This window comes from Lysobacter sp. 2RAF19 (assembly GCF_052115395.1).
Lineage (GTDB): Bacteria > Pseudomonadota > Gammaproteobacteria > Xanthomonadales > Xanthomonadaceae > Noviluteimonas.
In genome coordinates this window covers 791,903-847,676 of sequence record NZ_JBFRGO010000001.1, presented here as the reverse complement: position 1 = coordinate 847,676, position 55,774 = coordinate 791,903, and the positions used below count along the sequence as shown (strand labels likewise).

Genomic DNA, 55,774 nt, shown 5'->3' with positions numbered 1-55,774 from the left:
ACTTGCGTCCACTGCGCTTGCTGCACGACCCAGACGGTGTGCAGCGGATCGGGATCGTCGAGCAATTCGCGCGCGGCGTCCTCGTCGAAGGGCGCATTGATGGGCGCCTCGCCGGGCGGCGGCATCGGCGCCAGCGACACGTCTTCGATTTCCGCATCCAGATGCACGCGCAATCCGTAACGCGCGGGGTCATCGATGAACACCACCTGGTCGACATGGCCCGGCGCGCGCTGGCGGATCGCATCGGCCCAGGCGCGCGCGTCCTGCGGCGAGTCGATGGACGCGCCCACGATGCGGATCGCGATCAGGATGGGCACCCAGACCATCAAGGCATTCCATTGAATCGGGCGCAGCCCCGGCCGCGGCAGCACGGTCGCGATCGCCAGCGGCACGAACAACGGAAGCAGATACAACGGCAACCGCGAGCGCGCGATGCAGAACACGATCAGCGGCACCAGGATCCAGGCCGCCACGAAGCGGTCGATCGACGTCGGCAAGCGCCCCCTGATCCATCCGAACAACGCGAAGGTCCAGGGAAACGTACCGACCAGCAGCGTCGGAATGTAGACCACCGCCCATCCGTACCACTCCCCGTGCCGGCGGAATTCATTCGTCGTGAGGCGATCGATGACTTCCATCCCGAGGAAGTAGCGCAACAGATGCGGATTGCGCGCGGTGACCGCGACGAACCAAGACGTCGCCAACACCGCGAACACGAAGAACGCCAGCGGCCGGAACACGCGACGCTCGCGCGGCGCCTTCCACTCGGCCCCGATCACCACGAGCATCGGCAACAAGCCCGGCGGCCCCTTGGTCAGGAACGCAAGCGCGAAAGCGATCCACGTCAACCATCGCCAGTGCGCGCGGCCATCGCCCCAATGCAGTTCGATGTACGACCACATCGCGAGCGTTTCGAATGCGGTGAGGAGGAAATCCGTCGTCACCAGTTGCGATGCGATCGCCGGCAACAACATCGTGGCGAACGTGATCGCCGCACGCATCTCCTGGCCGGGCGCGAGCCGGCGCGCGATCCGCGACACCATCCAGATGCATGCGAGGTAGGCGAGGGCGACGGGAAGCCGCGCGGCCCAGGGATTGAGCCCGAACACGCCCATGCTCGCGGCGACCACCCAATAGGTCAGCGGCGGCTTGGTCCAATGGCCGACTTCCTGCTGCCGATGCGGCACGAGCCAATCGCCGCTCGACAACATGTTCGCGGCGACATTCGTATAGCGCCCCTCATCGGGATCCCAGAGGCCGCGGCTGCCCAGGAAGGCGAAGGCCAACGCGAAGAAGACAGCGAACAGGAGTCCGCGTTGGCTTGCTTGCGAGAGACGCAACGCGACCATCCGCCCATCGTGGGCGCGCGAAAGTAATTCCGTCCTTAATGCTGGCTCAGCCGGCCGTTAACGCCGCTGGAAAATGAAGATCCCCAGGCCCGTAACGATGAGTGCGATCCCCATCCAATCGCGCGCCGAAGGCCGCTCCCCCAGAAAGGCGAAGGCGAACAGGATGACGAGCACGACGCTCGATTTGTCGACAAGCGCGACCTTCGTGACCTCGCCCAGTTGCAGCGCCTTGAAGTAACACAGCCACGACGCGCCGGTCGCCAGCGCCGACAACGCGAGGAATACGAGCGTGCGGCCGGGCAGTGCCATCGGGTTCGACCACTTCCCGGTCACCACGACGAGCGGCACGAGCACGAGCGCGACGATGAGCGTGCGGATCGCCATCGCCAGGTTGGAGTCGACCTCGTGCGCGCCGACCTTGGCGAACACCGCCGTCAACGCGGCGAAAGTGGCCGACAGCAGGGCCCACGGAATCCAGCTTTGCCAACTCATCGGAAACTCCAGGCGTGTTCGCGGCGATTTAACGGCCGACTGAGGGAGTCGTGCGTCTGGATGACGTATACAGCAGCCAGCCTGATCGCCTCGAGAGGAGGACTTGCCATGAAGCCCCGCACCCTACTGGCCTGCCTGCTTTCGATCCTGGCCTCTCCCGCGAGCGTCGCCTTCGCAGCCGGCCCCTTCCAACCGGAGTTCCGCCTTTCCAATTTCCACGCGCCGCTGGTCATCGACAATGCGTATTCGCCGATGCAACCGGGCACGCGCACGGTGTCGTACGAATTGGAAGACGGCGAGTGCAAGGTCAACGACGTCGTGGTCACCCACGCGGCCAAGCATGATTTCAAGGGCGCCTACGCGGGCCTCGCCGCACGCAAGGTCACCGACAAGGTGTGGTCGGATCCGCAGTGCAATGGCAAGCGCGCGCTGTTGCTGGAAGACACGCAGGACTGGTACGGCCAGGACAACGGCGGCAACGTCTGGTATTTCGGCGAAGCGACGGTCGAATACACCTACGACGCCGCAGGCAATCGCATCGATGCGTCGCACGAGGGTTCGTGGCAGGCCGGTTCGCGCGGCGCGAAGGCGGGCATCGTGATGTTCAATCGCCCCGTGGTCGGCACGTCTTACTTGCAGGAGTTCGAAGCCGGTGTCGCCGAAGATGCTGCGCTGATCCAGAACGTGGGCATCCGCGTCGAAACCGGGCTGGGGCGCTTCCACGATTGCATCAGGACGCGGGAGACCACGGCGCTGACGCCCGGCGATGTCGAATACAAGTATTACTGCCGCAACCTCGGCGTCGTGCGCGTCGAAGCGCCCCTCGTGCATGGCGGCGCGGAGTTGGTGCAGTTCGGGCTGCGTTGAGTCGCACGCCAGGCCCAAACGAAAAACCCCGCACGAGGCGGGGTTTTCCGTTCCTGCATTCCACGCGCCCGAATCAGGGCATCGTCACCGCATCCCACGCCGCCGCGACGGCCAGCTGGTTCGGCGAACCCACGCCGTACAGATCGCCCGCGGCGTTCATCGTGGCCACGCGCGCGCCGGCGTAGTCCGTGTTCGAGACCATGTACAGCGTCAGGGCGCGGTACCAGATCTGCGCGGCGGCATCGCGGCCGATGCCGGCCAGGCCGACGTTGCCGTTGCACACCAGGTCGCTCGCGCCCAGGTTGGCCGGCGTGTTCGCACCGTAACCGTTCGGGACGACCGCGCCTTCGGCGAGCAGGTAGAAGAAGTGGTTCGCCACGCCCGAGGAGTAGTGGACGTCCATCGCCTTGAAGTTGCCCAGCGTGATCCCGTTGGAGGGCGTGGTGGCGCTCGGGTAGCAATCCGGCGAGATGCCGTCCAGGTGCGGCTTGAACATCGTGCGGATGAACTTGTCCGGCGCCGGCGTGGTGAAGATCTGGTCGCCGATCACGTAGTTCGGCGGCTGCTTCGGATTGTTGGCGAAGTATTCCACCATCGTGCCCAGGATGTCGGAGGTGGCTTCGTTGAGGCCGCCCGATTCGCTGCTGTAGACCAGCCCGGCCGTCGCCGCGGTCACGCCGTGGCTGACCTCGTGGCCGATGATGTCGATCGACACCAGCGGACGCAGCATGCTGCCGTCGCCGTCGCCGAAGGACATGCAGGAGCAATCGTTGCTCCAGAACGCGTTGGCATAGTTGATGCGGTAGTGGATCGCACCGAAGGCGCCCACGCCGTCGCCGCGCACGCCTGCACGGCCGAAGGCGGTCTTGTAGAAGTCCCAGGTCTTCGCGAAGCCGTAGGCCGCGTCGACGCCCGCGCTCGCGCGATCGCTCTGCGCGCCGTTGCCCCACTTGTTGTCGCCGTCGACCAGCTGCGTGCCGGTCCCGCGGTAGCCATTGCCCATGTCGGTGATGGCGATGCCGCCGCGCGTGGTGTCCTTCAGCTCGTAGATGTGGCGCGTGGCGTTCCACTGCGTGTTCAGAGTGACGTTGCCCGCGAACAGCGAGAAGCCGGGGCCGATGGCCGGCGTGGTGACCGGGGTGGTCGGCGTCGTGCCGGTCTGCGCGCCGGTGCCGGGCAGCGTGCCGGTTTCGATGGCGTCGACCTTGCCGAGGATCGCGCCGTTGGCGGCGTCGACGTAGTAGTGCATGCGCGTGGGCGTGCCGTCCTGCTTCGCGCCGACGTACAGCACGTCATAGGCGAGCTTGGGCTGCGCGGTGCGTGCGTAGACGACCAGGCGCGAGGTCGGCACCACGTCGAACTTCGTGCCGAACTGCGTGCCCGCCGCGGCGATGGCGGCCTTGGAATCGATCTTCGGTGCGACCGAGAGGTTGAGTGCCGCCGCTTGCGTGATGCTGGTGCGCTTGAGCACGCCGGCCTTCGAATGCACGACCAGGTCGCCGCCGATCACCGGCAGGCCCTGGTAGGTGCGATCCATGCGCACGTGTTCGGTGCCGTCGCGATCGACCACGACGCCGCGGACCTGGAAGTTGTCGTACGCCGAGAGGCGCGCGGCCGCCGGATTCTGGCGGATCGCGCCGAGTGCGCGGGTGGCGGGCGAAGCAGCGTCGGCCGCGACGGCGTGGCCGGCGGCAGACATGAAAATGGCCACGGACAGGGCCTTGGCAAGCGGCGACATGTTTTCCCCTGGAAGATGAATTCGGATCGGCGCGGACGACCGCGACAACGAAGACTCCGGCGTCGCGTGCGGGCATTGAAACTCCCCATTTCAGGGGGGGCGGGGGGCGGGGGCGCGGTGGTCAACTGGCGTTTGCGGGCGCGCGCCTCGCCCCGGTCATTCCCCCATGCAGCAACCCGATCTTCCGGCCTTGTGGCAGCAGGCCATCGACCATTTCCAGCACAAGCGCCTGGCCGAGGCCGAAGCCTTGTGCGTGCAGTTGATCCAGCACGCGCCGGACCAGCCGCTCGCCTACGCGATGCTGGCGCAGATCTGCCACGCGGTCGGGCTCACGCGCGAAGCGACCTTCAACGCTTTCCAGGCCAGCGCGCGCGCCGTGCACGCGCCGCCCGCGGAGTTGCTGGAAATCGCGCAGGTGTTGCTGGACGTCGGCGAATGGCAACTGGCCCACGCCACGCTGGGCCTGGTGGATGTGGAGCATCCGGACAACGCGTCCCTGATGGTCGACCTGGCGCGCTTGTACAGCAGCCTGGAAGACCAGCCGCGCGCGTTGTCGTGCCTGGACCGCGCGCGCGACACCGGCTTCGACCACCCGATGGTCGCGAACATGCAGGCCATCGTCCGCAGCTTCGTCGGCCAGCTCGACGGCGCGGTGGCGTCCTGCGAAGAAAGCATCGCGCAAGCCCCGTGCTTCGGCCATGCGCATTGGTTCCGCGCCCAACTGGGGCGCAAGGACCACGCACGCGAGCGCGTGGCGCGCATGCAGGCGGCGCTGCGCCATCCCGAACTCGACAACGACGACGTCACCTACCTGCACTACGGCCTGTTCAAGGAACTCGACGCGCTCGGCGAGACCGACGCGGCGTGGGACGCGCTCATGGCCGGTGCGAACGCCCGCCGCAGCGTGACCGAACACGACTGCGCGCAGGAAACCGCCGCATACGACGCAATCATCGCCGCCACCACGCGTCGATGGATCGAAGACTGCGGCGACGTGCCGCGCGAGGCGACCCCCATTTTCGTCGTCGGCATGCCGCGCACCGGCACGACGCTGCTCGAACGCATCCTGGGCAATCACCCGCAGATCAAGACCTGCGGGGAGCTCAACGATTTCCGCCAGCAGATGCAGTGGGTCAACAACCACCGCCTCAACCTGGCGCTGGAACCCTGGTTCGGCGATTACCTCGCGCGCCTGGACCCGACCCTGCTCGGCAACCGTTACCTCGCCAAGACGGCCTGGTTCGCCGAAGGCAATGCGTTCTACGTCGACAAACACCCGATGAACTTCCAGTGGTGCGGCGCGATCCTGCGGGCACTGCCGCACGCGAAGATCGTGCACCTGCGCCGCCATCCGATGGACAGCTGCTTCTCCAACCTCAAGGAGCTGTTCGCGCACAAGTACTACGCGTACAGCTACGCGCTGGACGAGCTGGCGACGCATTACCGCAACTACGCCCGCCTGATGCGCCATTGGCACGCGATCGCGCCCGGCCGCATCCTCGACGTGCGCTACGAAGACCTGGTCTCGCATCCCGACCTGGAAGCCGCGCGCGTCCAGGCCTACCTGGGCCTGCCGGAAGTGCGGGGCGTCACCGACATTCTCGCCAACAAGACGGTCACCACGACCGCGAGCACGCTGCAGCTGCGCCAGCCGATCCATGCGCGCAACGTCGGCGGTTGGCGCCGCTATGCCAAGGGCATGGCACCGGTGCAGGCCCTGCTTGCGGACCTGGTCGACGCTTACGAATAAAAACAGGAGCACCGTGCCGGTCCGTCGCCACAACGGTACCGGCACGGCGTCCTGCGCGGCGCTCTCTCCCCCGAGCGAGCGCCGCTGACCGGTTCCCTTACAGGTCGATGCCGAAGCCGATACCGGCCGAGCTGTCGTCGCTGGTGAAGGCGCCACCCAGACTGAAGGACGCACGGTCGCCGATCTGCTTGGAGTAGCCGACCGACAGCGCGCTTTCGCCATTCATCCAACCTGCGCCGACGCCGATGCGACCGTTGTCGCTGCGGCTGTGCGCGGCGTTGATCGCCATGTTCAACATCGCCGCGCTCATCGCGCCCTGCTGGTCGATGCGCTGGTCCTGGTGGTTCAGGCGCAGGTTCACGTCGTCCTGCAATTGCGTGAACTGGTCGTTGAAGGCCTGCATGTGGCTGTCGGTGTACGCGTTGGCCGAATGCAGCGTCGCCGTGTCGCCGGCCTGGACCTGGCCGACATTGGCGGCATCGGTGGTGGCCGTGCCGGAGGCGACGTTGGTCACGCGGCGTTCGGCGCCGGCCGAACCGACGGACACGGTGTTCGCCTGGTCGGCGACCGAGTTGGCACCGATGGCCACCGCGCTCGTCGCGTTCGCGGTCACGGTCGCGTTGCTGCCGATCGCCGTGCTGCTGTCGGCGCCGACGTGCGCGCCGGGGCCGAAGGCCACGTCGGTCGGATCGGCCGTGCTGCTGTCCGGACCGAGCGCCAGGCCCGAGCCATCGCCGACCGGCAGGCCGAGACCCGGCGTACCTTCGAGCGACTCCACGCGCGTGGAAAGCGTGGAGATTGTGGTGTTCAGGCTGCTCATGAAGCCGTCGACCGCGCCGAAGGCATCGCCGACGTTGTAGTAGCTGGTGCCCTGCAGGTTGTAGGTCGGCATCGCGAGCAGGCCGTTGACGTCGATCGACGCACCGCCACCGAAGGCGGCCGCGACCGTGTCCAGCTGCGCGGCGCTGCTTGCGCCCACCGCGACCAGCGCGTTGTTGAGCTGGCCGACGTTGACCGCGTCGGTGTCCTGCGAACCGGCGGCCACGTTGGTGATCTGGCGCTCTGCACCGACCGCACCGACGGACACCGTGTTGTCGCGATCGGCGACCGAGTACGAACCCAGCGCCACGCTGTTGTTGGCCAGCGCCGTGCTGTACGCACCGAGCGCGGTGGCGTAATCGCCGACGGCGGACGCGGTATCGCCCAGCGCGGCGCTCGAAACGCCACCGGCGGTGGCCAGCGGGCCGACCGCCGTGGCGTAGTCGCCGACGGCCATGCTGTACGCGCCCGTCGCGACGCTGACTTCGCCGCGCGCCTGCGCATACGCGCCTTCGGCGGTGCTCATCTTGCCCAGCGCCGTGGCGTAGGCGCCGGTGGCGCTGCCGAAATCGCCGGCCGTCCACGCATACGCACCGGTGGCGTTGCTGAATGCACCGAAGGCGTTGGAATACGTGCCGATCGCGGTGCTCGCGAAGCTGTAGGCGTTGGCGTACGCGCCCAGGCCCGTCGCAAAGTCGGCGTTGGCGGTGGACACCAGGCCGATCGAAACGCTGTTCTTGCCCGCGGCCCACGCATAGGAGCCCACGGCGATGGAGTCGTCGCCGATGCCGGCTGCGCTGTAGCCGACGGCGGTCGCGTCCCAGCCGTTGGCGTAGGCTTCGTTGCCGATCGCCATCGCGTAAGCGCCGGTGGTGTACGCGCCCGTGCCGATGGCGATGCCGTACTTCTTCATCGATCGCGCGTAGGAACCGATGGCGAGCGAGTTGTCCTGGTAGGCGTGCGAATCGGTGCCCAGTGCCACCGAGAACTTGCCCAGCGCTTCGGTGACGACGCCGACGGCCGTGGACATCTGGCCCGACGCCTTCGCCTGCGCACCGAGCGCAGTGCCATAGGCGCCGCTGGCGTTCGCCGACTTGCCGACCGCCGTGCTCCAGGTGCCGCCCGCCGTGGAACGCGCGCCGAGCGCGGTGCCGTATGCGCCGGCAGCCGCCGCGCGATCGCCGACGGCGGTCGCGTTGGCGCCCGAGGCGTTGGTCGAACGACCCACTGCCGTGGTCGCCGTGCCGGTGGCGCGCGCGAAGTAGCCGAACGCCGAGGCGTTGCTGCCGGTGGCGTTGGAGTAGGCACCGATCGCGTTGCTGTAGGACCCCTGCGCATTGGCGAGGTAACCCATGGCATTGGAGTAGATGCCGATGCCCTTGGCGCCATTGCCAATCGCGGTGCTGTTGTTGCCGCTGGCGACCGCGTTGTTGCCGATGGCGACCGCATTCAGGCCGCTGGCGTTGGCGTTGTTGCCGACGCCGACGGTATTGGTGTTGGTGGCCTTCGCGTTGTAGCCGAACGCGGCACTGTTCGTCCCGGTGGCGGTGGCGAGGTTGCCGACGGCGGTGGCGAACGCGCCCGTCGCGGTCGCGCCGACGCACTGGGTCTGGCCCGGCGTGGCCGTGGCGCAGTCCTGCGCCATCGCGATCGAGGGAGCCAGGCCCATGGCCATCAGCAAGGAAGCGGTGAGGTTCGCGCGGACGAGAGTCCTGGAACGCGCGTGTCGACGAGCGGTTTTCACGAAATGGAGTCCCCTGGAGTAATCGGATCGGCAACGCCGAGCGGGTTGGGCCTGACGCGCCAACCATCCGACTCTGCTGTCATCGCAAGGCCATTGGCTCCCCCCCGTTTTGGGGAGGTGCATGGAAAAGCGCGGTTACCGCTAATTGCGCATCCCCCGTACTCCGTCAACGCCATGCGCTCTCTCGTTCTCGCCACCTCTCTCGCGCTCGCAACCATCTCGGTCGGCCCGGTGTTCGCCCAGGCGAACGCGGCGTCCATCGGTGCGCCCGACGCATCGCCCGCTGCACGGGAAGCAGCGCAAGTCGTCGACACGTTCATGTCGGCGATGGTCGGCGGCGATCTCGAAACGGCGCGCGCGCAAATGACGCCCAACGCGGTCGTCGTCTCCAACGGCCAGGTGCTGGGCGAGCGCGACGCTTACATCGACGGCGCGGCGAAGGGCGATTCGACCGCGTTGCGCACCGTCCATCGCGAGCTCGTGCGACGCGACGCGCGCGCCGGCACCGACGTGGCCTGGGTCGTGAGCGAAAAGCGCCTGCGCGCCATCGCGACGCCGGGCAGCGGACCGAGCGAAGTGGTGGTCGAAACCATGCTGCTCGCGAAAACCGACGCAGGCTGGAAGATCACCCACGTGCACTGGTCGGGCCGCCACGGCTGACTTCGCGTTGCCGCGCTGACCGCTTCCGACGAGCGTCCGCGTCGTCTTGGACGTAATGAACGTGTCCGAATTCGTCCTCAAGGCCACACCCCCCCGCATGCCCCGCGCCGCGCTCGAGCGTGAACGCCTGCACGCGGCCTGGCAGAAACACCACGCCGACGCCGTCCTGGCGATCACGGCGCCCGCCGGCTACGGCAAATCGACGCTGCTCCTGCAATGGCGCCGCTGGTGGATGGACGCAGGCACGCACGTGGCCTGGATGACCTCCGGCGAAAACGACCACCCGGCGCGTTTCGTGATCGCGCTGGGGCACGCACTGCGCGTGGGCGGCGTGCTGGACGTCGACACCGACGATGCGGGCGACGACGACGCAGTGTCGGGGCTGACCAGGTTACTCGCCGCGGTCGCGGCTTGCCGCAAGTCGATCGGCCTGGTGATCGACGACGCCGAACGCCTCCCCGCCGACAGCGTGCGCAGCGCGCTGCAATACCTGTTGCTCAACGCGCCGTCGAACCTGCACGTTGCGATCGGCTCGCGCGTCGAGTTGCCCTTGCAACTGTCCGAACTCGCGGCCAAGGGCCAGCTGGGCAAACTCGGCACCGAAGACCTGCGCCTGCGCTTCGAGGAATCCAACGCGATCGTCCTCACGCGCCTGGGCGAACGCCTGACGCTCGACGAATGCGCGCAACTGCACGAAGCCACCGAAGGCTGGCCCATCGGCCTGCAACTGGCGATCGGCGAAATCGAACGCGCCGACGATCCGGGCCTCGCGGTGCGCACGCTGTCCGCGCGCCATGGGCCGCTGCAGGCCTACTTCGACACCGCCTTGCTCGCCGGCCTGTCGCCCGAGGTCAGCGAAGCGCTGGTGCGCGCCTCGATCCTCGAACACTTCGACGCCGACCTGTTCGAGGCCGTCACCGGTTGCGCGGAACCCCAGGCGATGCTGGAACACCTCGTGCGGGAAACCCCGCTCATGGTGACCGGCGAACACACGCAATGGGTGCGCCTGCATCCCCTGGCCCGCGACTTCCTGTCGAGCCGGCTGGAAGCCTTGCCGGCCCGCGAACGCAAGGCCCTGCATGCACGCGCCTCGCGCTGGTACGCAAAGCGCGAACGCTTCCATGAAGCGGCGACGCATGCGCTCGCCGCCGGCGATGATGCCCTTGCCGAAGACTACGCCGCGCGTTCGCTGTGGGCCCTGAGCACCGTCGGCAAACTCGCCGAAGCGCGCGAATGGCTGGATCGCCTGCCGCCGGAGATGATCGCCAACAACCTGGAACTGCGCCTGGTCGGCGCATCGGTGCTGGCCTTCGGCGATCGCAACGCGGATGCCTTGGCGATGGCGCGCGAAGTCCTCGACGCACCCGGCATGACACCACGCGCACGTGCGACCGCATTGCGCATCGGCGCCGGTTCGGCCGTATTCGCCGATCGCCTGGGCCTGCTGCCCAGCTTCCTGGAACGCTGGCCCGGCGAAGACGAGGAGGGCAGCGGCCCGCTGTATGCACTGGCGGCCCTGAACACGCGCGCCGTCTACACGCTCCACCAGGGCCAGACCGCGCAAACGCGCGACTGCATCGCACAGCAACAGCCCTACGGCAACGCCGGCACCCTGCGCCTGGCCGCCGCGCTCGGGCAGATGCTCGGCGCGATGTCGCACCTGTGGGACGGCCAGCCCGTGCGCGCCGAAGCCGCGTTGCTCCCGGCCCTGCTGCACGCCGAACGCGAAGGCCGGCGCAGCGTCATCGCGTGCCTGCTCGCTTCGGTGGTCGCCACCGCCGTCTACCAGCGCGGCGATGCGGCGCAGGCGCAGGCCATGCTCGCCAACCGCCTGGACGTCATCGAGCGCAACGGCTTTCCCGACAACGTCTTGTTCGCCTATCGCACGCTCGCCTTCGCCGCACTCGAACAAGGCGACGAACGCAACGCGATGGCCGCGCTGGAACAACTCGACGCCCTGGCCGTGCGACGCAAGCTGCCGCGCCTGCGCGCCGTCGCACTCTCCGAACAGATCCGCCTGCATGCCGCGCACGCGCGCCGCGAGACCGTCGCGCGCCTGCTCGCCACGCTCGAAGGCCTCGCGTCGGCGTTCGACGTCGACGACCTCAAACCGCTCCGCGGCGAATACCGCCTCGCCGCCGCGATCGCCCGCGCGCATGCCGCCATCGGCGCCGACGACCTCGGCGCCGCGAAACTGCACCTCGCCGAAGCCGACGGACTGGCCGCAAGCATCCATCGCGGCTACGACGTCCTGCGCATCAAGATGCTGCGCGGCATCGTCGCCACCCAACTGCGCGACGCCGGCGCCGACGCCCTGCTGCACGAAGCGCAGGCACTGACCACGATCACCGGCCACGCACGCCTGTCCACCGATTCGCACCCGCAGGCCGAGAAACTGATCGCACGCGCACTCGTGCCGGAACGGGCGCCCGTCATCGCCGCCGGCGACCTGCAGTCGCCGATGCTCACCTCCAAGGAGTCGGAAGTCCTCAACCTCCTTGGCCGCGGCCTACCGAACAAGGCCATTGCGCGCGTGCTCGACGTCAGCGGCGAGACGGTGAAGTGGCATCTGAAGAATGTGTACGCGAAGCTTTCGGCTGGGTCGCGGAGCCATGCGTTGGAGCGGGCGCGGATGTTGGGGTTGGTGGCGTAGTTCGCGGGGCTCCGCGGGGCTGGCGCGGAGTGTTCGTGTAGGCTGCTTCGAAGGACGGGGAGTCGACGATGACGATCGTGTTGATCGCTGCGCTTTTCATGGCGACGGCCGGCGGCGTAACAGCGGAGAGCGCCGGGCCAGCCCCGGACAGCGAACTGCTGGTCCTGGTGCAAAAGATCTCCGTGGAACAGGACCAGGGCGTACGGGTGCACGAGGCAGAAAGGCTGCTCGACATCGCCTCATCCCTCGGACCCGCAGAGCGCGCGCACCTGAGGGATGAAACGGTGCAAGCCGTGGCCTCGCTGCTTCGCCATCCGAACAATGAGGTGAAGGTCAGCGCGGCGATTGCACTCCGCGAGTTCGGGGCGCGCGCAGCGAGTGCGCTCCCGGCGCTTCGTGCGGCGCGAAAGGCCTGGCACGAGGAACCTGTACAGCGAGTCGCGGGCGTGGGCATCTATTCGCCTGTCGCCGGCGATACCGAGATCGATTCTGCAATCAGCGCGATTGAGTCTGCGTTGCAGCAAACGCGATAGACCGGTGGATGACATGAACACCCAGCCAAAGATGTCGATGACGAAGCACTATGCCGCCGCGCTCGGATGGATCGGATTGTTTGTCTATTCGATTTTCCTGCTCGCCGGGAAACTCATTGTTTCCGAGACGCCCAGCATCGTGCATCTCATTGCGCCATTCGTCTTGTTGCTCGTTGCCATTCGCGCAACGCGCAGGTTGTGGGCGTTGCGCCGCAGTAGGGTGGCTCAGTGATGCGTGATTCCGAGATATTCTCGAAGCGCGCGAGCGCCTGATCTCGGTCGTCGAGTGCCGGGACAGTGACATGGCAAACGCAATTGTCCGCATCGATCTGCATTTCGAGCGCTCATGCCTGTCGATTGATGTCGGAGACGATGACGAACTTCGCGTCACGCCTTCGGGCGTGTCTGAGCTTGGTGCATCTGATTTCCGGAGCCTTGTTTGGAAGCAGGCCCTTGGCAGTCCGTTGTTCTCGTATTGGCGGATGACGAACCACCAAGGTTATGCCGACGCGATTCAGTTGTTCTTTGGCCCGGATACCTCGGATCGTCGGCCGATGATCCAAATGCAAGCGATGGCGTCTACGGTTGTCGTTCTTGAAGTCGCGGATGCGGGCGCCGTTTGCCCAGCCGATAGCCGTTATGAAGAAAGACATTGTTCAGGCCGGCCGCGTACTGAATCATTTGTTTGACTTCCGTTTGCGTCGGCCTGTAGCACGCGTCTTCCGCGCAACACGCGACGCGTCATAAGCCTTCGCCAGCTGCATCGAGAACGTGCTCGCCGCGACGATGCCAGCGAGGTCTTTCTCCAGCCGCGCGAACCACCAGGCGAGGGCGTCGTCGCGAAGGCGGGCTTCGACGGTGCTGGCGTTCGACTTCAGTGCCGAGAGCTTCGACATCATGCCCAGATGGTCGCGCAAGTGTACGAGTTCAAAATGCGCGGCTTCCGGCAGCGCGTAGACGGTGGGCGCGCGCTCGGGCGCGCCGGTGGCATGTGACATGACTGCTTCCTCCGAACGGGGTGACCCTGCGCCACGGCGACGCAAGGATGTCGGGAGGCTCAAATCCGGGCAAAAGATCCGGCGGACTGATTTCCTCTTGCGAGGTCTTGTATTCGTCCCCTCCCGACGCAGAGGACTTGCGTTTGACGCTTGGTCTTTTGCACGGAGATTTGAGTCTCCGAAGACGATCGTGCGCCTGCGTCTGACTTCAACGGAATCAGACGCCGACGCACGATCCGCAAGACGCATCCCGAGTCGTCGCCGTTGTCGGCCTTGTTCGTCGTTGGAATGTGGCGTCGGTTCTTTCCTACGCGGCCCAAAATGCCCTCGGCCAAGCCACGAAGGCAGGCACGTACGCCACGGGCGTGAGCTATCACCCCAACGGCGCCATCGCGCAGTTCACCTACGGCAATGGCGTGCTCCACGTCATGACGCAGAACGAACGCTTGTTGCCCGATCGCAGCCGCGATTACAACGGCGGCATCGCGATCCTCGACGACTACTACGACTACGACGCCAATGGCAACGTCGTGGCCATCACCGATGGCGTTGCAGGGAATCGCGGCAGTCGCGACATGACCTACGACGACCTGGATCGTCTGAAGTCGACGACCTCGGCGGGCTGGTTCGGCGGCACGATCAGCTACACGTACGACGTGCTCGACAACATCCAGTCGGTGACGCGACCCGACTCGAACCAAACCTATCGGTACTGCTACAACACGTCGTGGCAGTTGGAGTTCCTGCGCATCGGCGCAACGACGGCGTGTAACACAGGCCCTGCTGCGTACGCATTGACCTACGACCCGCAAGGCAACCTGTACCAGAAGAACGCACAGCGGTATGTGTTCACGCAGGACAACCGCCTGCGCAACGTCACCGGGCTGGAGTATTACCGCTACGACGGCTATGGCCGCCGCACGCTGAGCTGGAGCCCGACGCTGGGCAGCCTGACGTATGTGTATGGTCAGGATGGGACGCTGCGCTACATGCAGGATGCGCGGCGGGGGAAGAGCGAGCAGTACGTGTATCTGGGTGGGAGTTTGGTGGCGATTCGGGAGGTCGCTGGGTCGACGACGACGATCAAGTATCAGCACACGGATGCGTTGGGGTCGCCGGCGGCGGTGACGGATGCCGCGCGCGGGGTGGTTGAGAGGAGCGAGCGGGAGCCGTACGGGAAGCTGTTGAATCGGCCGATGCATGATGGGCCTGGGTTCACCGGTCATGCGGAGGACTCGGTGACCGGGCTGACGTATATGCAGCAGCGGTATTACGACCCGCAGCTTGGAGTTTTCTATAGCGTCGACCCAATATCTGCAGAAAGCAATCCCATCTCCTTCTTCCACCGCTACAAGTACGCAAATAACAACCCATTCAAGTTCACCGATCCTGACGGGCGCTGCTACACGAGCACAGGCGAGTGCATGACTCCGCAAGAGTTCGACGCGGCGTGGAGAAATGAGGGGCGCAAGGTCATGACGATTGTTGCTGCTCCAGCGGTGATAGGCGCTACTGGTGGCTTAGCAGCTGAGACAGGTGCGGTAGGATCAATAGGATCGGCGGTGAGGAGCAACGTTACAAAAAATGTGCTGTGTGCTGCTCTTTCGCTCGGAGACTGTCGCGGGAAATCAATCGACCCTGTCAATCCGCGCCAGGAGCATCAGTGGGCAGAGGACGTTGCGAGGATCAGGGAAGCCCTGATTCGTATGATAGAGCGGCTGAGAAAGGAGTCTCCAGTCGAGCCAGCGCCCCCGCGTCCCCCCACCGAACCCACTCCAACACCTCCTCCCACCCAAACACCCAAGCCTCAGGAGCCGCCACCCATGCCTCGACCAAAGCCGGAAGTTCGGCCGACAACTAGTCAAGGTTGACAAAGATGATCGATAACCTTGATCAACTTGAATTGGCGAAAGTTGCATACGCGCGAGGGGACTTCTCCGCCGCCAAGGTCCTCCTCGACGGAATCATTGGCACAGCATCCACTTCGCCGCATGTACTGGCGGCTCGCTACCTGAGAGCGCGTGGCTATGAGGACGGCTATTTTGGAACGAAGGATTTGAAAGCCGCCCTCGCGGACTATCGGCCGCTAATCGAACATGCGCAGTTGTTTGGAAGTGATGGACTAGTGGGGTTCGCAAGGGTCTTGCTTGAGACTGACGGAGCGGCGAACAAGGATGAAATAGTTGACCTTTGCTTGCGCGCCGTTGCCCTGGACAAAAATGTCAAGGCGATGATGTTGCTGGGCGTGACCCATGAAGAAGTTGAGATGAATTTTTCCTCCGCTGGCCGTTGGTATTTGCGTGCCTACGGCGCAGGTTTGCCTTGGGGCATGCGTTACTTTGCGCGAATGCATCGAAAGCAGGGCCATTACTTGCGAGCGATGCTTGCTCACTTGGTCACAACAATCACAAGTCCTTTCATGGTTGCAATCGGGGGGGCGAGGTCAGCATTGAAGTGACGATCCCAGGCGGGCGCGACAGATGGAGCCCCTGAACAGAATTTTGGATTGACAACTGAAGATGAGATTTCCACCAGCGATCCTTTTTCTTGGTCTCCTATGCGCTTCTTGCCTCTCAGCGCAGGGTCAAGCGCCATCGGCTGGCGAAACCGAGTTGTCGACGGAACAGGTGAAGGTCTTGGCTGCCGCCTCAGCGCGGTATGAAGCTTTGGCTGACCATTCAAGCCTCTACTATTGCCTGATTTCGGAAGAGGGAGACAGCTTTGTCGTCCTGGTAAGGCCCTACTCAGCCGACGAGCTGAGGTCTTCGGTCTTTGATTCGCCAAAGCTTCAGCTACCGACGGGGCCTTCGGTCGCATACACGTTTGACAGGAAGACTCTGCGTTTTCTCTCACAGCAACGTCAACGATGATTCAATCGAAGCCCGTCCCCCATGCCTGATCTCACGGCGATAACGCTGCTCAATCTCTTCAACGCGAAGCGATATTCTTCGTGCGTGAACGAGCTTGAATCACTCGCCGAGTACGGCAGCGTGGAAGCGGCGAAAGCTGTTGCGTGCATCTATTTCCATGGCGGGGATGGAATACCTAAAGACGTTGGAAGAGCCAAGCGCTGGCTGGATGCCAGCGAGGGCAGGGATTCCACTGGCCGCTCTTCGTACATGCTTGGCGTCATGTTTTACAAAGGCCTTGGTGTAGAAGTCGATCATGATTCCGCCTACAGGTGGTTCAGGCGAGGCGCAATCAAGCGACATGCGCGTAGTCTCCTGATGGTCGCAGCGTTCCAGTCGGAACGCGCCGGATTCATCGGCAAGCGCCAAGCGGCGAAGGTCATTTATTGGCATGCCGTTCGTGATCGGAGATTGGACGTAATGACGCGGGCGCTCACTTTTTATCGATGGCTCGTTCTGTGAAAACCGCGAAACGTGGGCGAAAAATGGTGCGGTTCCTCCTGGCGGCCGCGGTGCTTGCGAGCGCAGCATCGACCTTGTTCGTAGCGGCAGCCGAGCCCGCCCCATGGTCAATTGTCTCCGCGTACCAACACGCCAAACTTGCCGGCTTTGGTCAGGTTGTCGAGGCGAAGCAGATTGGTCGTGGTGACAGCGCTGTCTTCCTCTACGTAGTGGACTACGGTCCGTCGCGTGCGAGCGTCACCGTTTGCGCGTTCCAACAATTGAAGATTGGTTCGCCGCTCCTGTTTGTCCTGGGCGAAGAGCTCTCGTCTCCCGGCTGCCCCCAAGGTAGTTACTTCGTGCCTCCCGAGAGCAACTCCACGTTCCTCATGCCAGGCGTCGAGGATTGGTACTCGAAAAAGACGTACGTCCGGGTTCGCTACCCTCAGGACAGATCCATTGGTTGCGCGCTGAGCACCATCACCGCTTCGGAGTCGAGCGTCAGGACCGACAAGCAATCGCAAGTCGAATTCGGGCCATTCGACATTTCGGGGAAGTACTTTTCAAAGGATGATTTTCTGCGCTGCGTCAGCCATCAGGGAAAGAAGGAGTCGCGATGGGATTGAATATCCAGTTCACAGACGGCGAGATCGCGATTATTCAATACTCGCTCAATGAAGCGCTCGAACAAGCTACGTCGAGCGCAGGTGGATGATGGGCAGGATCCTGGCAGGCCTGATTGCACTCTGGATTTGCTTCGGATTCTTCCGTTCGGCGAAGGCTGGCGTGATTCCCTTTAGCCACGATCCGCGACTCGCGGTCCGTCGAAGCGAGTCGCCGATCTTTTTTTGGGTCTATGCAGCGGTGATCGTGGGGGTCATCGTGTTCCCGGGGCTTTATGCGGGGACCGGCATGTGGTGACCACGGTCCTTTCGCTACTGCAAATCCTCTCCCTGCCTCTCATGTTCGGGTTTGCGATCGCTTATTTCATTGAGCTCCACGGATTCAACACGCGATTGGTCAAGGAGTTGCCAGAGGTCTGGACCCTCGAACGGGCCAGGGCGCGGCCCATGGAGTCGTGGGCGCCGACTGCCTACAAGCTGATGCAACGCACGAAGGGCGGGGTGCTTGATGGGCATCCGGTTTCGTCGGAGTTGGAAGCTTCAAGATTGAGCGCGGTCAAAATGCTCTATACGACCGTCAGCTGCTTCATGGATCGCTGTTCTCGTCATTGACAGACCTGAAGGTAGGAAAATGACTTCTAAACCTTTTCTAGTGCACGATGTTCAAGAGTTGCGCACTATGCAGCGTGTTTTTCGCGAAGCAAAGTTTTGCACGGAGGCAGACGACGATGAGGTTTCAGAAAGTCCAACGGTTGCGAGGCTGTTCGAACGACTGATGGCGTCGCTCATCGATGCTGAGGTAGCGATTTCGGGTGATTCCGCCCGCGACGAGTGGAATAAATGGCTCTTGATGACCGACAGCTCACGCGACGAGTGGGCGGCTGCTTTGGGGCGAGCGCGAAAGAATCGAATGTGGCAGACGTGGACGGAGAAGGAGAAGAAAGCCTGCATCAGAACGCTTTTTAGCCCGTTCGTGCTATCGGATAGCATGGTCGATAGTTTTTTGGTCTCAGTGTAAATCTGGCCCGATCCACTAATGAATTTCGATCGACTCGTCGCAGACCACCAAGCCTTCTTCGCGACCCTCGGCTCCCTGGCTTTCGTGAACGGAGCACTCGCCTACGGCGCGCTATTCCGGCTGCGACGCGAGCATCCCGCGCGCTTGCAGGCAGCAGGCATCATCGAGATCGATGGGTGGCTTCGCCCCGGTTTTCTCGAAATCTAACGCGCCCCAGACCGGTCCCACCGACCTCCCCCGTTGGATGGAGTGTGCCGGTGTCTCCCGGCCCACGCCGGAGAGCCGATGTCGCTGCTCGCGGAGCCCAAGCGCCGCAAGGTCTTCCAGGTCGCCGCGGGCTGGCTGCTCGCGGGGCTCGCCTTCACGGCCCGCGCCCAGGACATCGAACCGCGCGCCTATTCCAACGCCCCGATCGGCGTGAACTTCGTCATCGCCGGCGCCGTCGCGACACGCGGCGGCCTGTCGACCGATCCGTCGATCCCGGTCACCGACCCGCAGTTGAATACCTCGAGTCTCCTCCTCGCCTACGCGCGCGTGCTCGACATCGGCGGGAGGTCCGGCAAGTTCGACGTGATCGCGCCTTACACCTGGCTCAACGGGAATGCGCTGTATCAAGGCGCGCCCGTCGAACGCAGGGTCGACGGCTTCGCGCGGCCGGCCTTCCGCCTGTCGATCAACCTCATCGGTGCGCCCGCCTTGTCGGCGCAGGAATTCCGCGGGTGGAAGCAGGACCTGATCGTCGGCGCGAGCCTGCAGGTCTCTCCGCCCCGGGGCCAGTACGACGCGGACAAGCTCGTCAACATCGGCACCAACCGTTGGTCGTTCAAACCGGAGGTCGGGATTTCCAAGGCCTTCGGGCCGTGGACGCTGGAAGGGCAGGCGGCCGTGACCTTCTTCACCGACAACACCGATTTCTACGGTGGCCGCACGCGCGCGCAGGATCCGCTGTATTCCCTGCAGGCGCACGTGATCTACGGGTTCGCCTCGGGCAAGTGGTTGTCGGTCGACGGCACGTGGTTCGCCGGCGGCCGTTCGACCATCGACGACCGCTTGAGCAACGACCTGCAGCAGAACTGGCGCATCGGCGCGACCCTCGCCATTCCGGTCAACCGCCGCAATTCGATCAAGTTTTCCGCGAGCAGCGGTGTATCCGCGCGCACCGGCAACAACTTCGATGCGCTCGGCGTGGCGTGGCAATACCGTTGGGGAGCAGGCCTGTGAGGAAGCCCATCGATTCGGAAGAAAAGCTGCCCAGCTCCGCCGAGGCGCTGGAACGGCTCAAGCGCGGCAACGAGCGATTCCTCGCTGGGCACGCACGCTTCCCGACCGTGCAGAAGGACATCCTCGCCGATCTCGCCAAGGGCCAGCATCCCTTCGCGACGATCCTGGGGTGCAGCGACAGTCGCGTGCCGCCGGAGCTGGTGTTCGATGCGTCCTTCGGCGAGTTGTTCGTGATTCGCGTCGCGGGCAATGTCATCGATCCGGCGATCGCCGGCTCCTTGCAATACGCCGGCGAGCATTTGGCGACCCCCTTGCTCGTCGTCCTCGGGCACGAAGGCTGCGGCGCGGTGGAGGCGGCGATCGACGAGAAATTCCACGACGCCACGCACAGCAGCCGGATCGCGTTGTTGCTCACCAACATCACGCCGGCGTTGGAACAGATCGATGCATCGCTTCCGCACGATCAGATGATGGACGCCAGCGTGGAAGCCAACGTGCGCTGGACGCTCCGCCGCGTCATCGAATCGCCGGAATGGCAGGCGCGCCTGGGGAAGGTGGATCGGCAGGCGGTGGGCGCGATCTACGAAATGACGAGCGGCCGCGTGCGGTTCCTCGAGTGATGTCTGCAGTTGCTTTCGGAGGTGCATCATGACGACGTACAAGATCGGCTTCCTCGTCGGAAGCCTGGCGAAGGGTTCGATCAATCGCCTGCTCGCGCAGGCATTGGCGAAGATGGCGCCCGCGGCGAATCTCTCGCTCGAGGAGATCCCCATCCGCGAGTTGCCGCTGTACTGCTACGACTTCGACGCCGACTATCCGCCGGTGGCGCGCGCCTTCAAGAAGGCGATCGAAGGCATGGACGGCATCCTGTTCGTCACGCCGGAATACAACCGCTCCATCCCCGGCGCGTTGAAGAACGCCATCGACTGGGCCAGCCGCCCCTGGGGCGAGAATTCATTCGCGCGGAAGGCGACCGGGATCATCGGGTGCTCGCCGGGCGCGATCGGCACCGCCGTCGCGCAGCAACACCTGCGCAGCGTGCTGTGTTTCTGCAACTCGCCGCTGATGAATACGGTGGAGGCCTATCTCCAGTTCAAGCCCGGCCTCATCACGGAGCAGGGGGAGGTGACCGATGCCTCCACCGAGGAGTTCCTGCGCAATTACCTGCGGGAGTTCCACCTGTTCGTGGCCCGCGTGCTGACGGTGCTGCCGCGCGACGCGTGAAGGCCGGTCAGGCAGGGGCTTCGTAGGATGTCCGCCAGCTGATCCGGACCGGGTGCGCCACATGGCCAACAAGTTGGCGGACTTCATCGAGTTGCACGCCGATGCGATCGTGTCCCACGCCGTGACGTTCGCACGCTCGATGGAGGTCGGCGTGCCGCTGGACGACGAGGCGCTGACCGATCACCTGCCGGACATCGTCGCGGCGATCGTCGCCGACCTGCGCACGCCGCAATCGCGCGCGCAGGAGATCGAGAAGTCCGAGGGCCGATCGCACGCGCCGCCGGGCAGGCCACGCGCGGCCGCGGGCACGCACGCGCTGTTCCGTGCCCACAGCGGATACAACATCTCGCAATTGGTGGCCGAATACCGCGCCCTCCGCGCGTCGGTGTTGCGCATGTGGGCCGACTCGCCGGGCGCGTCGGCCGGCACGCCCGATGAGATAACCCGCTTCAACGAGGCCATCGACGAAGCCATCGCCGAATCGGTCACCCACTTCGCGGCCGAGGTCGGGCGTTGGCGCCACATCTTCCTCGGCGTGCTGGGCCACGACCTGCGCAGCCCGCTCAGCGCCATCCTGATGACCTCCGAGCTGATCGCGCGCATGGCCGTCGACGCGCCGGTCGCCGACGCGGCGCAGCGCCTGCTTCGCAGCGGACAGCGGATGAGCAAGCTGCTCGACAACCTGCTGGTCTACAACCGTGCGGAGATGGGCGTGGGCTTCGAGCTCGAGCGCGAAGACGTCGATCTCGTCGATGCCTGTCGCGAGGAGGTCGAGATGCTCCAGGCGGCGATGCCGGACGCGCGGATCCATTTCTCGGTGCATGGTTCGATGCGTGGTGCGTTCGACGCCGGCCTGATCCGCGAAGCACTGGCCAACCTCGTGGTGAATGCGGCGAAATACGGGACGCAGGGCGGCGAGATCCATGTCGAACTGCGCGACATGGGCGACGGTCCCGATCTCATCGTGCGCAATGCCGGCGCCGCCATTTCGCGCGAGGCCCTGGAGTTGATGTTCGATCCGTTGCGGCGCGGTGGTGTTTCGGCAGGCCCTTCGGAGCGCGTGAGCCTGGGCCTGGGCTTGTTCATCGTCAGCCAGATCGCGCAGGCGCACGGCGGCAGCATCCGCGGCGAATCGACGGACGGGACGACGACGTTCCGCTTGCACTTGCCGCGGGAGTGAGCGGCGCGAAGAACAGCATCCGCATCGGTTGCGCGGGGTGGGCCATCGCTTCGCGGCACGCGGCGCTGTTCGGGCCCGGCGATTCCGTCCTCGCGCGGTATGCGACGCGCTTCTCCGTCGTCGAGGTGAATTCGACCTTCTATCGCTCGCACCGTCCCGACACCTTCGCGCGCTGGGCAGATGCAGTGCCGCGCGCCTTCCGGTTCTCGGTGAAGCTGCCCAAGGCCATCACGCATGAAGCGCGGCTGGTGGGCGCCGGTCCCGCGATCCGGCGTTTCGCGGAAGAGGTTGCTGGCCTGGGGACCAAGCTCGGCGGCGTGCTCGTGCAATTGCCGCCGTCATTGGCGTTCGACGCGCGGGTGGCGGGCACGTTCTTCCGGCAGATGCGCGCCGTGTTCGATGCGCCGATCGCCTGCGAGCCGCGGCATGCCAGCTGGTTCGAACCGCGCGTGGACGCGTTGTGGGCGCGCCATGACATCGCACGGGTCGCGGCCGATCCGCCGGTGCCGGAAGGCGCGGGCGTGCCCGGCGGCGCGGGGGCGTGGTCCTACTTCCGATTGCACGGCGCGCCGCGCATGTATTACAGCGCCTACGACGATGCGCGCCTGTCGGGGTTTGCCGATCAGTTGCGTGCGCTCGCCCGCCAGCGTCGACCGGCCTGGTGCCTGTTCGACAACACCGCGCATTCGCACGCGGTCGACGATGCGGCGCGGCTGCAGGCGCTGCTGTCGAGTTGAGCGGGCAATACCAAGGTCCAATCGAATCCGCACACGCGCTCTGCTGTGATCCCCCTCCAAGGAGGATCCACCATGAAACGCGACAGCCGATACACGTTTGTCATCGCAGCGGCCGTGGCCGCCGTTCTCTGCGGCACGGGCCTGTACGCGCAGGCCAAGGGCGACAAGTACGCCCTCAAATCACCGAGCGGCATCGCCTTCGCCGACTTCCGCGGCTACGAAGACTGGTCGGTGGTGTCGTCGGCGCGCACCGATGAAGTGCTGAAGGTGATCGTCGCCAACCCGACGATGATCAAGGCCTACAAATCCGGCATCCCGGGCAACGGCAAGCCCTTCCCCGACGGCTCGAAGATCGCCAAGCTGCAATGGAAGCCGAAGAAGAGCACCACCGCGCCCTTCGTGGTCGACGTGCCCGATGTCTTCACCCAGGCCTTCGTGATCGAGAAGGACGCCAAGCGCTTCCCGAAGAGCGGGGGTTGGGGCTATGCGTTGTTCAACTACGACGCCAAGGCCGACACCTTCTCCGCCGATGCGTCCAGCAAATCCGACTGCGGGCATGCGTGCCACCTGAAGGTGGCCAAGCAGGATTTCATTTTCCACCCGTACCAGAAGCGTTGACGCGGGCGCTAACATTGGCGGGATGACCCGCATCGCCGATTACGACCCCCGCTGGCGCGCCGATTTCGCGCGCCTCAACATCGACTGGCTGGAACGCTTCTTCGTCGTCGAAGACGTGGACCGCGCCGTGCTCTCCGACCCGGACACGCACATCCTCGCCCGGGGCGGGCGCGTGCTGTTCGCGCTGGATGAGGAGGACAACGCCATCGGCACCGTCGCGCTCAAGCACGAAGGCGAGGGCGTGTACGAGCTGACCAAGATGGCGGTGGATCCCGCGTTCCAGGGGCAGGGCATCGGCCGGCTGTTGATGGAAGCCGCGCTCGCGACGTATCGCGACATGCACGGGCACGCGCTGTTCCTGGAATCGAGCAGCAAGCTCGCCCCCGCGCTGGCCCTGTACGAAAGCGTGGGGTTTCGCCATCGGCCCGCGCCGCGGCCGGGGTCGCATTACGCGCGGGCGGATGTGTACATGGTGCTGGAGACGCCGCCGCTATAGCTGCGTGATGCCGCCCTTCGCGACGATCGGGCCGGTCGGTGCGGCGTGCGGGATGCCGGTCGGCGGTTCGAGCGAGACCGCGAGGGTTGCGCCGACCGCGAGTTCGCGCCGCAGCGTCGCGGGCACGTCGATGTTGAGCGCCTGCGCGTTGGAAATCTTGCCCAGCGAAATCGGCGCGCGGCCTTCGGGGATGACCCACAGTTCATTGACACGGCCCTTCGCGTCGGCGGGCGTGGGCACCGGCACCATCAACACCTTGCCGTTTGCCGGATCGATCCGCGCGATCCATCCCGTGCTGCCGTCGTCGCGCGCGAGTACGGTGACGGGCAGGGCCGGCGCTTCGACCGCCGGCGGGCGCACGACGACCGTCGGCGGCGTGGGCGCGGGGGCGCGTTGCAACAGCAGCGCGATCGCCGCGACGCCGGCGGCGGCCGCGAGCGTCGTCGCGACGCGCCAGAAGGCGACGCTGTTCCACAAACCGGTGCGCGCCGGTTCGACCGCGCTCCAGCCCAATTGCGTGCGAATGCGTGGCCATACTTGCGCGCCGGGCGCGACTGCGTCCACGCGCTCGGTCCAGGGCGAGAAGTGCGCTTCCCACGCTTCGACCAACGCGGTGAACGCCGGTTCGCGTGCGATGCGCGATTGCACGCGCTCGCGTTGCGCGCGATCCAACACGCCGAGCACGTATTCGCCGGCGAGCACGCCATCGTCGGGCGGCGTTTCGTCGATGCGGTCGGCCGTGGTGTTCATCGTTCCAGGCACGCCTTGAGTTGCGCGAGCGCGCGCCGGATCCAACTCTTGATCGAACCCAACGGCGACCCGGAACGTTCGGCGAGTTCCCCGTAGGTCGCGCCCTCGTAGAACGCCGTGCGAATCAAGGCCTGGCGACGCGGGTCGAGTTCCTCGATGCAATCATCCAGGCGCCCGTGATCGGCGGCGCGTTGCGCGGAGGTTGCGGGGGAAGGTCCGGGATCGGGGATCGCTTCGGCCCATTCGATCGAAGCGCGCGTTGCGGTCGCGGGGAGGGTACGCAGGCGGTCGATCGCGCGATTGCGCGCGATGCTGCACAACCAGCCGATCGCATGCGAACGCGCGGGGTCGAATTGCGCGGCCTTGCCCCATACGAGGACGAAGACATCCTGCAACACGTCTTCGGCTTCCGCGCGATCGGGCAGCACGCGCAGGCAGATGCCCATCAGGGTCGGCGCGGTCTGGTGGTACAGCGCTTCGAACGCGATGCGGTCGCCGGCGGCCACGCGGGGCAGCAGGCGGTCGGCGTCGGCGAAACCCGGAGCGTTCATGCGGGTCCTTATGCCATGGCGGCACGTCGATACCCGATGACGGGCCATACACCCACGTCGGCGCGGCAAGGGCGCGGCGCTGTGCACTTCACGCCGTCAACCGCTGCATCAGCCACACGCTCGCGCAGCCGGCGATGGCCAGCGAGGCCGCCGGCATGGCGCGGCGTGCGTACCAGTCGCGATAGCGGATCGCGAGCAGGAGCGAGAGCGCGATCGCCACTATCACGATCTGCCCGAGCTCGACCCCGAGGTTGAAGCCGAGCAGCGACACCAGGCGCACGTGTTTCGACAGCCCCAGTTCGGCAAGCGCGCCCGCGAAACCGAACCCGTGAACGAAGCCGAACCCGAATCCGATCAGCCATGCGCGCCGCTCCACCACGGGCCAGACGTTGTTGAGCGCCGCGAGCACGACACTGGCGGCGATCGCCGACTCCACGAGGCGCGAGGCGGGCACGATCCAACCCAGCGCCGCCAACGACAGGGTCACCGAATGTGCGAGCGTGAAGGCCGTGGCGATCCCGATCGCGCGCGTGATGCAGGCCCGAGGGCTGGGTGCGGGCGCCCATGCGCTGCCGGTGCGGACCAGTGCGGCGGTCAGCAGCAGCGAGATCAGGAAGGCGAGGTGGTCGTAGCCGATGAGGATGTGGTGCGTGCCTTCGCGCACGAATTGCAGGAAGGTCGTTTCGATGCCGGCCTCGAGCGAAACCTCGCGCGCGTCGGCTCGCGCGATGCCGGTGGCGAATTGCGTCCCCGAATGCAAGGTGACCAGCGCGCGATGCTGCGGGTCGCGATCGAACAGGAGGGCATAGTGCACCTGCACGCGACCGGCATTCGGGCAGCGCACGTGATAACGCAGCGCGGCGTGCGTGCCTTCGTCGTAGGCGCGGACGCCAAGGCCCGCGGGTTCCAGCGCACATCGAGTGCCGCCGCGCGTGATGGTGATCCCTGTATCGACCATCGCGCGCAGCGGCGCCTCGATCTCCTGCAACTCGGCCCAGGTCACCTGTTCGTTGCGGTCGCGATCCAGCGGGAGCGTCAGCGCGATGTCGCGCAGGGAGAGGTCGACTTCCATCTCGAGCGTGTTGTCGCGTGCTTCCACCAGGTCGACGTGCGAGACCGACAAGGTGTGCGCCAGGGCGACCGGGCTCGCGAGCAGGAACAGCAGGAGCAGGAGCCGGCTCATCGCGACGCCACGCGTCGGCCGTCGATGCCGGATTGCTGCAGCCAGGCCATCGTGTCCGCCACGATGTCGGCGCGATTGGCGGCGCGGGCGGTGCGCAGCAGGACGTCGACGTCTTCGTAATCGCGTTGTTGCCGGAAGTTCTTCTGCGCAAGTTCGAGTGCGGCGGCGGGGTTGTTGTCGATGATCAGGCGGAAATCGGCTTCGTCGCGCAACTCCGGCTGCGTGCCCACCGCGTGCGCGAGTGCGTAGCGGCGTCGCATCGAAGCGGCGAAGCGTGGCGCGTCTGGATTGCCGATTGCGTGCGCGGCGAGGGTCTTTTGCAGGGCGAGGCCGTCGCTGTCGGGCGCGTTTGCGAGCAGCTTCAGGGCTTCCGCGTTGCGACCGCGCGCCCGCAGGGTTCGCGCATACGCCGCCAGCGTGCGCACGTCCTGCGGATCGATGGCCAATGCGCGCGCGAAGACAATGTCGGCTCTCGGATCGCCCATCCGTGCGGCGAACTCGGCGCGGGAGACGAGCACGCTGCGCAAGGCCTGCGGATCGCGCGCGGTTTGCGCAAGCCATTGGTCGAGCGATGCGTTCGCTGCGTCATACCGGCCTTCCCGTCCGACCAGCGCCGCGACGCACAGCAAGCCGGCTTCGCTGTCGATGCCCAGCACCAGGGTCGTGCAATCGGAGCGCGCTTCGGTCAAATGCCCCTGCACGAGCAGGATCTGCGCACGCGACAGGCGCGCGCCGCTGTCGCGCGGATGTTCGACCAACACCGCGGACAGCAGACGCCGCGCATCGTCGAACGCATGGCGATGCTGCGCGGCGAACGCGCGCGCCTCGCGCACCTGGACGGTTTGCTTCGGTATGCCGACGAGGATCGCCTCGGCGCGCGCGGCCAGGCGGGCATCGCCCGTCCGCGCGGCGGCGGCGAGGAGGGCGTTGGCCTGCGCGAGCGGCTGCGCGCGCGGGCCGGGGACGGGTTCCAGCGCCGCATATCCGCGCGGAAGGCGTTCAAGCACCATTTCCTGCGAAGTCGGAACGACATACGGCGGCTGTTGCGCCTGCGCCATCGCCGAGGCGAGCGAGAGGAGGAAGAGCAGGGCGATTCGCAGGCGCATGGGAACCCTCAGAACGCGTAGGTCGCGCGCAGCCGCAACGACCGCGGCTCGAACGCATGGAAGTGGATGTCTTCGACGCCTTCGTCGGGCTCGCCAGGCAAACGCGAGGCGTAGAAGTAGTCGATGTCGTGGTCGTCCGAATTCAGCGCGTTGAGCACGTCGAGTTCGAGGTTCCAGCGCTGCCAGCGCTTGCCGATGGCGAGGTTGAGCATCGTCGCGCTCGTGCTGCGAACGCGATCGTCCTCGATCAGCGGCGCGCCACCGACGTAGCGGATGCGCGCCGACGAATGCCAGCCACGCGCCCAATCCGACGACCACGCCGCCGATACGATCCAGGGCACCGCGCCGGGAATGCGATCACCGGCCGGGTCCTCGTCGGCAAAGCGCGCCTGCGTGTATGCCACTTCCAGTTCCAGACGCGCGCGCGGGTCGGCGAACCAGTACGCGTTGGCTTCCACGCCGCGGCGCTCGCTCGGCCGGCTCGGCTCGGTGTTGCCCGCATCGCCGACGAAGAGCAGCTCGCTGGCCAGGTCGAGCCGCCAGAGCGCCAACGTCGTCTGCCATCGGCCCTCGCTCGCAACGCGCAGGCCGAGTTCGCTACCGCGCGAACGCACGAGCGGTGTCACCGGATCGACAGGATCGCCGGTCACCGGATCCACGCGGATCGTCGTGCCGCGCGCGTCGTTGGAGTGGAATCCCTGGCCCCAGTCGAGATACAACTCGGCCGGTGCGGCGATGCGCCATGCCAGCCCACCCTTGAAGGAGGCGATCCCGGCTTCGGTGCGTCCGCTGTTCTCCGGCTGCAGCGCATCGACGTCGAACGTGTAACGATCGTAGCGACCGCCGAGTTGCACGCGCAGCGCCTGCGTCAGCGAATACTGCGCATCCATCCAGGCATCGAGGCTGCGTTCGTCCACACGGTCGTCGCGGATCGGCGAAACGAAGGCGCGCGCCTGCGTGTGTTCGAGCCCGACGCTGCCGATGTCGTCGCGGCGTCCGTCCAGGCCTGCGCGCACGCGCCACCCGTCGGCTTGCCAGGTTTGGCGCAGGTCGAAGCCGGTGATGGTGCGCTCGTCGAACTGGCGGAATTGATCGCCGCGCACTGGATCGTCGAGGGAATAGGTGAAGTTGGACCAGAGAGAGAGCCGGTAGCGGATCGCGTAGGCGTTCGCGTCGAAGGTGCCGCCGAGTGCATCGCCGCTCCAACTGCCGGAGAGCGAGTAACGCGACGAATCACCGCCGAGCGTCGTATCGATGGAACCCAATCGATCGATCAGTCCTTCCGTGACGGCGCGTTGCGGAATCTGGTCCGGCGAGTTCCAGCGGTTGTCGTAGCCCATCGCGGTCAGCGAAAACCGGCCGCTCCCCGCAGGCGCGCTGTAACGCAGGAACGCGTTGCGCTTGTGGACGTCTTCGTCGATGTCGTGCCAGGGGCCGTCGTAACCCTGCGCTTCGACGCCCCAGGTCAGCGCGCCGGCGCCGATGTCGTGGCTCGCGGCGCCGACGATGCGCGCGTACTGGTCGCTGCCGTATTCGAGTTGCACGAAATCTTCGGGCAGGGTTTCGACCAGCCGGTATTCCACCGAGCCCGCCGCGGAGAAATCGCCGACATCCGCGGCGTACGGGCCCTTGCGATAGGTCAGGCCGTCGACGAGTTCGGGAATGAGGAAGTTGAGGTCGGAATAGCCTTGCCCGTGGCCGTGCGAGCGCATGTTCACGGGCATGCCGTCGACGCTCTGCGCGAAGTCGGTGCCGTGGTCGAGATTGAAGCCGCGCAGGAAATACTGGTTCGCCTTACCCGAGCCCGAATGCTGCGTGGCCGCCACGCCGGGGACGTATTCGGCGAGATCGCCCGGGCGCAGGCGCGGTCGGCGTTCGAGTTCCGCGCGCGAGAGCGATCCTTCCGAAGCGGAGGTCGCGGTGCCGACCAGGTTGTCCTCGCGGCCGATCACCGTGACGGTGTCCAGTTCCACGGGCGTCGGATCGATGGATTGCGCAAGGCATGGCGTGGCCGACAGCCACGACACGATGCCCAATGCGATGTGTTTGCGGAGGAGGGTGTTCATGCGCTCGAACTTAAGCGTTCCCCGGTGGCGAATGGGCCACCGGGGCATTCGGAAGGTTCGATAACGGACTCAGTCGGTCGCGCCCGGGAGCGGCGTATTGAGATAAGGGAACGTGTTGCGGAACTCCGTGGCGCGCACGTCGGCGCCATCGGTGAACGGCAGGTTGCGCGACGGCGCCTGCTGGTCGTTCAACAACACGCCCATCGCCACGCGCAGTTCGATGTCCACCACGTCGTCGCCCGGGCGTCGCCCGTTGGGGAAGCCCGCGGTGTCGCCGGCGAGCACGCCGAGCGATTTCTGCCGGCTCGCGACCTTGGGCGCGATCGACGTGTTGAGCCGCATGATCTCCGCTGGATGCACGTTCGCGGGCTGGTTGAGGCCGGGGACGCCGGTGAGGAATGCGGCCACGAGGTCGGTGCGGGGGAACACGGTGGGCGCGGTCACGCTCGGATACAGCACCTGGATCAATGCGGGCAGCGTCGGGTTGGTCACGTACTTCGCGAATTGCGCGTCGTCCACCGGCTGGGAGGCGTTGAACTTGTCCTTGTCGGGCAGGCCGATGATGACTTCGTTGACCAGCGGCGACGACAGGCGCGAGACCTGCACTTGCGCGCCGGTCTTGTCCGGCAGCGTCGCCGTGCTCCATGCGCCGATGATCGGGCTGCCGGCGGTCAGGCAGCCGATCGGCATTTCCAGCGCGATCGTGGTGATGTTCTTCTTCGCGAGCGAGTTGCTCTCGCCGTTGGTGGGGCCGACCGGATTGGTGTGGATGAGGTCGAAGATCTCGCCCAGGTTGACGGCGAATCCTTCGCGCCGTTGCCCGACGAACACGCGGCCGGTGCCCGCGCAGCCCTCGACGTTGATGCGAGAGATGTATTTCTCCGCATACGTGGCGTACTTGGGGATCGACTTGGTGCCGATGTTGTCGAAGGGCTTGATGAACAGGCTTTTGTTGGTCGCCGCGTTCGTCGCCAGTTTGGGCTGGGCGCCTTCGCGCAGCGTGGTGACCGAGTAGGCCTCGACGACGTTGAGCGTCGGGTCGCCGCTGGAAGAGAACGCACCGATGTTGCTCAGGGGCACCGCCACGCTGGTGCCGCCGATGTCCAGGGCCGCATTGCGGTAGATGTTCGAGAACTGGAACCGGAAGGTGAGGTCGGGCTTGGCATCGCCGTCGTTGTCGATGTGGATTTCGTAACGGGCGTTCGGGTCCATCAGGTAGTAGTTCGGGCCGGCGTATGCGTCTTCGCCCGGCTGGAAGTTCGCGAGGATGGTGACGTAACCGCTGCGGCCGCTCTCGTAACTGCGGAACAGATAGACGTCGGTGTTGTCGACCTTGGGGAGCTTGGTGATGTTGGGGGCCTCGCGATGGCTCGATGCGAGGGCCGTGCCCGTGATCAGCAGTGCCGCGCAGGCGCCGGTGAGAATCGTGTGCTTCATCTGGATGTTCCTGTGTATCGGCGGGCAGCGGGGGAAGTGCCGGCGACCGCTCGTCGTTCGCCGCCGGCATCGGCAAGTCGCCAATGGCTTGCCCAAAGGGCTCTACGACCCGGATGCGGAAGCGGATGCAGCGATTCGGAAATGCGGGCCTACCGTCGAGTTCGCGCGTGCCGACGTCCATGTCCGAAAACGGCGAGTCGGCGCCTTCCGCGGGTGCTAGCCTGCGGGCATGACGCATTTCGCCTCGCTCGTCGCCACCGCGCTGCCGCCGCACCAGGTGTGCGAAGAGGCGCGCACCAGCCGGGACATCCGCTTCGACGGCCTGTTCTTCACCGCGGTCAAGACGACGCGCATTTATTGCCGGCCGGTGTGCCCCGCGCCGGCGGCGAAGGCGAAGAACGTCGTCTATTACCCGAATGCCGCCGCTGCGGAGGCCGCCGGTTACCGCCCGTGCCTACGCTGCCGGCCGGAGTTGTCGCCGGGCGATGGCGCATGGCGGCAGGGCGATGCGGCGGTGTCGCGTGCGATCAAGCTGATCAACGAAGGGCTGTTGTCCGAAGTGCCGGTATCGGTGCTGGCCGAGCGCGTGAATCTCGGCGAGCGGCAATTGCGGCGGTTGTTCGTCGAACGCCTGGGCGCGACGCCGATCGATGTGCATGGCACGCGGCGCCTGTTGTTCGCCAAGCAGTTGCTCACCGAAACCGACCTGTCGATCACCGACATCGCGCTGGCTTCGGGCTTCGGCAGCCTGCGGCGCTTCAACACGACCTTCAAGGATGCCTACCGCATGGCGCCGCGCGAGTTGCGCAAGCGGCCTGCGCCCTCGCGCGGCGAATCGCTCGTGCTGCGGCTCGGATATCGGCCGCCCTACGATTTCGCGGCGATGTTGCGCTTCCTGCAGGGGCGCGCGTTGCCGGGTGTCGAAGTGGTCGACCAGACGGCGTATCGGCGCGCGGTCGCGCCCGTTGCGCCGGGTGCGGCGCCCGGATGGCTCCGCGTGTCCGCGTGGCCCGGCGAAGCGGCGCTCAAACTCGAAGTGCAGGGCATTGCGCCGCTGCAGTTGCAATCCGTCGTCCAGCGCGTGCGGCGCATGTTCGACCTGGATGCCGATCCACAGGCGATCGCGACGGCACTGTCGGTCGACGGGCGCCTGCGGCCGCTCGTGCAGCGACGCCCCGGCTTGCGCCTGCCCAGTGGTTGGGACGGGTTCGAGATCGCGGTGCGCGCGATCATCGGGCAGCAGGTGAGTGTCGCGGCGGCGCGGACAGTTGCGTCGCGCGTTGCGCGTGCGTTCGGCACGCCGCTCGAGCCTGCAGGCGAGTTCGAACATCTGTTCCCCGCGCCCGAGGTGTTGGCCGATGCCGATCTGTCGGCGGTCGGGTTGACGCAGGCGCGTGCCGCGACGATTCGGACCGTCGCACGCGCGTTGCTCGACGGCAGCGTCGATTTCGCACCCGAGCGCACGCTCGATACGTTCGTCGAACGCTGGGTCGCCTTGCCGGGCATCGGCCCGTGGACGGCGCATTACATCGCGCTGCGTGCGCTCTCGCATCCCGATGCGTTTCCTGCCGAGGACCTCGTGCTGCAGAAGACCTTGCCCGTCGATGGCACGCGCCTGACCGCCCGCGCCTTGCGCGCGCACGCCGAAGCCTGGCGGCCGTGGCGCGCCTATGCGGTGTTGCATTTGTGGAATGCCGCCGCATGAGCACCGTCATCTTCCATCGCGTGCACGAAAGTCCCGTGGGCCCGCTGGCCATCGCCGCCTCCGACGGGGGCGTGCATGCGATCGAATTCCACGCGCCGCGCCATGCGGTCGTGCGCGACGTGCGATGGCGTGCGGGCTCGCATCCCTTGCTCGATGCGGTCGCGACGCAACTCGACGAATACTTCGCGGGCGTGCGTCAGTCCTTCGACCTGCCACTCGCGCCCGAAGGTACCGATTTCCAGCGCACGGTCTGGCATGCGCTCGCCGACATCGCGTACGGCGAAACGATCAGCTACGCGCAGCTGGCCGCGCGCATCGGCAGGCCGAGCGCCGTACGCGCCGTGGGCGCCGCCAATGGCCGCAATCCGATTCCCATCGTCCTGCCGTGCCATCGCGTGATCGGCGCCGACGGCAGCATGACCGGCTTCGGCGGCGGCCTCCCGACCAAGCGTTTCCTGCTCGCACTGGAAGGGGCATTGCCGCAAACTCCGATGCCTGCCGATCTGTTCGCCTGATCACCGCCCCGACCGTCGAGGACGCACCCCCATGCATGCCCGATTCCTTGCCCTGCACCACGGCGACAAACCGCTGCTGATCGCCAACGCCTGGGATGCCGCGAGTACCGCCTTGTGGCAGCACGCCGGTGCGCCGGCCATCGGCACCAGCAGCGCCGCGCTCGCATGGGCGTGCGGCTACGCCGACGGCGGTCCGCTCGAACACGATGCGCTGCTGGCCAAAGTGCGCGAGATCCTGCGCGTCGCGCGCGTGCCGGTCAGCATCGATCTCGAGGATGGCTACAGCGACGATCCGCAACGCGTGGCGAAGCTCGTGCGCGAACTCGTCGACCTCGGCGTCGTCGGCATCAACCTCGAAGACGCCGGCAAGCCTGCGGACGTCATGGTCGACAAGATCCATGCGATCCGCGCGCACCTCGGCGATACGCCCTTGTTCATCAATGCGCGTACCGATATCTATCTGCGCGGCATGGCGAAAGGGGAGGCCGCGGTCGCAATGACGAACGAGCGCCTCGCGCAATTCGAGAAAGCAGGTGCGAACGGTGTGTTCGTGCCGGGCCTGAGCGCGCTGCCCGACATCGCCGCCGTCGCGTCCGCCACGCCCTTGCCTTTGAATGTCATGACCGTGCCCGGCCTGCCGCCGCTGGATCAGCTGCAGAAGGCCGGCGTGCGCCGCGTGAGCGCGGGCATCGGTTTGTTCCAGCACGCCTTCGCCGCGGGGCTGCAGGCGACGCGCGCGTTCCTGGAAGGCGACATCACGCGGCCCTTCGACCGCGCGATGCCTTACGACGATCTCAACGCATTGTTCGAATCGTTTCGCTGATTCCTCACGCGCCCTGCAAGCGCTGCACGTACTCGCGCTCCAGCCGCGTGTGCTGGCGCCAGAAGCCTTCGGGCTGCGTATCGTCGAGGCGGGCGCGCAGGATGTCCAGGTGCGTGTGCCAACCGGCGGCGACGCTGGTCATCTGTTCGGCCGACAGGCGGCGGTGGGTCAGCACGAGGTGGACGTCCTTGCCTTGCGGCGTGAGTTCGTAACGCACTTCCGAAGATGAGCTCGCGTCTTCGCCCCAGATGTAGGCGAGCGCGTGCGGCGGATCGAATGCGGTCACGCGGCCCTGCATGCGCGCTTCCTCGGCGATCTTTGCGTACTTCGGCGGTGCGGGATCATCGTTCTGCGTCAGCGCGTTGTTGTGCCACACGTGCTCGACGCGACCGCCGACGCGCGGTTCGATCTCGCCCGCGGCGAACCATTGCGCGCGCAGATCGGAATCCACCAGGTATTGCCACACACGGTCGATGGGGCCGGGGAGGGTGCGCTCGATGCGCACGGTGTCGGACGAAAGCGGAACGGCGTAGGGGGAGTTCATTTGGCTTTCCTCTTTTTCGAATCCTGCTTGAGCAGACGTTCCAGCGCGTCGAGGCGCTGGTTCCAGAAGCGTTCGTAATGCCGCAGCCATTCGGCGCCTGCGTGCATGGGCGCGGCCTGCAGCGAACACTTGTGCGAGCGGCCCTCGATCTCGCGGCGCACGAGGCCCGCGCGTTCGAGCACCTGGATGTGTTTGGACGCCGCGGCCAGCGACATCTCGAAAGGCGCGGCGAGTTCGCCGACGCTGTGCGGCCCTTGTGCAAGGCGTTCGAGCATCGCGCGGCGCGTGCCATCGGCGAGGGCGTGGAAAACGGCGTCGAGGGGTTGTTCAACCATGTGGTTGAATATCCGCCCGCATCGGATGACTGTCAACCATTCGGTTGAACGTTCCGACGGGCGGTCGGGGAACTCAGTGGCTCGAGGCGGAGGGCGTCAGGTACGCGCCGCGGAATTTCTGCACGATGCGCTTGGCGGTTTTTTTCATCGGGCCCAGGGTCGCGCGATGCACGTGGCCGAGTGCGCGCCGGCTGGGCGGAATGCGCCAGCCGAAACCGTCGGTCATCACGCCCTGGCAGGGATTGCACATGCCGCACGGTTGCCCGGCGAGCGGCTTGTGGCAGAACCACGTCATCGCGAGCAGCGGAATCCATCCGCGCAAGTCGGCTTCCTTCTTCATCGCGTGCTTGTCGGTTTGCGCGAGCGGGAAGCACAGGCGCCCGAACAACAGGCCGAGGTCGGAGTTCCGCACTTCGGGCGACAGGCGGAAGGTGACATAGCCTTGCCGGGCCATGTACGGCTCGACGCGGTCGATCAGCAGCAGGCTCGCGCCGTGGTGCGTGAACTCCGAGCCCATCTCCACTTCGCGCAAGTCGTTCTGCCGGAGGAAGCGCGCGATCCACGGATACTGCGAACCGATGGCGTTGGTGCGCAGGATGCGGTGGAAGGCGTGTTCGATTTCGGCATCGGGCGCGAGATCGGTGATGTCATGGAATTGCGTGGGCAGCAACAGCGTGCGCGTCTGCGGGTAGTCGTGCCCCAGGGTTTCGCGCAGGCGGTCCATCGTGCGCAATTCCACTTCGAGCGAGCCGCGCGAGTGGTCGAGCAGGTAAAGCGGTTCGACTGCGACGCCGTGCACCAGCAACAGGCGCAGCAACTGGAAGGTGGAATCCCATCCACCGGTCCACAACAGCCTGACGGGTATGCGTTGCATCGGCGTTCCTCCGACATCCACTGTTCGAAGGAAACGCAGCGGCGCTGCATGTGAGGTCGTTTCCGCGCAACGACCTCACATGCGCCAATTCATCGATGTGATCTCGACGTCAAGCCAGGGATTTGGAGTCGATGACGAAGCGGTATTTGACGTCGCTGCGGATCATGCGTTCGTACGCGCGATCGATGTCCTGGATGGGGATCATCTCGATGTCGCAGACGATGCCGTGTTCGGCGCAGAAGTCGAGCATCTCCTGCGTCTCGGGCATGCCGCCGATCAGCGAGCCGGCGATGGACTTGCGGCCGAAGATCAGCACGGCGGCGGTGGGGCTGGGGTGCGGATGTTCGGGGGCGCCGAGCAGGCACAAGGTGCCATCGCGCTTGAGCATCGCGGTGTAGGCATCCAGGTTGTGGCTGGCGGCCACCGTGTCGAGGATAAGGTCGAAGCTGCTGGCGTGCGCGCTCATCTGGTCCTGGTCGCGCGAGATCACCACCTCGTCGGCGCCCAGGTCGAGTGCGTCCTGCCGCTTGCCTTCCGAGCTGGTGAATGCAACCACATGCGCGCCCATCGCATGCGCGATCTTGATGGCCACGTGCCCGAGGCCGCCGATACCGACGACGCCCACTTTCTTCCCCGGCCCGGCCTTCCAGTGGCGCAACGGCGAATACGTGGTGATGCCCGCGCACAACAGCGGCGCGACCGCCGCGAGCTGTTCTTCGGGGTGGCGGATCTTCAGCACGAAGTCCTCGTCGACGACGATGCGCTGCGTGTAACCGCCGAAGGTGTGGCCCGGCGGATCCTTGGTCGGCCCGTTGTAGGTGCCGATGAAGCCCACCTCGCAATACTGTTCCAGGCCTTCCTTGCACGACGCGCAGGTGCGGCAGCTGTCGACCAGGCAGCCGACGCCGACGGTTTCGCCCACCTTGAACTTGGTGACCTTCCCGCCCACGGCGCTGACCTGGCCGACGATCTCGTGGCCCGGCACGCACGGGTATTTCGTGCCGCCCCATTCCGAACGCACGGTATGCAAGTCCGAATGACACACGCCGCAGTAGCGGATTTCGACCTGCACGTCGCGCGGCCCGGGCGTGCGACGCGTGATGTCCATCGGTTCCAGCGGCTTGTCGGCGGCGCGAGCGCCAAAGGCTTTGGTGGTCATGGGGGGCTCCGGGGCATGAGTGCGCATTCTGCAACGATCTGCGTGACACCGCGGTGCAGTAGAAATACTGAAGCGGCCCCGGTAGTTATTGCGTAGCTGCGCAGCCGTCGTGTTCCCGATGATGGGTGACCCACGATCGGAGTCGCGCGCATGGCCAAGACCAAGACCGCATCCCCACCGAAGACGAAAAAGGGCGGCAGCAGCACCGGCCGCAAGCCCAACATCCTGGTGATCTGGGGCGACGACATCGGGATCGCCAACCTGAGCTGTTACACGCACGGCCTGATGGGATACCAGACGCCCAACATCGACCGCATCGCCAATGAAGGCATGCGCTTCACCGACTCCTACGGCGAACAGAGCTGCACGGCGGGGCGTTCGTCGTTCATCACCGGGCAGAGCGTGCATCGCACGGGGCTGTCGAAGGTGGGCATTCCCGGCGCGGCGCAGGGCATGATGGAATCGATCGTCACCATCGCCTCCTTGCTGAAGGACCAGGGCTACAACACCGGGCAGTTCGGGAAAAATCATCTGGGCGATCTCAACAAGCACCTGCCCACGCTGCATGGCTTCGACGAGTTCTTCGGCAACCTCTACCACCTCAACGCGCAGGAAGAGCCGGAGATGGAGGGGTATCCCAAGGATCCCCGCTATCTTGCGAAGTTCGGGCCGCGCGGCGTGATCCACAGCTGGGCGAGCGACAAGGACGACAAGACGACCGATCCGCGCTGGGGCCGCGTGGGCAAGCAGAAGATCGAGGACACCGGTCCGCTCAACACCAAGCGCATGGAAACCTGCGACGACGAATTCGTCGCCGCCGCCTCCGACTTCATCAAGCGCAGCGCCAAGAAGGACACGCCCTTCTTCGTGTGGCTCAACACCACGCACATGCACTTCATCACGCACACCAAGAAGAAGAGCCTGGGCCAGGCCGGCGACGATCAATCGGCGTACCACGACACGATGGTCGACCACGACAAGAACGTCGGGCAGATGCTCGACCTGCTCGACGACCTCGGGCTCGCCGACGACACCATCGTGGTCTATTCGACCGACAACGGGCCGCACATGAACAGTTGGCCGGACGCGGGCATGACGCCGTTCCGCAGCGAGAAGAACACGAACTGGGAAGGCGCGTTCCGCATTCCGGAGATGATCCGCTGGCCGGGCCACATTCCCGCGGGAACGGTGTCCAACGAAATCATCCAGCACCACGACTGGCTCCCCACGCTGTTGGCCGCCGCGGGCGACACGACGTGCATGGATCGCCTGAAGAAGGGCACCACCGTCAACGGACGCAAGTACAAGAACCACATCGACGGGTTCAACTTCCTGCCGCACCTGACCGGCGAAACCAAGGAAGGGCCGCGCAAATGGTTCTTCTACTTCAGCGACGATGGCGACGTGCTCGGCATTCGCTGGAACAACTGGAAGATCGTCTTCATGGAACAGCGTTGCAAGGGCACGATGCAAGTGTGGGCCGAGCCCTTCACCGTGCTGCGCATGCCGAAGATGTTCAACCTGCGCACCGATCCCTACGAGCGTGCCGACGTCACGTCGAACACGTACTGGGATTGGGTCATCCACCACGTGTACTGGATCTACGGCGCGCAGGCGGCAGCGGCGGCGTTCCTGTCCACGTTCCGCGAGTTCCCGCCCGCGCAATTGCCGGGCAGCTTCAACCTGGAACAGGCGCAGCAGAAGATGACGGAAGTGCCGCAAGGATCCTCGTGACCCACGCGCGCCAGGCGTGTTGCCTGCTCCTGGCCGTGCCCTTCGCGGCGCACGGCCAGGATGCCGACGAGTTGGCGAAGAAGCTCTCCAACCCGGTTTCCGACCTGATCAGCGTGCCGTTCCAGTTCAATGACGACGACGGCTACGCCGACGGCGGCAGGCGCACGTACATCAACGTGCAGCCCGTCGTGCCGATTTCGATTTCCGATCACTGGAACATGATTTCGCGCACGATCCTGCCGGTGGTTGACCAGCATGACGTGCCGCCGGGATCGGGCGACGAATTCGGCCTCGGCGACATCACGCAGAGTCTGTTCTTCACCCCGAAGCAGCCGACATCCAATGGCTGGGTGATCGGCGTGGGGCCCGCGTTCCTGATCCCGACCGCGACCGACGATCTGCTCGGCACGGAGAAGTGGGGCATCGGCCCGACCGCTGTCGTTCTCAAGCAAGAGCACGGATGGTCCTACGGCGCGCTGGTGAACCACATCTGGTCGGTGGCCGGCCAGGACGATCGGCAGGACATCAGTTCGACCTTCCTGCAGCCATTCCTGTCGAAGGCGCTCGGCCAGGGACGCACGCTGTCGTTCAATTTCGAATCCACCTACGACTGGAAGCACGCGCAGTGGACCGTGCCGTTCAACGTCGGCTACAGCAAGGTGACCAAGGCCGGTTCGCAGTTGTTGAGCTGGCAGATCGGTGCGAAGTATTTCTTCGAAACGCCCGAAGGCGGCCCGGACTGGGGCGTGCGGGCCACGTTGACGCTGCTGTATCCCGCGCACTGAGCGACGCGTTGCGTCGCGCTCACCCTTCCGGCAACAGGCGGATCCGTTCCTGGTTCGCCTGCAGCGTCGCAAGCCGGTCCCCGCGCCCTTCGCACATCAGGACGAACAGGCGATCCAGCAGGTGCTGCACACCCGCCTGGTACAACAGCGGCGCCACGTGCGGACGATCGTCCTGGCCGCTCACCAGCAAGGCGATGTCCGCGTGCGCACGCAAGGCATTGGACGAATGCCGCGTGATCGCGACCACCTTGCCCTGGCGTTCGCGCATGCTGCGCGCCAGTTGGCACAGCGCCGGTTGCTTGCCGTATTCGCTGATGGCCAGCAGCACGTCGCCGGCGCGGCAGGCGGCGATGCTCGCGCCCAGGTGCGCATAGTCGAAATGGTGCACGCTCGCGATGCCGAGCATCGCCAGGCGATAGGCGAAGGCGCGCGCGGTCGTGCTGTCTTCGGCCGCGCCGATCAGCAGCACGCGGTTGGCGCGGCCGAGGATGGAGGCGACGTACTCCAGGGCCGAAGGCGGGTTGATCGCGCGCGTTTCGGCTTCGGCTTCGCTCTTGCGGCGCCACAGATCGCCCGAAATCAGCTCCGGGACTTCCGCCGCCGCCGGCACACCGGCCGCGCCGGGCTCGGGCGTCATCGCTTCGGCGATCGAGTACTTCAGGTCCGGGTAGCCGCGATAACCGAGCTTCTGGCTGAACTTCACCACGCTGGACTGGCTGATGCCCAACGCCGCGGCGAGTTGCTGCGAGGAGTAGTCGCGCAGCAGCTGCGCGTTCTCCAGGATGAAATCGGCGATGCGCCGCTCGATCGCGGACATCTGCTCGCGTTCGGCGCGGATCTTGGGCAACGGCTTCATGTCAGCTGGCAATGGGTTCGAGGCCGCGGATCGACTTGATGCCCAGGCCCGGTGCGTCGGTGATCGTGATCTCCGACTCGTTGAAGATCACGCCGCCGTCGACGGGGTTGAACTGGCTCAGCGACGGGCCATCGAGGTCGACCTTGGTGATCGCATCGGACTTGGCGACGGCCAGGTGCGCGGCCGCGGCGACGCTGATGGAGGATTCGAGCATGCAGCCGATCATGCACTCGATGCCGTGCAGCGCGGCGATGTCGGCGATGCGGATGGCGTTGGAGAGGCCGCCGGTCTTCATCAACTTGATGTTGACGATGTCGGCCGCGTGCATGCGGATCAAATCGATCACCTGCGCGGGGCCGAACACGCTTTCGTCGGCCATGATCGGCGTGCGCACGCGTTCGGTGACGTAGCGCATGCCTTCCAGGTCGGCGGCCTTCACCGGTTGCTCGACCAGTTCCAGGATGATGCCGGCGTCTTCCATCGCGCTGATCGCGTGCACGGCCTGCTTGGCCGTCCAGCCCTGGTTGGCGTCCAGGCGGAGCAGGGCGCGGTTTTCGACGGCGGCGTAAATCGCCTTGGCGCGTTCGATGTCCACGCCGATTTCCTTGCCGACCTTGATCTTCAGCGAATCGAAACCGCGTTCGACGGCCGCCAGCGAGTCGGCGACCATCTTGTCGATGGTGTCGACGCTGATGGTGATGTCGGTGGTGATCACCGGATCGCCGCCGCCGAGCACCTTGTACAGCGGTGCGTCGAAGGATTGCGCGAACAGGTCGTACAACGCGATCTCCACCGCCGCCTTGGCGCTGGTGTTGCGTTCCATCGAGGTCTGCACCAGGCGCGTGAGCCGGTTGAGGTCGCCGACCTCCTGGCCGATCAGGCGCGGCGCGATGTAATGCGAGATCGCCTCGATGATCGAGCCGTGCGTGTCGCCGGTGATGACCGCCGTGGCCGGCGCCTCGCCGTAGCCGACATGGCCGGTGTCGGTGTGCATCTTGACGATGACGTCCTCGACCTTGTCCACCGTGCGCAGCGCGGTCTTGAAGGGCGTCTTCAGCGGCACGCGCAGCATGCCGAATTCGATGCGGGTGATCTTCATGCGAGTCGGTCCCCGGAGATGTCAGTGCGAGGTGGCGACGCGGACGACGCTGGTCATGCGGTCCACGTAGCGGTGCGTTTCATCCCACATCAGCGGCAGCAGCGGCGTCACCGAGACGCCGTTGAGGTGCAGCGAACGCAGCTTGCCGTCGGCGGCGCGCATCGTGCCGCCGTTGGTGTCGTGGATGACGTAGGGCTGGTCGCCGATCCAGCCGATCACCATCATCACGTGGCCGGGGATGTAGACCAGGTCGCCGGTCTGCAGGTCCTTGATCGTCGCCTCGCGCTGCTCGCGCGTGCTGTTCTCGTCGAACAGGGTCTTGTGCAGGGACGGGCTCTTGGATTGATCGCGCGTGTTGCGCGGCATCAGGATGCCCATGCTGGCGTAGACGTCGGAGACGAAGCCGCTGCAGTCGCGCGCGTCGTAATCGTGGCCCCAGCCGTAGCGCTCGCCGAGGAACTTGAAGGACTGGCGCAGGATATTGGCGTGGGTGAGCGGCAGGTAGTCGCCCTGCGTGTCGGTGTTCTTTTGCAGCAGCGTCGGTGCGATGCGCAGCGCGCCATCGGCTTCGCGCACCGGCAGGTCGACGATCCACGACGAATACGGATGCTGGCCGTTGACGATCTGGTCGGGCGCGGCGTTCGCGAGCGGCAGGCGCGTGCTCATGTCCAGCGAAAGCTCGGAGCCTTGCGGCAACTCGGGCGAATACACCGTCCGCACCTTCGCGCCGGTGACGACACGGAAGGGCGTGCGCTGCGGGAAGCCGAGGACGACATCGCGCGCGCCTGTCGCAAGGTGTTTCTTTTCGACCCAGGCGCGATACCGCGGGCTGACCACGAAGGCCCATTGCCCATCGCGGCTCTCGTGCACGATCGCCACCGGCGTGCCGGGGAACAGTGCGCTTTCCTGGAAGCGATCGATGTCGGTGTCGTCATCGCTGGAGAACACGCGCAACATCGTCGGGAAGGTGCGCAGCGCGGCGCGATCGACGACCAGCGCGAAGCGGGTCGGCGTCGACGCGGGGAGCTTATCGAGCGCGAGTGCATCGATCAGGCCATCGAGCGTCGCCGCGGGAACCACCTGGTGCTTTTCGTCGTACAGCGTGCGCGTCGGACGCTCGGACATGTCCTGGATCCACTCGCGCGCCTGCTGCGCGGTGATCGAAGCGGGCAGGGCGGACAGATCGTGGAGGGTCGGATCCTGCGCGCGCATCGCGGTGTTGGCCGCGTCGATCGCGGCCTTGTCGAGCAACACGCGGTTCGCATCGGCACCGAGCTTGCCGATCCAGAAGTTCGGATCCAGTTGCGCGTCTTCCACGCCGACGACACCGCTGGGCGGACGCACGAGCTGCGTGGGTTCGCGCGCGAAGGCCGGCGCCAGCGCGAGCAAGAGCGCGGCGGCGATCAGGGAATGGGCGGGACGAATGCGCATCTGGATCTCCTAGGGCTGCAACTGCGCCAGCACTTGCGCCATGAGCAGGCCGAAGCCCGTGCCGAGGATGTAGCCGAGCAACGCCAGCAGGATGCCCACGGGGACGAGGGCAGGGGAATACGACGCAGCGAGTACGGGCGTGGCCGCCACGCCGCCGACGTGGGCGAGCGAGGAAATGCCGCACAGGTACAGGTCGAAACGGAAGAGCTTGGCCAGCAGCGCCAGCAGGACCGCGTGGATGATCAGGATCGACAGGCCGCAGGCGATGTACCAGGGCGCCGATGCGATGCCTTCGAAATTACTCTGCGAGGCGAGGATCGCGACGATGAAGATGAGCAGCGCGCTGGCGATCTTCGACGAGCCTGGGAAGCGCGCGAGCGGCGTGTGCGCGACGACCAGGCCCAGCCCGGTCGCGATCATGATCGTGTAGGAGGTCGCGCTGACGTAGGCCGATTCGGGCAGCAATTCCGTCAGTGCGCGCGAAATCACGCCTGCGCCGAGTGCCAGGCCCAGCCAGAGCAACACCGCGTCGGTCGTGATCGGGCCTGCGGTCTCGGGCACGGTCGCGATGATGTCGGTGCTGGGCTTGGCGCGCGTCCAACGATCGAAGACCGGCGCGAGGCGACCGACCGAGAACAACACCGCCACCCACACCGAATAGCAGAGCGCATCGGTGAGCAGCGCGAGTCCCTTGGATTGTTCCGACAGCCCCGCGCCCTGCGCGACGGCGACCAGGTTCGCCGAACCGCCGACCCAACTGCCGGACAACGCGGCGAGCGGCTGCCATGCGGTATTCGGCGGCAACGCGTAGCGGAACAGGAAATACGTCGAGACGAAGGCGACGAACAAGCACAGCGTCGTGCTGAAGAACACCGCAAGCACGCGCGGGCCCAGTCGGAAGATGTGGCGCAGGTCGCAGTGGATCATCAGCAGGAACAACATCGCCGGCAGGATCTGCGCGATCAAAGTCTTCTGCGCAGCCTGGATGTCGCCGTCGATCTTCCATGCACCGGCGACGGACAGGCCGGTGACCAGCAGATACACCATGACGATGGGCGGCATCACCGAGAACACGCGCCACTGCGTGCGGCGTTCGAGCATCGGGAACACCCCCGCGATCAGGAGCATGAGCGCGAGGTAGGGCCACACCGTCTGGATCATCGGGTCCCCCGTCGCTCCCGGGTGGGGAGCCGGCTGGAATATATATTCATCGATCGTCGGAAAGGAAGAATAATTTATTGACCGACTGTCATATTGGTGCTACACAACGCTCCGCAGCTCCCACATGCAGGGGTTCAGTGCGCTTGGACACGATCGGTCGCCACCGGATGTCCGCATCCCGTTCCGCGCGATGGCGCAGGGGAACGCCGCTGCTGTCCCTCGCATTGTCCGCCGTGCTCGCCGCCGGCGCCGCCTTCGCCTTCGACCCGCCGCCGGCGCCGCCCGACATCGTCGCGATGATCGACCGCGGCGACTTCAAGGCCGCCAACGCCGCCATCGACGCCGCGCTCGCACGGAAGAACGTCTCCGCCGACACCGCCCGCGCCCTGGCCTTCGAACGCGAGCGCATGCGCCGCATCCGCCTGGACTTCCCGCACGATGAAGCCAAGGTCCGCGCGGACATCAGGAAGCAGGTCCCCGACCTGCGCGACGATGAGTTCGCGCGATGGGAAGCCGACAACACGCTCGAGCACATGACCATCGACGGGCAGAAGCGCTACTTCCAGCGCTCGGTCAGCAATTTGTGGCGTTTGAACCCCGAGGCGCTCGCCCGTCGTACGGAGCCGCCGAAATACACCGAAAGCCCGCTGGAATCGCTCAATCCGCACCACCAGCAAGCGCGCGCCGCCGCGATCGCCAGTGGCAAGTCCAGCGTGTTGCCGCAACGCTTCCGCATCACGCAGACGCTCACGGTCAACGCCGATGCCGTGCCCGCGGGCGAAACGATCGATGCGTGGATTCCGTTCCCGCGCCACATCGTGGGCCAGCAGGACGACATCAAATTGGTCGGCAGCATGCCGGCCAGGGGCGATCTCGCGCCCGAATCGGCGCTGATGCGCACGATGCACCTGCAGGGCAAGGCCGAGAAGGGCAAGCCGACCAAGTTCGACGTCACCTATGAAGTGACGATCTCCGCGCAATCGCACCAGATCGATGCGTCGAAGGTCGTGCCGCTGAGCGAGAAGGCAAAGCGCGACCTGGCGCCGTATCTGTCGCAGGAATTGCCGCACGTGCAATTCACCGATGCGATGCGGGCTTTGTCGAAGCAGACCGTCGGCGACGAAAAGAATCCCTACGAAATCACGCGCAAGCTCTTCGCCCTGGTCGACGACAAATACCCGTGGGCGGGCGCCCGCGAGTATTCGACGATCCCCAACATCGGCGATTACGCCTTGCACGCGCACCACGGCGACTGCGGCCAGCAGACGCTGCTGATGATCACGCTGCTGCGTCTGAACGGCATTCCCGCGCGCTGGCAGTCGGGAATGATGTTCTCGCCGACCGATTACTGGAACCTGCACGACTGGGGCCAGGTGTACCTCGCACCCTATGGATGGGTGCCGATGGACGTGACCTTCGGCCGCCTGAAGGGCGACCCGGCCACGGAGTGGTTCTACCTGGGCGGGCTCGACGGCTGGCGCATCGCTTTCAACGATGCATGGGGCGTCGACTTCGTGCCGCACAAGACGCATTTCCGTTCCGACAACGTGGACTCGCAGCGCGGGGAAGCGGAGTGGCGGGGCGGAAACCTGTACTTCGACCAATTCGATTACGACTTCGAATGGAACGTCGTTCCAACCACACCGCCGGAGGGGGCATGAGTGGCATGAAGAGCACCAGGAAGAACACGATGCATCGCACGTCGCTCTGGCTCGCCCTGGGGATGGCGTTGACCGCGCCGCTCGCCTTGCCGGCGTTTGCGGCGAATACCGATGGTTCGCTGGTCGGCCATTCGGCCGCCGGCGCGACGATCACGGTCAAGAACCCGGAGACGGGTTTCGAGCGCACGGTGACGGCCGATTCGCAGGGCAACTACCGCTTCCCGTACCTGCCGGTGGGTTCGTACACCGTCGAAGTCCGGCAGAACGGCCAGGCGATCGGCAGCCCGGTCACGGTCACCATCAGCCTGGGCAACGCGACCACGCAGAACCTGGCGGGCGCGTCGGCCGAACTGGAAACCGTTGAAGTGCAGGGCTCGTCGATCTCGCCGATCGACGTGACCTCCACCGAGTCGGCCACCAACATCACCGCAGAACAATTGCTGCGCCTGCCGATCGAGCGCGATGCGCTGGCGGTCGCGCAGTTGGCGCCCGGCGTGGTGAAGGGCGAATTCGGCGGCGTGTCCTTCGGTGGTTCGTCGGTCGCGGAAAACGCCGTGTACATCAACGGCCTGAACGTCACCGACTTCTACAACCGCGTCGGCAACTCCAACGTGCCGTACTCGTTCTACCAGGAATTCCAGGTCAAGACGGGTGGCTATTCGGTCGAATTCGGCCGCACCACCGGCGGCGTGATCAACGCGGTGACCAAGTCGGGTACCAACGACTTCAAGTACGGCGCCGAGTTGGTGTGGGAGCCCGAATGGCTGCAGTTCACGCAGAAGAACCAGGAAGGCCGCATCTCGCAATTCGATGATTACGACCGCGCGAGCCTCAACCTCTATGCGTCGGGCCCGATCGTCAAGGACAAGCTGTTCTTCTACGCCATGTACGAAGGGCGCGACTACGAGCCGCGCAATTCGGATGACGGCTACTCGTCCTACTTCGATGGCCGGTCGAACAGCGGCTTCTGGGGCACCAAGCTGGATTGGCAGATCACCGACGACCACCTGCTCGAATTCCTCGCCTTCTCCGACAACGACAAGCTGACGACGGACGAATTCAAGATCGTGCCCAAGGGCGATCTGAATGGTGCGCGCCAGTACACCAATACGACGTTCAACGACACCGGCGGCGACAACTGGGCGCTCTCGTATACCGGTTATCTCACCGACGCCTTCTCGATGAAGGCGATGTACGGCGAGAACCAGCGTTCGACCGACGTGCACAGCCTGGCGGATGATTCCTGCCAGCTCGTGCAGGACCGCCGCGTCAGCGACGACTTCATCGGGTGTACGAGCAATACGTCCATCGTCACGCGCGAAGACGACCGCGAGCAGGCCCGCATCGACTTCGAATGGACGCTGGGCAAGCACCTGCTGCGTTTCGGCTACGACCACGAATCCAACACCAGCGACTACAACAGCCGCTATCCGGGCGAGGGCCTGCGTTACGAGATCCGCAACGCCGGCTCGATCGTCAACGGCGTCCCGGTGCCCCCGGGCACGACCGCCTACGTGCGCACGCGCGAAGTGCGCAACAACGGCACCTTCGAGACCACCAACTCGGCGTACTACATCGAGGACAACTGGCAGATCGCCGACGACTGGATGTTGAACATCGGCGTGCGCAACGAAGAGTTCGACAACAAGAACGGGCAGGGCGAGAGCTACATCAAGATGGACTCGATGTGGGCGCCGCGCCTGGGCTTCTCCTGGGACATCAACGGCGACTCCAGCATGAAGCTGTACGGCAATGTCGGCCGTTACTTCCTGCCCGTGGCCAACGTCATCAACATCAAGCAGGCAGGTCCCTTCCTCGATCGCCGCACGTTCTACGTCTTCAACGAGCAGTACGACGCCAACGGCGTGCCGATCCTCGGCCAGCAGATCGGCGACGTGGATGTCTCGCAGGGCGACGGCACCGTGCCCGACGTGCGCGGTGAAGTCGACGCCGACATGGATCCGGTGTACCAGGACGAGTTCATCCTGGGCTTCCAGCAGCAACTCACGCCGTCGTGGTCGTGGGGCGTGCGCAGCATCTATCGCAAGCTGCACAACGCCATCGACGACATGGAAGTGACCTACAACGGCTTCTGCGAAACCGACTTCTTCATGATGGCCAACCCGGGCGAAGTCGCGACCGTCTACGGCGACACCGACTGCGACGGCGAGAACGACAACTGGATCAACATCGATACCGCGCGCACCGGTTGGGCGCTGTACGACGTGAACGGCGACTTCGTCGGCACCACCGGCTGGGTCAAGCCCAAGCGCGACTACAAGGCGCTGGAATTCGTCCTGGATCGTGCGTGGGACAACCGTTGGTCGTTCAACGCGTCCTACACGCTGGCCTACAGCCAGGGCAACGCCGAAGGCCCGGTGAACTCGGATACGAACTTCTCCGATTCGGGCCGCACCGAAGCCTTCGACAACCCGTGGGTGAACTACAACGCCGAGGGCTACCTGCCCAACGATCGCCGCCACCAGATCAAGATGCACGGTGCGTATGCGATCAACGATGCCTGGGAAGTCGGCGCGGCGCTCGATGCTCGTTCCGGCCGCCCGATCAGCGCTTTCGGCGTCGCCAACCCGTTCGACGACACGCAATTCCACAGCCTGTATATCTGCGTCGCCAACTGCGGTGCCGCGGACACGCACGACCGCACGTACGTGAATTACGGCCGCGGCGGCTACGGCCGTCTGCCGTGGACCGCGGATGTCGGCGCGGACATCACCTACAAGCACTCCTTCGGCACGGCCGACCTGCGGGTGAAGTTCTCGATCTACAACATCTTCAACATGCAGCGCGTCACCGAGGTCGATGAAGACCTGCAGCTGGAAGGCGACATCGACCACCTGAACACCGATCAGTTCCTGCGTGGCACGTCCTACCAGTCGCGGGCCTACAGCCAGCTCACCGTTTCGCTTGACTTCTAAAGTCGGCACCCCCGGCGGCCCGCCCTCCGGGCCGCCGTTTTTTTCGGGGAATCAATGAAGCGATTATTTGCATCGGCCCTGTGCCTGCTCGCCTTTGGCGCGCAGGCACAGTCGTCTTCGTACGACCGCATCGTCGACGACACGGTCGCCCGCTACAAACTCCCCGGCATCGCCGTCGGCGTGATCGAAGGCGGGAAGGTCGCCTACGCGACCACGCGCGGCGAAACGCTGGCCGGCAGCGGCCACGCACTGACCTCGAAGTCGCTCTTCAAGATCGCATCGAACTCCAAGGCGATGACCGCCAGCGTGCTCGCGCGCCTGGTCGACCAGGGCAAGTTGCGCTGGGACGATCCGGTCACCAAGTACCTGCCGCAGTTCGCGATGTACGACCCGTGGGTCACGAAGAACATGCAGGTGCGCGATCTGCTCGTGCACAACAGCGGCCTGCCGGAAGGCGGCGGCGATCTGATGCTGTGGCCCGAGCCGAACCACTTCACGCGCGGGGACATCATCGGCGGGCTGAAATACATCAAGCCGGCTTACAGCTTCCGATCGGGGTATGCGTACGACAACCTGTTGTACGTCGTCGCCGGCGAAGTCGCCGCGGCCGCGGGCGGGGCCTCGTATGAAACGCTCGTGCAACGCGAGGTTTTCGACCCCCTGCGGATGACGCGTTGCAAGGTCGGTGCGTTCGACCGCGACTCGGTGGGCGATGTCGCACAGCCGCACGCGCGCGGGGAGGGCATGCATTACAAGCCGGGCGACAACGTCGATGGCGCGCAGGTGCCCGAGATCACGTCGGCCGCCGCCGGCGGCATCCGCTGTAGCCTGGACGACATGTTGCGCTGGATGCAGGCCTGGCTCGCGCCCGATGCACGGGACAAGGCGTGGTTGTCCGATGCGCAACGCAAGGAAATGTGGAAGGCGCGCACGCCGATGCCGATTTCGGCGCGGCGCGTGAAGTGGGACAAGACGCACGCGCTCGCGTATGCGTACGGCTTCCGCCTGGCCGATGTGGACGGGCAGTGGACGGTTTCGCATACCGGCACCTTGTCGGGCATGTATTCGTCGATGGTGTTGCTGCCCGACATGCGCAGCGGCTTCGTCTTCATGATCAACGCGGATGCCGACGATACGCGCACGGTGCTGTCGGAAGTGTTGACCAAGCACTTCACCAAGCCCGGCGCCGACACGACGATCGCGCCTTACGCCGACGAAATCGAAGCCGAGTGGAAACAAGCCGAGGCCGCGGCCAAGCCCCACACCAAGCCCGACGGGAAGCGCGTCGTGCTCAAGCCGCCGATCGATGCGCAGCGCATGGGCACCTGGCGCGATCCGTGGTTCGGCGTGGTGCGCCTGTGTCCGGTCAACGGCCGCTTGCAGTGGACGTCGGAGAAATCACCGCTGATGACCGGTGCCATCGTCACCGTCGATGGCCAGTGGCGCATCGATTGGGACGAAGACCGCATGGATCTGGAAGCCTGGGTCGATTTCGACAAGGGCCACATGCGCATGCGCAAAGTCGATCCGGAAGGCGATTTCAGCTCCGATTTCGAAGACCTCGATTTCACGCGAACGGGGGATTGCCCGCCGTAAGGCGTTACATTGGTGCCCCGCGGCCCTCGGCAACGGAGCGCCCCATGCGATCGCAGACCCTGCAACGCTTCCTCGCATCGATCTTCCTCGTCCTCGGCACGTGGTGCATGTTGCTGCCGCGGATGGTGGAGCAACTGACGATCCGCCCCGAGCACCAGGTGCTTACGCCGGCCTCGTCGGTGTTCATCGCGTGCTTCGGGGCGCAGGCGGTGCTGTGCGGGGCGATCATCTGGTTCGCGAAGTTCACGCCGAAGACCTTCCTCGCCTTCGGGTTGCTCGGGTCGATCCCGTTCTTCGTCTTCAATTGGTACTTCTACTTCGTGCAGCCCATCTTTACGAAGTGGATGCTGCTCGACTTCGCCGGCAACGTCCTGATCCTCGCCTGCGGGCTTGTCGGCTACCGCATCTCGCATCGCGAGCACCCGCTCGGCTGAGCGGGCGCCCGCGCGCGCCCCTCATTGGACAAAACTGATGTGCTTGAGTTGGGCGGCGTTCGCATCCGCCAGTACGCGCGTCACCAGGCCGTAATCCGAATCGCCCCTGGCGTCGATGACCAGCATCGGCGGATGCGCGGGATCGCGCTGGGCTTCCACTTCCAGCAGCGACCGCAGGCCGGAGACTGGCTGCACGGCGCCATTCCAGGTGAGCGATCCGTCGGCGTGGATGCCGATCTCGATACGTTGCGGTTTGATTGGGCTGGGCGGGCCGGGATGCGGGAGCGTGAAGTCCACGGCCTTGGTGACCGCCGGTGCGGCGACCATGAAGATGATCAGCAGGACGAGCAGCACGTCGACGAGCGGGGTGATGTTGATCGCGGCGAAGTCGCGGTCGTTGGAGCCCTGTGCGAAAGCGGAGACGGCCATGGCGCATCCTCCTGACGCGGGCGCGTTGCCCGGTTGCCTGTAACGCTACGCCGGACCTCACATTTGGCGCAAGGGCGTGGTTTTCCGGAATTCCCGAAGCCGATTTCACGTGAAGCCAACATCACGCCGCGCGCATGATTCGCGCGTTTCACGCACGGCTTCTCGGTTTAAGGTTTTCCTAACATCACGAAAACACCGCGTTGAGCGCGTTTTTTTCGCATTCAGATTTTCAAACTGAACCATACATGCGGCGCAATCCGCAGTTTTTGCATTTCGCGCTAGCCAAAATTCACGCGGTCTCTACATTTGCCCTCGCCGAGCGGGAAACCGCTTTCTCTCCAAGACCCGAGGGTTTCTCCAAATGTTGCAGTCCAACATCGCGCGCCGCACCTTCCTCAAGAACTCCGCCCTGTGCGCGGTCCCGCTGCTGATCGGTGGCGTTTCCCTGCCGGCCTTCGCGCTGACGACCCCGCCGACGCGCGCCCGCGGCACGGCGCTGTTGAACGTCAAGAATTACGGTGCGCTCGGCAATGGCGTGAAGGACGACACCGCCGCCATCCAAGCCGCCATCAACGCGCTGCCGACCACCGGCGGCACGGTGCAGGTCCCGGCCGGCACGTACATGATCGACACCTCCAAGAAGATCAACCTGCGCAGCAAGATGCACTTCCAGCTGCTGCCGGGCGCGATCCTCAAGGCGAAGACCTCGTCGCTGACGCGCCACTACATCATCTACATCAACGACAAGTCCGACGTCGAAATCTCCGGCGGCCAGCTGATCGGCGACCGCGCCACGCACGTCTACGCCGGCGGCGGCACGCATGAGTGGGGCCACGGCATCCAGTGCCTCGGCGGCGTTCGCGTCACCATCCGCGACACCCGCATCGCCGACTGCACCGGCGACGGCGTCTGCATCGGCGGCTCGGCCAGCGACGTGGTGATCGCCAACATCATCTCGACGAACAACCGTCGCCAGGGCCTGTCGATCACCAACTGCACCAACGTCAAGGCGTACGACTCGGAGTTCAGCTTCACCAACGGCACCGCGCCGGAGTGCGGCATCGACATCGAGCCGGACAACGACTGGACCGCCAGCAACGTGCTGATCCAGAACTGCCGCATGAACGACAACAAGAAGTACGGCGTCAACATCTGGAACCGTTCTTCCAACATCACGTTCGACGGCTGCACCTTCGAGCGCAACGGCAGCCTGGGCATGGGCACGGTCGGCGTCACCGGCCTGACGGTGAAGAACAGCACGTTCCGCCTGAACTCGGCGACCGGCGTGGTGTACAACACCAACTCCAAGACCGTCTCGCACAGCAACAACCTGTCGTACCAGAACTACACCCGCCTGGGCGCCAAGGTCCGCACGCCGTTCACGCAGACCGGCTGGACGAGCAAGATCGAGCGCGACCTGCTGATGCGCAACGGCGCGCAGGTGGTGGTCGGTACGAACAACTTCCAGTAAGGAAGTACGCAAACGCTGTCGCACTCGTCGGCGACAACGCAGGAGGGCCCCCGAGCTATCGATCGGGGGCCTTTTTTTTGCGCGCTCAGTGCACCGGGATCATCAGGTGCTGGTAGGGCGTGCCGGCCCACATGACGTAGGGAACGCCGGTGTCGGGATCGGCCTTGCCCGGGTACATCGCGTAAAACTCGGGCGAGGCGCCGACCACCATCACGTGCGGGCCGGTCTGGACCCAGTGGTTCGCTTTCGATGGCGCGGTCGCATACGGATCGGTGTTGCTCGCGTCCGTCCCGCCTTCGAGCATGTACATCAGCCCGATCTTGCCGGCGGTCGGCGTCTTCTTCGCCATCCATGCGTTCGCCCACTCCATCGCGGAGGCATCCATGCACATCGGATCGGGGCCGGGCGTGGTGGGGTTGTCGGGCATGCAGGTGAATCCGTTGCTGCCTTCGCGCAAGGTGCGCGCAACCCCCTTGTCGTCGACGACGATGACCTTGGCGCCCGCGGCGACTTTCGCCGGCGCGGCCTTGGTGGCGCTGTGGATGAGTTGGTCGTCGGAAGGCGCCGCTTTTTTGTCCTTTTCGCTCGCGGCGGTCGCGCAGGCGGCCGTGCACAGGGCGAGCACCAGGAGGGTTCTGGACATGGGGGATCTCCACGGTCGGAAAGCCGGATGCATCTCCGGCGGTTCCAACAACGCAAAGCGTGCGGGGCGACGGTCGGGTTAACCCGTTTTGTCGGCACCTTGTTGCGATGCGCGACGCTTGGGGTATTGCGTGAGCGCGCGCGCGTAGGCGGCGTGCGCATTCGCGCGCTGGCCGAGTTGCAGATACAGATCGCCGAGCAATTCCTGTGCGGGGAGCGTCGGGCCGGGCGTGACGGCATGTTTCGGCGTCGAGGCTTCCAGCGCGGCGGCGGCTTCGAGTTTTTCGATCGCTTCTTTCGGATGGCCGTTGGCGTTGGCAATCGCGCTTTCCAGTTCCAGCCGCAGCATGTGGATGTTGCGCTCGAACAGGGATTCGCCGGCGGCCCCCATCTTCTGTTGCAACACGCCCAGGCGATCCATCGCCGCGAGCGCATCGGCTTTCGCGCCGGTATGCGCCGCACCCAGGCCGTGCGCGAATTGCGCGATGGCTTCCGGCCACGCGTACTTGTCCCATTCCACCCACGCCGGCGTGCGCGGTTGCAGCTTCGCGGCCGCGGCCCAGTCGCGCGTTTCCAGCGGAATGCGCGCCTGCACCGACGCCAGGTGGAACGCGGTCTTGAACGAAGGCTGCAGATGTTGCGTGGCGAGCAGGCGATCGCGCTGCTTCTTCGCATCGGCGACATCGCCCTGTTGCAGATAGCCGTAGACGAGATATTCGATCGCATGCGGGAACTCGTCCCACACGTACTGGCCTTTGTCGCCGGCCGGATACCGAAGCGCCGCATCGGCCGCGCGCAGGTTGCCGCGCACCACGCCGGCCCAATCCCCCTGGCGCGTGTAGACATGCGTGGGCATGTGCAGCGCGTGCGGGTTGTCGGGGGCGATGGTTTCGTAGCGATGCACGACGTCGGCGGACTCGCGTTCGCGACCGGGCACGTCGTCGGCATGCACGAGGTAATGCATCGCGCCGGGGTGGTCGGGGTCTTCGCGCAACACGGCCGTCAGCAGCGCCGCGGCGGCGTCGGCGTTCTCGCGCGTCGCGCGATCCTGCGGCGTGGTCGCGAGCAATCCCAGCGCGGCGAAGGCGCTGGCGTCGTGGTCCTTCGGGAAATCCGCGTGCACTTTCTGCGACGCATCGGACCAGCGCCGGATGCGCGCCCAGTAGTCATCGGCCTCGGGTTTCTCGAAGAAAGCCGCGGCCGCGTCGATGAATTCGCGCTCGCGCGCATCCTCCGAACCCAGGGCGCGCGCTTTGCCGACTTCCTCCCAGCCGAGCTTGCGCTCTGTCAGGTCCGGCCGCGTGGGCCATAGCGGCTGGAAGTGCGTCATCGCCACGCCCCAGTGGGCCATGGCGCATTTGGGGTCCTTCCCGGCGATGGCGGCGAAGGCCTTGCGCGCCTGCGGGTAGGTCATGTGGTGGAGCAGGGTGAGCGCGCGGTCGAAGTCGGCGCGCACGCCGGGCGCGCAATGGACGTGGAAGTCGGCCGTGCCCCCATGGCCGGCGTGCGGGTCGCCCGCGCCGGCCTGGCCGATGAAAACGCATGAAAACGCGAGCGCCGCGCGACGCAGAGTCTGTTTCATGGTCCGTCTCCCGGGTCTGGCCGGATCGTAGCAGCGCCTTTGCATACGTAATCACCGCCGCCGTCACCGCAGATACGTCCAATGCGGTTTACGCTTCGGGCTCGCCCCTTCCCCATTCAGGTCGCATGCCCGGCAACTGCGCTTGTCTCCTCGTGATCTTCGGCGCCTCCGGCGACCTGGCGCAGCGCATGCTGCTGCCTTCGCTCTACGGCCTCCAGCACGCCGGGCTGCTCACGCCCGAGCTGCGCATCCTCGGCACCGCGCGCAGCGCGATGGACGACGCGACGTTCCGCGCGCAGGTCGCCGATGCGGTGCGCCGCAACGTGCCGGAAGCCGATCTCAACGAAGCCTCGCTGGAAACACTGCTCGAACGCATCACCTATCACGCGGCCGACAGCGGCGACGCCGAATCGATGCAGCGCCTGGGCGAACGCATCACGTCGCTGCGCACCGGCGAAATCCTCTATCACCTCAGCACCGCGCCGCGTTTCTACGTGCCGATCTGCGTCGCGCTCGGTGCGCTCGGCCTCGCCGGGCCGGGCACGCGCGTGATGCTGGAAAAGCCGATCGGCACCGACCTGGCCAGCGCGACCAACATCAACGACGGCGTGGCGCGCGTGTTCGACGAGGACCGCGTGTTCCGCGTCGACCATTACCTGGGCAAGGAAGGCGTGCAGAACCTGATCGCGTTGCGTTTCGGCAACGCGATGTTCGAACCGCTGTGGAATGCGCGCCATATCCAGCACGTGCAGATCACGGTGGCCGAGACCGTCGGCGTCGAAGGCCGCGGCGATTACTACGACACCAGTGGCGCGATGCGCGACATGATGCAGAACCAC

The 55,774-nt window shown here is 65.6% G+C and carries 55 protein-coding genes (2 of these 55 cut by a window edge); 33 read left to right on the top strand and 22 right to left on the bottom strand.

Annotated features, from left to right (window positions below):
- Positions 1-1,349, bottom strand: partial view of an ArnT family glycosyltransferase gene (locus AB4059_RS04110; RefSeq protein ID WP_498976843.1) — the 5' portion only. Its footprint begins 100 nt before the window's first position; the window shows 1,349 of its 1,449 coding nt (coding positions 1-1,349); the start codon lies at positions 1,347-1,349; its stop codon lies off the left edge, out of view.
- A 57-nt stretch (positions 1,350-1,406) separates the two neighbouring features.
- A complete protein-coding gene (locus AB4059_RS04105; protein WP_498976841.1) occupies positions 1,407-1,841 on the bottom strand; it encodes an EamA family transporter in 435 nt (144 codons plus the stop codon).
- Between the two features lie 108 nt (positions 1,842-1,949).
- Between AB4059_RS04105 and AB4059_RS04100 the strand changes: the two genes are divergently transcribed.
- Entirely contained in the window at positions 1,950-2,708 is a 759-nt protein-coding gene (locus AB4059_RS04100) for a hypothetical protein (protein ID WP_498976839.1), read from the top strand.
- A 73-nt stretch (positions 2,709-2,781) separates the two neighbouring features.
- Here AB4059_RS04100 and AB4059_RS04095 read toward each other — a convergent pair whose 3' ends face one another.
- On the bottom strand, positions 2,782-4,446 hold the full coding sequence (locus AB4059_RS04095; protein WP_498976837.1) for a M4 family metallopeptidase: 1,665 nt from the start codon (positions 4,444-4,446) through the stop codon (positions 2,782-2,784).
- 166 nt (positions 4,447-4,612) lie between these two features.
- Between AB4059_RS04095 and AB4059_RS04090 the strand changes: the two genes are divergently transcribed.
- A complete protein-coding gene (locus AB4059_RS04090; RefSeq protein ID WP_498976835.1) occupies positions 4,613-6,196 on the top strand; it encodes a tetratricopeptide repeat-containing sulfotransferase family protein in 1,584 nt (527 codons plus the stop codon).
- Between the two features lie 97 nt (positions 6,197-6,293).
- Here AB4059_RS04090 and AB4059_RS04085 read toward each other — a convergent pair whose 3' ends face one another.
- Positions 6,294-8,690, bottom strand: a complete 2,397-nt coding sequence (locus AB4059_RS04085) for a YadA family autotransporter adhesin (protein ID WP_498976833.1) — start codon at positions 8,688-8,690, stop codon at positions 6,294-6,296.
- 243 nt (positions 8,691-8,933) lie between these two features.
- Between AB4059_RS04085 and AB4059_RS04080 the strand changes: the two genes are divergently transcribed.
- The 5 genes from AB4059_RS04080 (at position 8,934) to AB4059_RS04060 (ending at position 13,294) form a co-directional block, all read left to right on the top strand.
- Positions 8,934-9,419 carry a YybH family protein gene (locus tag AB4059_RS04080; protein WP_498976831.1) on the top strand — a complete coding sequence of 162 codons (486 nt, stop codon included), beginning with the start codon at positions 8,934-8,936 and terminating at the stop codon, positions 9,417-9,419.
- 61 nt (positions 9,420-9,480) lie between these two features.
- Complete coding sequence (locus tag AB4059_RS04075) at positions 9,481-12,072, top strand: winged helix-turn-helix domain-containing protein (protein ID WP_498976829.1); 2,592 nt, start codon at positions 9,481-9,483, stop codon at positions 12,070-12,072.
- Between the two features lie 68 nt (positions 12,073-12,140).
- Positions 12,141-12,605, top strand: a complete 465-nt coding sequence (locus tag AB4059_RS04070; protein ID WP_498976827.1) for a hypothetical protein — start codon at positions 12,141-12,143, stop codon at positions 12,603-12,605.
- A 13-nt stretch (positions 12,606-12,618) separates the two neighbouring features.
- A complete protein-coding gene (locus AB4059_RS04065) occupies positions 12,619-12,837 on the top strand; it encodes a hypothetical protein (RefSeq protein WP_498976825.1) in 219 nt (72 codons plus the stop codon).
- Between the two features lie 16 nt (positions 12,838-12,853).
- Entirely contained in the window at positions 12,854-13,294 is a 441-nt protein-coding gene (locus AB4059_RS04060) for a DUF6334 family protein (RefSeq protein WP_498977832.1), read from the top strand.
- Here AB4059_RS04060 and AB4059_RS04055 read toward each other — a convergent pair.
- Entirely contained in the window at positions 13,283-13,603 is a 321-nt protein-coding gene (locus AB4059_RS04055) for an XAC0095 family protein (RefSeq protein ID WP_498976823.1), read from the bottom strand. The genes AB4059_RS04060 and AB4059_RS04055 overlap by 12 nt on opposite strands.
- Positions 13,604-13,968: 365 nt before the next feature.
- Here AB4059_RS04055 and AB4059_RS04050 point away from each other — a divergent pair, with 365 nt between their 5' ends.
- From AB4059_RS04050 to AB4059_RS03980, 15 genes are all read left to right on the top strand, one after another.
- Positions 13,969-15,474, top strand: a complete 1,506-nt coding sequence (locus AB4059_RS04050; RefSeq protein ID WP_498976821.1) for an RHS repeat domain-containing protein — start codon at positions 13,969-13,971, stop codon at positions 15,472-15,474.
- 5 nt (positions 15,475-15,479) lie between these two features.
- Positions 15,480-16,061 carry a tetratricopeptide repeat protein gene (locus tag AB4059_RS04045; protein ID WP_498976819.1) on the top strand — a complete coding sequence of 194 codons (582 nt, stop codon included), beginning with the start codon at positions 15,480-15,482 and terminating at the stop codon, positions 16,059-16,061.
- 433 nt (positions 16,062-16,494) lie between these two features.
- A complete protein-coding gene (locus AB4059_RS04040) occupies positions 16,495-16,974 on the top strand; it encodes a tetratricopeptide repeat protein (RefSeq protein WP_498976817.1) in 480 nt (159 codons plus the stop codon).
- Between the two features lie 23 nt (positions 16,975-16,997).
- A complete protein-coding gene (locus AB4059_RS04035; RefSeq protein ID WP_498976815.1) occupies positions 16,998-17,579 on the top strand; it encodes a hypothetical protein in 582 nt (193 codons plus the stop codon).
- Positions 17,580-17,664: 85 nt separating this feature from the next.
- Complete coding sequence (locus AB4059_RS04030; protein ID WP_498976813.1) at positions 17,665-17,874, top strand: hypothetical protein; 210 nt, start codon at positions 17,665-17,667, stop codon at positions 17,872-17,874.
- Positions 17,871-18,188, top strand: a complete 318-nt coding sequence (locus AB4059_RS04025) for a hypothetical protein (protein ID WP_498976811.1) — start codon at positions 17,871-17,873, stop codon at positions 18,186-18,188. The genes AB4059_RS04030 and AB4059_RS04025 overlap by 4 nt, the downstream gene beginning before the upstream one ends.
- 19 nt (positions 18,189-18,207) lie before the next feature.
- Complete coding sequence (locus AB4059_RS04020; protein ID WP_498976809.1) at positions 18,208-18,594, top strand: hypothetical protein; 387 nt, start codon at positions 18,208-18,210, stop codon at positions 18,592-18,594.
- 18 nt (positions 18,595-18,612) lie between these two features.
- Entirely contained in the window at positions 18,613-18,801 is a 189-nt protein-coding gene (locus AB4059_RS04015) for a hypothetical protein (protein WP_498976807.1), read from the top strand.
- A gap of 78 nt (positions 18,802-18,879) precedes the next feature.
- A complete protein-coding gene (locus tag AB4059_RS04010; RefSeq protein ID WP_498976805.1) occupies positions 18,880-19,815 on the top strand; it encodes a transporter in 936 nt (311 codons plus the stop codon).
- The gene (locus AB4059_RS04005; protein WP_498976803.1) at positions 19,812-20,435 is read left to right on the top strand and encodes a carbonic anhydrase; all 624 of its coding nucleotides are present in this window, start codon (positions 19,812-19,814) and stop codon (positions 20,433-20,435) included. The genes AB4059_RS04010 and AB4059_RS04005 overlap by 4 nt, the downstream gene beginning before the upstream one ends.
- A gap of 28 nt (positions 20,436-20,463) precedes the next feature.
- Positions 20,464-21,039 (top strand): NADPH-dependent FMN reductase, encoded by a 576-nt coding sequence (locus tag AB4059_RS04000; RefSeq protein WP_498976801.1) that lies wholly within the window; start codon positions 20,464-20,466, stop codon positions 21,037-21,039.
- A gap of 61 nt (positions 21,040-21,100) precedes the next feature.
- Complete coding sequence (locus AB4059_RS03995) at positions 21,101-22,219, top strand: sensor histidine kinase (protein ID WP_498976799.1); 1,119 nt, start codon at positions 21,101-21,103, stop codon at positions 22,217-22,219.
- A complete protein-coding gene (locus AB4059_RS03990) occupies positions 22,216-22,956 on the top strand; it encodes a DUF72 domain-containing protein (RefSeq protein ID WP_498976797.1) in 741 nt (246 codons plus the stop codon). The genes AB4059_RS03995 and AB4059_RS03990 overlap by 4 nt, the downstream gene beginning before the upstream one ends.
- Positions 22,957-23,028: 72 nt before the next feature.
- The gene (locus AB4059_RS03985) at positions 23,029-23,574 is read left to right on the top strand and encodes a cytochrome P460 family protein (protein ID WP_498976795.1); all 546 of its coding nucleotides are present in this window, start codon (positions 23,029-23,031) and stop codon (positions 23,572-23,574) included.
- 22 nt (positions 23,575-23,596) lie between these two features.
- Positions 23,597-24,070, top strand: a complete 474-nt coding sequence (locus AB4059_RS03980) for a GNAT family N-acetyltransferase (RefSeq protein WP_498976793.1) — start codon at positions 23,597-23,599, stop codon at positions 24,068-24,070.
- Here AB4059_RS03980 and AB4059_RS03975 read toward each other — a convergent pair.
- The 6 genes from AB4059_RS03975 to AB4059_RS03950 form a co-directional block, all read right to left on the bottom strand.
- Positions 24,065-24,820 carry an anti-sigma factor gene (locus tag AB4059_RS03975; RefSeq protein ID WP_498976791.1) on the bottom strand — a complete coding sequence of 252 codons (756 nt, stop codon included), beginning with the start codon at positions 24,818-24,820 and terminating at the stop codon, positions 24,065-24,067. The two genes, AB4059_RS03980 and AB4059_RS03975, sit on opposite strands and share 6 nt — an antisense overlap.
- Positions 24,817-25,371 carry a sigma-70 family RNA polymerase sigma factor gene (locus tag AB4059_RS03970; RefSeq protein WP_498976789.1) on the bottom strand — a complete coding sequence of 185 codons (555 nt, stop codon included), beginning with the start codon at positions 25,369-25,371 and terminating at the stop codon, positions 24,817-24,819. Before AB4059_RS03970 ends, AB4059_RS03975 begins: the two co-directional genes overlap by 4 nt.
- Before the next feature lie 88 nt (positions 25,372-25,459).
- Positions 25,460-26,554: a HupE/UreJ family protein gene (locus AB4059_RS03965; protein ID WP_498976787.1), complete on the bottom strand. Its 1,095-nt coding sequence runs from the start codon at positions 26,552-26,554 to the stop codon at positions 25,460-25,462.
- Positions 26,551-27,660 (bottom strand): tetratricopeptide repeat protein, encoded by a 1,110-nt coding sequence (locus tag AB4059_RS03960; RefSeq protein ID WP_498976785.1) that lies wholly within the window; start codon positions 27,658-27,660, stop codon positions 26,551-26,553. The genes AB4059_RS03965 and AB4059_RS03960 overlap by 4 nt, the downstream gene beginning before the upstream one ends.
- An 8-nt stretch (positions 27,661-27,668) precedes the next feature.
- Positions 27,669-29,726, bottom strand: a complete 2,058-nt coding sequence (locus AB4059_RS03955) for a TonB-dependent receptor (protein ID WP_498976783.1) — start codon at positions 29,724-29,726, stop codon at positions 27,669-27,671.
- Positions 29,727-29,795: 69 nt separating this feature from the next.
- On the bottom strand, positions 29,796-31,163 hold the full coding sequence (locus AB4059_RS03950) for a DUF4331 domain-containing protein (RefSeq protein ID WP_498976781.1): 1,368 nt from the start codon (positions 31,161-31,163) through the stop codon (positions 29,796-29,798).
- Positions 31,164-31,392: 229 nt separating this feature from the next.
- Between AB4059_RS03950 and AB4059_RS03945 the strand changes: the two genes are divergently transcribed.
- The 3 genes from AB4059_RS03945 to AB4059_RS03935 are packed head-to-tail and all read left to right on the top strand — an operon-like array spanning position 31,393 to position 34,206.
- Positions 31,393-32,868, top strand: coding sequence for a DNA-3-methyladenine glycosylase 2 family protein (locus tag AB4059_RS03945; RefSeq protein WP_498976779.1), 1,476 nt, complete (start codon positions 31,393-31,395; stop codon positions 32,866-32,868).
- Entirely contained in the window at positions 32,865-33,383 is a 519-nt protein-coding gene (locus tag AB4059_RS03940; RefSeq protein WP_498976777.1) for a methylated-DNA--[protein]-cysteine S-methyltransferase, read from the top strand. The genes AB4059_RS03945 and AB4059_RS03940 overlap by 4 nt, the downstream gene beginning before the upstream one ends.
- Positions 33,384-33,414: 31 nt before the next feature.
- A complete protein-coding gene (locus AB4059_RS03935) occupies positions 33,415-34,206 on the top strand; it encodes an isocitrate lyase/PEP mutase family protein (protein ID WP_498976775.1) in 792 nt (263 codons plus the stop codon).
- A 4-nt stretch (positions 34,207-34,210) separates the two neighbouring features.
- On the opposite strand, the gene AB4059_RS03930 is transcribed toward AB4059_RS03935, so the two are convergent.
- From AB4059_RS03930 to AB4059_RS03915, 4 genes are all read right to left on the bottom strand, one after another.
- Entirely contained in the window at positions 34,211-34,750 is a 540-nt protein-coding gene (locus AB4059_RS03930; RefSeq protein ID WP_498976773.1) for an SRPBCC family protein, read from the bottom strand.
- Positions 34,747-35,085: an ArsR/SmtB family transcription factor gene (locus AB4059_RS03925; RefSeq protein ID WP_498976770.1), complete on the bottom strand. Its 339-nt coding sequence runs from the start codon at positions 35,083-35,085 to the stop codon at positions 34,747-34,749. The genes AB4059_RS03930 and AB4059_RS03925 overlap by 4 nt, the downstream gene beginning before the upstream one ends.
- Positions 35,086-35,158: 73 nt before the next feature.
- Positions 35,159-35,959 carry a hypothetical protein gene (locus AB4059_RS03920; protein ID WP_498976768.1) on the bottom strand — a complete coding sequence of 267 codons (801 nt, stop codon included), beginning with the start codon at positions 35,957-35,959 and terminating at the stop codon, positions 35,159-35,161.
- A gap of 109 nt (positions 35,960-36,068) precedes the next feature.
- A complete protein-coding gene (locus AB4059_RS03915) occupies positions 36,069-37,118 on the bottom strand; it encodes an NAD(P)-dependent alcohol dehydrogenase (protein ID WP_498976766.1) in 1,050 nt (349 codons plus the stop codon).
- A 150-nt stretch (positions 37,119-37,268) separates the two neighbouring features.
- Here AB4059_RS03915 and AB4059_RS03910 point away from each other — a divergent pair, with 150 nt between their 5' ends.
- Both AB4059_RS03910 and AB4059_RS03905 read left to right on the top strand, forming a co-directional pair.
- Complete coding sequence (locus tag AB4059_RS03910) at positions 37,269-38,852, top strand: arylsulfatase (RefSeq protein WP_498976765.1); 1,584 nt, start codon at positions 37,269-37,271, stop codon at positions 38,850-38,852.
- On the top strand, positions 38,849-39,637 hold the full coding sequence (locus tag AB4059_RS03905; protein WP_498976763.1) for a transporter family protein: 789 nt from the start codon (positions 38,849-38,851) through the stop codon (positions 39,635-39,637). The genes AB4059_RS03910 and AB4059_RS03905 overlap by 4 nt, the downstream gene beginning before the upstream one ends.
- Before the next feature lie 19 nt (positions 39,638-39,656).
- Here the strand turns inward: AB4059_RS03905 and AB4059_RS03900 are convergent, their stop codons facing one another.
- From AB4059_RS03900 to AB4059_RS03885, 4 genes are read right to left on the bottom strand one after another with little or no spacing between them, the layout of a single operon-like run.
- Complete coding sequence (locus AB4059_RS03900; protein ID WP_498976761.1) at positions 39,657-40,493, bottom strand: MurR/RpiR family transcriptional regulator; 837 nt, start codon at positions 40,491-40,493, stop codon at positions 39,657-39,659.
- Between the two features lies 1 nt (position 40,494).
- Positions 40,495-41,592 (bottom strand): dipeptide epimerase, encoded by a 1,098-nt coding sequence (locus tag AB4059_RS03895; RefSeq protein WP_498976759.1) that lies wholly within the window; start codon positions 41,590-41,592, stop codon positions 40,495-40,497.
- Between the two features lie 21 nt (positions 41,593-41,613).
- A complete protein-coding gene (locus AB4059_RS03890) occupies positions 41,614-43,023 on the bottom strand; it encodes a C40 family peptidase (protein ID WP_498976757.1) in 1,410 nt (469 codons plus the stop codon).
- 9 nt (positions 43,024-43,032) lie between these two features.
- On the bottom strand, positions 43,033-44,184 hold the full coding sequence (locus tag AB4059_RS03885; RefSeq protein ID WP_498976756.1) for a DUF819 family protein: 1,152 nt from the start codon (positions 44,182-44,184) through the stop codon (positions 43,033-43,035).
- Positions 44,185-44,351: 167 nt separating this feature from the next.
- Here AB4059_RS03885 and AB4059_RS03880 point away from each other — a divergent pair, with 167 nt between their 5' ends.
- From AB4059_RS03880 to AB4059_RS03865, 4 genes are read left to right on the top strand one after another with little or no spacing between them, the layout of a single operon-like run.
- On the top strand, positions 44,352-45,845 hold the full coding sequence (locus tag AB4059_RS03880; RefSeq protein WP_498976754.1) for a transglutaminase-like domain-containing protein: 1,494 nt from the start codon (positions 44,352-44,354) through the stop codon (positions 45,843-45,845).
- A gap of 5 nt (positions 45,846-45,850) precedes the next feature.
- Positions 45,851-48,781 (top strand): TonB-dependent receptor, encoded by a 2,931-nt coding sequence (locus AB4059_RS03875; RefSeq protein WP_498976752.1) that lies wholly within the window; start codon positions 45,851-45,853, stop codon positions 48,779-48,781.
- A gap of 54 nt (positions 48,782-48,835) precedes the next feature.
- On the top strand, positions 48,836-50,377 hold the full coding sequence (locus tag AB4059_RS03870) for a serine hydrolase domain-containing protein (RefSeq protein WP_498976750.1): 1,542 nt from the start codon (positions 48,836-48,838) through the stop codon (positions 50,375-50,377).
- 44 nt (positions 50,378-50,421) lie between these two features.
- Positions 50,422-50,811, top strand: a complete 390-nt coding sequence (locus AB4059_RS03865) for a hypothetical protein (protein WP_498976748.1) — start codon at positions 50,422-50,424, stop codon at positions 50,809-50,811.
- Between the two features lie 21 nt (positions 50,812-50,832).
- Here AB4059_RS03865 and AB4059_RS03860 read toward each other — a convergent pair whose 3' ends face one another.
- Positions 50,833-51,240 carry an ExbD/TolR family protein gene (locus tag AB4059_RS03860; RefSeq protein WP_498976746.1) on the bottom strand — a complete coding sequence of 136 codons (408 nt, stop codon included), beginning with the start codon at positions 51,238-51,240 and terminating at the stop codon, positions 50,833-50,835.
- 361 nt (positions 51,241-51,601) lie between these two features.
- Between AB4059_RS03860 and AB4059_RS03855 the strand changes: the two genes are divergently transcribed.
- Entirely contained in the window at positions 51,602-52,711 is a 1,110-nt protein-coding gene (locus AB4059_RS03855; RefSeq protein WP_498976744.1) for a right-handed parallel beta-helix repeat-containing protein, read from the top strand.
- A gap of 85 nt (positions 52,712-52,796) precedes the next feature.
- Here the strand turns inward: AB4059_RS03855 and AB4059_RS03850 are convergent, their stop codons facing one another.
- Complete coding sequence (locus AB4059_RS03850; protein ID WP_498976742.1) at positions 52,797-53,354, bottom strand: hypothetical protein; 558 nt, start codon at positions 53,352-53,354, stop codon at positions 52,797-52,799.
- 78 nt (positions 53,355-53,432) lie between these two features.
- Complete coding sequence (locus AB4059_RS03845) at positions 53,433-54,935, bottom strand: hypothetical protein (RefSeq protein ID WP_498976740.1); 1,503 nt, start codon at positions 54,933-54,935, stop codon at positions 53,433-53,435.
- A 125-nt stretch (positions 54,936-55,060) separates the two neighbouring features.
- On the opposite strand from AB4059_RS03845, the gene zwf reads away from it, so the two are divergent.
- Positions 55,061-55,774, top strand: partial view of a glucose-6-phosphate dehydrogenase gene (zwf, locus tag AB4059_RS03840; RefSeq protein WP_498976738.1) — the beginning only. The gene runs 747 nt beyond the window's last position; only the first 714 of its 1,461 coding nucleotides appear in the window; its start codon is at positions 55,061-55,063; its stop codon lies beyond the right edge, outside the window.

Coding starts and splice junctions, on each gene's coding strand:
- AB4059_RS04105 (WP_498976841.1), bottom strand. CDS start 1,841: ATGAGTTGGCAAAGCTGGATTCCGTGGGCCCTGCTGTCGGCCACTTTC.
- AB4059_RS04100 (WP_498976839.1), top strand. CDS start 1,950: ATGAAGCCCCGCACCCTACTGGCCTGCCTGCTTTCGATCCTGGCCTCT.
- AB4059_RS04095 (WP_498976837.1), bottom strand. CDS start 4,446: ATGTCGCCGCTTGCCAAGGCCCTGTCCGTGGCCATTTTCATGTCTGCC.
- AB4059_RS04090 (WP_498976835.1), top strand. CDS start 4,613: ATGCAGCAACCCGATCTTCCGGCCTTGTGGCAGCAGGCCATCGACCAT.
- AB4059_RS04085 (WP_498976833.1), bottom strand. CDS start 8,690: ATGGCCATGGGCCTGGCTCCCTCGATCGCGATGGCGCAGGACTGCGCC.
- AB4059_RS04080 (WP_498976831.1), top strand. CDS start 8,934: ATGCGCTCTCTCGTTCTCGCCACCTCTCTCGCGCTCGCAACCATCTCG.
- AB4059_RS04070 (WP_498976827.1), top strand. CDS start 12,141: ATGACGATCGTGTTGATCGCTGCGCTTTTCATGGCGACGGCCGGCGGC.
- AB4059_RS04065 (WP_498976825.1), top strand. CDS start 12,619: ATGAACACCCAGCCAAAGATGTCGATGACGAAGCACTATGCCGCCGCG.
- AB4059_RS04055 (WP_498976823.1), bottom strand. CDS start 13,603: ATGTCACATGCCACCGGCGCGCCCGAGCGCGCGCCCACCGTCTACGCG.
- AB4059_RS04045 (WP_498976819.1), top strand. CDS start 15,480: ATGATCGATAACCTTGATCAACTTGAATTGGCGAAAGTTGCATACGCG.
- AB4059_RS04040 (WP_498976817.1), top strand. CDS start 16,495: ATGCCTGATCTCACGGCGATAACGCTGCTCAATCTCTTCAACGCGAAG.
- AB4059_RS04035 (WP_498976815.1), top strand. CDS start 16,998: ATGGTGCGGTTCCTCCTGGCGGCCGCGGTGCTTGCGAGCGCAGCATCG.
- AB4059_RS04030 (WP_498976813.1), top strand. CDS start 17,665: ATGATGGGCAGGATCCTGGCAGGCCTGATTGCACTCTGGATTTGCTTC.
- AB4059_RS04020 (WP_498976809.1), top strand. CDS start 18,208: ATGACTTCTAAACCTTTTCTAGTGCACGATGTTCAAGAGTTGCGCACT.
- AB4059_RS04015 (WP_498976807.1), top strand. CDS start 18,613: ATGAATTTCGATCGACTCGTCGCAGACCACCAAGCCTTCTTCGCGACC.
- AB4059_RS04010 (WP_498976805.1), top strand. CDS start 18,880: ATGTCGCTGCTCGCGGAGCCCAAGCGCCGCAAGGTCTTCCAGGTCGCC.
- AB4059_RS04000 (WP_498976801.1), top strand. CDS start 20,464: ATGACGACGTACAAGATCGGCTTCCTCGTCGGAAGCCTGGCGAAGGGT.
- AB4059_RS03995 (WP_498976799.1), top strand. CDS start 21,101: ATGGCCAACAAGTTGGCGGACTTCATCGAGTTGCACGCCGATGCGATC.
- AB4059_RS03985 (WP_498976795.1), top strand. CDS start 23,029: ATGAAACGCGACAGCCGATACACGTTTGTCATCGCAGCGGCCGTGGCC.
- AB4059_RS03980 (WP_498976793.1), top strand. CDS start 23,597: ATGACCCGCATCGCCGATTACGACCCCCGCTGGCGCGCCGATTTCGCG.
- AB4059_RS03975 (WP_498976791.1), bottom strand. CDS start 24,820: ATGAACACCACGGCCGACCGCATCGACGAAACGCCGCCCGACGATGGC.
- AB4059_RS03970 (WP_498976789.1), bottom strand. CDS start 25,371: ATGAACGCTCCGGGTTTCGCCGACGCCGACCGCCTGCTGCCCCGCGTG.
- AB4059_RS03965 (WP_498976787.1), bottom strand. CDS start 26,554: ATGAGCCGGCTCCTGCTCCTGCTGTTCCTGCTCGCGAGCCCGGTCGCC.
- AB4059_RS03960 (WP_498976785.1), bottom strand. CDS start 27,660: ATGCGCCTGCGAATCGCCCTGCTCTTCCTCCTCTCGCTCGCCTCGGCG.
- AB4059_RS03955 (WP_498976783.1), bottom strand. CDS start 29,726: ATGAACACCCTCCTCCGCAAACACATCGCATTGGGCATCGTGTCGTGG.
- AB4059_RS03950 (WP_498976781.1), bottom strand. CDS start 31,163: ATGAAGCACACGATTCTCACCGGCGCCTGCGCGGCACTGCTGATCACG.
- AB4059_RS03945 (WP_498976779.1), top strand. CDS start 31,393: ATGACGCATTTCGCCTCGCTCGTCGCCACCGCGCTGCCGCCGCACCAG.
- AB4059_RS03940 (WP_498976777.1), top strand. CDS start 32,865: ATGAGCACCGTCATCTTCCATCGCGTGCACGAAAGTCCCGTGGGCCCG.
- AB4059_RS03935 (WP_498976775.1), top strand. CDS start 33,415: ATGCATGCCCGATTCCTTGCCCTGCACCACGGCGACAAACCGCTGCTG.
- AB4059_RS03930 (WP_498976773.1), bottom strand. CDS start 34,750: ATGAACTCCCCCTACGCCGTTCCGCTTTCGTCCGACACCGTGCGCATC.
- AB4059_RS03925 (WP_498976770.1), bottom strand. CDS start 35,085: ATGGTTGAACAACCCCTCGACGCCGTTTTCCACGCCCTCGCCGATGGC.
- AB4059_RS03920 (WP_498976768.1), bottom strand. CDS start 35,959: ATGCAACGCATACCCGTCAGGCTGTTGTGGACCGGTGGATGGGATTCC.
- AB4059_RS03915 (WP_498976766.1), bottom strand. CDS start 37,118: ATGACCACCAAAGCCTTTGGCGCTCGCGCCGCCGACAAGCCGCTGGAA.
- AB4059_RS03910 (WP_498976765.1), top strand. CDS start 37,269: ATGGCCAAGACCAAGACCGCATCCCCACCGAAGACGAAAAAGGGCGGC.
- AB4059_RS03900 (WP_498976761.1), bottom strand. CDS start 40,493: ATGAAGCCGTTGCCCAAGATCCGCGCCGAACGCGAGCAGATGTCCGCG.
- AB4059_RS03895 (WP_498976759.1), bottom strand. CDS start 41,592: ATGAAGATCACCCGCATCGAATTCGGCATGCTGCGCGTGCCGCTGAAG.
- AB4059_RS03890 (WP_498976757.1), bottom strand. CDS start 43,023: ATGCGCATTCGTCCCGCCCATTCCCTGATCGCCGCCGCGCTCTTGCTC.
- AB4059_RS03885 (WP_498976756.1), bottom strand. CDS start 44,184: ATGATCCAGACGGTGTGGCCCTACCTCGCGCTCATGCTCCTGATCGCG.
- AB4059_RS03880 (WP_498976754.1), top strand. CDS start 44,352: ATGTCCGCATCCCGTTCCGCGCGATGGCGCAGGGGAACGCCGCTGCTG.
- AB4059_RS03875 (WP_498976752.1), top strand. CDS start 45,851: ATGAAGAGCACCAGGAAGAACACGATGCATCGCACGTCGCTCTGGCTC.
- AB4059_RS03870 (WP_498976750.1), top strand. CDS start 48,836: ATGAAGCGATTATTTGCATCGGCCCTGTGCCTGCTCGCCTTTGGCGCG.
- AB4059_RS03865 (WP_498976748.1), top strand. CDS start 50,422: ATGCGATCGCAGACCCTGCAACGCTTCCTCGCATCGATCTTCCTCGTC.
- AB4059_RS03860 (WP_498976746.1), bottom strand. CDS start 51,240: ATGGCCGTCTCCGCTTTCGCACAGGGCTCCAACGACCGCGACTTCGCC.
- AB4059_RS03855 (WP_498976744.1), top strand. CDS start 51,602: ATGTTGCAGTCCAACATCGCGCGCCGCACCTTCCTCAAGAACTCCGCC.
- AB4059_RS03850 (WP_498976742.1), bottom strand. CDS start 53,354: ATGTCCAGAACCCTCCTGGTGCTCGCCCTGTGCACGGCCGCCTGCGCG.
- AB4059_RS03845 (WP_498976740.1), bottom strand. CDS start 54,935: ATGAAACAGACTCTGCGTCGCGCGGCGCTCGCGTTTTCATGCGTTTTC.